Origin of the sequence: uncultured Amnibacterium sp., from assembly GCF_964250715.1 — a bacterium.
In the GTDB taxonomy this organism is placed as follows: Bacteria; Actinomycetota; Actinomycetes; order Actinomycetales; family Microbacteriaceae; genus Amnibacterium.
Genome location: NZ_CAXUGX010000016.1, coordinates 1 through 43,461 on the forward strand (window position 1 = coordinate 1; position 43,461 = coordinate 43,461).

Here is a 43,461-nt window from a genome sequence, read left to right on the forward strand (position 1 = left end):
ACCACCCGATCCGCCTGCTCCAACGCCGACGTGAACAACGCCTCACGCGCATCCAGAGCCGCGAAATCCGGCAGCGTTGGAGTGGGGTCACCCGACCCGTCGTCGGACGGCTCACCCGTCTCCGCCGGCTCTGTCATGTTCTATACGATACCACACTTCGACACTAGAAGTAGAACACATGTTCCAATCAAGAAGTCAACCGTTAGGCGGGTGCTGCTCAGCTGTCCGACCGGCCCGGGTCGCGAGCACGGCGGCACCGAGCACGCGGCAACGGAGCAGACGGGCAGCCTCAGTGGCCGGTGAGGTGGCCGAGCGGCGACCGCGCGGCCCGGGTTGCGGGTTCCGCCGCACCGAGCACGCGGCCGTCCCTGACGCGCAGGTAGGCGGGGCTGACCGACGGCACCATGCCGAGGGCGTCCGCGGCAGCGGCCAGCCGCTGCGGAGCCCCCAGCGCCTCGATCGCCTCGGTCTGCACCTGCTGCTGCCGCACCAGCGACGTGGATGCAGCCTGCAGACGGTGTGCTGTGAACGCCTCCGCGTCGGTGCCGATGCTCAGCAGCAGCTGCGCGGCCATCACGCAGCCGACACCCGTCACGAGCGCCGAGGCAAGGACGACCCGCGGCCGGCCGCGGCGCACCCGCGGTGCGGCGACGACCTCCAGCTCCGGACGCGCCAGCGGCGCCGGCATCGACGGCCTGCGGGCAGGGTCGATCGCAAACGTGGTACTCATCAACAGTCCCCCAACTGTTTGTGACGAGACCGACAGTGCTCAGGCGTTCCCCCGAACGCGCACCGCCGCCCTCAGCCGCACGGAGGCGGCCCTCGGATTCTGGCCCACTTCGGCCGCGTCCGCGGTCGGCGCGCCGCGAGTCAGCATGCGGAACGTCGGCGCGTCCTCGGGCGGCTCGATCGGCAGGCCCCGCGGCGCGGTCGAGACCGTCCGCGGCGCGATCGCCCGCTTGACGATGCGGTCCTCCAGCGAGTGGTAGGAGAGCACGACGATGCGCCCCGTCACCGCCAGGGCGTCGAGCGCCGCCGGCATGGCCCGGACGAGTGCGTCGAGCTCGCCGTTCACCTCGATCCGCAGGGCTTGGAACACCCGTTTGGCGGGGTGCCCGGAGTGCTTCAACGCGGCCGGAGTCGCGGCGTCGAGCACCGCGACGAGCTCACCGGAGCGAACGATCCGCTGCCGCTCCCGCGCGGCGACGATGTGGTCGGCGTAGCGGGCCGCCAGCCGCTCCTCACCGTAGAGACGGAAGATGCGTGCCAGGTCGGCCGCCGAGGCCTCGTTGACCACGTCTTCGGCGGTGCGGCCGCGGGTGGGGTCCATCCGCATGTCGAGGGGGGCGTCGCGGGCGTAGCTGAAGCCGCGCCCGTCCGTGTCCAGCTGCATGGATGAGACGCCGAGGTCGAACAGCACGCCCTGCACCTGCTCGATGCCGAGGTCGACGAGCACGGCCGAAATGTCGTCGTAGACGGTGTGCACCAGGTCGATGCGTGCGGCGAAGGGCGCCAGCCGCTGCTCGGCGGCCCGCAGGGCATCGGGATCGCGGTCCAGGCCGATCAGGTGCAGGCCGGAGAAACGCCGCAGCAGCGCTTCACTGTGGCCGCCCAGCCCGACCGTCGCGTCGACGACTACGGCGCCGGGTTCGCCGATCGCAGGCGCGAGCAGTTCGACGGAGCGCTCGAGCAGGACCGGGACATGCTGTGCCACGGGTCCGATCCTGCCGTTCACCGACCCGTTCTCGCTCGCGCGAACCCGCCTCACCCACCCTGCCGTGCCGTCTGATCCCCATCCGTGCTCCCGGACCTGGCACCGGGGAAGTGTGTCAGGGACGGGATACGGCTGGGAGTCGGGCGGCGCGGGCCGGGCGGATGGGCGGTGGGGGTGAGAAAGCTCGCCAGGATCAGAACAGGCCGGGGACCACCTCGTCCGTGATGTCGGCGAACGCGCTCTCCTTGCTGGCCAGGTAGTCGTTCCAGGCGGGTGCGTCCCAGATCTCCAGCCGCGTGCCGACGCCCACGACGATCAGGTCGCGGTCGAGCCCCGCATAGGTGCGGAGGGTCTGCGGCACGGTGACGCGGCGCTGCCGGTCGGGCGTCTCCGCGTGTGCTCCGGAGAGGAACACGCGCATGAAGTCGCGGGCTTCGCGGCTCGTGACCGGGGCCTGCCGCATGGTGTCGTGCAGCGTGCCGAAGTCCGCCTCGGTGAAGACGTAGATGCACCGCTCCTGTCCGCGGGTGAGCACCACGCCGTCGGCGAGGTCGTCCGCGAACTTGGCAGGCAGGATAATGCGCCCTTTCTCGTCGAGCTTGGGCGTGAACGTGCCGAGGAACACGGCACTCCACCCCCTGTCGCGACGCCGGCCATGGCCTTGCTGGCCCCGATCGCGGTGCTGGTCTGTTCCTCCACGCTACTCCACTCTGCTCCACCACCGGAACCTCGGAGGGTACGCAGAAGCCCGTCTCCCTCCCCCGAGAACGGGGGGTACGGGCAGGCGGGCAAGCGGACGGGCGCGGGGCAGGCAGATACGCCGGATACAACAGAACGACCCGTCCGGCAGCTGCCGGACGGGTCGAATGGATCGGGGTGGGCGGAGGCCGCGGGGCCTCAATTCTCGCGGCGGCGCTCCCAGCGCTCAGCGAGACGGTCCATGGTGCGGCCGCGGCGGCGAGGACCCGTGGACCGGCCGGCGGCGCGCAGGCCGCGGGGCCCGGAGGTACCGGCGGCGATCAGCACACCGGCGAACATCGCAATGAAGCCGAGCACGCCGACGGGCCAGAACTGCAGGATCACCCCGGCGACGAGAGCTGCGACACCCGCGACGGCGAGCACGATGCCACCGACGAGCGAGGTGTAGTTGACGCCGGCGCGGACACGCCCCACGGACGCCACGAAGTCGGGGTCACCGTGGTAGAGACTGCGCTCCATCTCGTCGAGAAGTCGCTGCTCCTGCTCCGAAAGTGGCATCCTGTTCCTTCTTATCCGTGACCGCTTCTGCTGAGCACTGATTCTGGCAGTCGTAGGCCGTCGTGTTCGCCCGATCAATGCCGTGCACCGGGTGCCCTGAGTGTAGCCAGGCGCCCCGCGGCTAGGCTAGGACCCATGACGCAGAGCGCCAGGCTCGTCGATCTCGTGCAGGTGCAGATCGACGGATTCCTTGACGGCCGCGCTCCGATTCTCGCCGCGATCGCGGATGACACCGCGTCGTTCGAGCGGTTTTCCAGGGACTTTCTGAGATTCGGCAAGCGGTACCGGGCGCTGTTCTGCTACTGGGGCTGGCAGGCCGTGCAGGCCTGGGACGAGATCGATCCGATCGGCTCACTCTCCGGCCGCCGCGACCTGCCGGCGGTGGTCGCCGCGGCCAGTTCGCTGGAGCTCTTCCACGCGGCCGCGTTGATCCACGACGACCTGATCGACGACTCCGACACCCGTCGTGGCATGCCCGCCGCGCACCGGTTGTTCGAGACCGAGCACCGCGACCGCAACTGGGTCGGCGATGCCGCCCGGTTCGGGCGCTCGTCCGCGATCCTGCTGGGCGACCTGCTGCTGACCTGGAGCGACGAGCTGTTCGCGCAGGCCGTCGACCTGCTGCCGGACGCCGACAACGCACGGGCGGCCCGAGGCGAGTTCAACCGCATGCGCACCGACGTGACCCTGGGCCAGTACCTCGACATCGTCGCCGAGGCCGACTGGCCGCAGGTGCCGGACGCGCTCTCACTGCAGGCCGCCGAGCGGGTCATCGTCTACAAATCGGCGAAGTACTCGATCGAGGCGCCCCTGACGATCGGAGCGAGCCTGGGCGGGGGCAGCATGGCGCAGGTCGCGGCGCTGCGGGAGTTCGGTCTGCCGCTCGGCATCGCCTTCCAGCTGCGCGACGACCTGCTCGGCGTCTTCGGCGACAGCGACGTCACCGGCAAGCCGGCGGGCGACGACCTGAAGGAGGGCAAGCGCACGGTACTGATCGCGCTGGCCCGCCGCGCGCTGCCCGACTCGTCGCGCCGGACGGTCGACGAACTGCTGGGCGACCCCGAGTTGGAGCCGGGGCAGATCGCCACCCTGCAGGAGACGATCCGGGCCTCCGGCGCGATCGACGAGGTGGAGCGCATGATCGCCGCGAACGTGGAGCGTGCGCTCGACGCCCTGCAGGACGCGCCGCTCACCGACGACGCGCGCAGCGAACTCTCCCGCCTGGCCGACTCCGTGACGGTCCGCACGGCCTGAGCCTCGAACCAGCGGCGCTCAGATCGCCAGAGCCTGGGCGACACGCCGTACTTCTGCCTTGCGGCCGGCGAGCAGGGCGTCGATGGGCGCGGCATCCAGGCTGTCGTCGGTGTTCAGCAGCCACTCGACGGCGCCGTCGTCGGTGAAGCCCGAGTCGCCCAGCAGGATGGCGGTCCCCCGCAGCTCCGGCAGCGGGCCGTCGGGGGTCAGGAACACCGCGGGGATCATCAGCACGCCGTCGTGGCGCACGGCGAGCAGCTGGCGTTCCTCGAGCAGCCGGCGCACCCGGGTCGGAGACGTGGACAACCGCTCAGCGACATCGGGCACGGTCAACCAGGCGCGTGCAGCCGGCTCTCCCACGCCCTCAGGATGCCACGCGACGCCGCGCCGCAAATGTTTCAAGCAAGTAAACCCGTGTCACACCGGCCACGTTCGTTGACTTAGGTCTGCTTGCGTGTCACAGTCCTCTCACGCCCTCCGGGGGGAGACGGCGAGAGAAGGATCCGCGATGAGTTCGATGCTGACCGAAGGCGGTTCTGCACCGGTCGCGGCGCCGGTGGTGCGGGGGCGCCACCTGGCGCCGCGACCACCGGTGCGGCGCCTGCTGCGTGCCACTCCGGCGCAGCTCGTCGGCTCGTTCTTCGCGCGGTCCGCCACCCCGCCGGCTGAGGCTCACCACCCGCACTCGACACCGCGTCGAGCCCAGCCGGCGCAGGGAACTCCGGCGCAGAACGTTGCCGCGCCCGACGTTCCCGCCCAGGCTGGGCCCGCGAGCACGCCGCCGCGCGCCGGCACCGCAGCCGGGCGGGCGTCTCGTCCGTCGCTGCCCACCGGAGCGATCCCGATCGTGCTCGTCGCCGGCGAGTCCGTCGCCGACATCGCCGCCCGCTTCGGCCTCTCCACCGCCTCGCTGCTCGCCCTGAACGGGCTCAGCTGGCGCACCCCGATCGAGGCCGGCACCACCCTGTTCGTGCGTGCCGCCCGCTCCAAGCAGTCGCCGGCGCCCGCGCCGGCCGCCGAGGCCCCGCACCACGTGGTGATGGTGGGCGACACCGTGCAGAACGTCGCGGCCGTGTACGGGGTCGCCCCGGCCGCGATCCTGCTGGCGAACGGCCTGTCCCGCGGCGCGGCGCTCATGCCCGGCCGCCGCCTGATCATTCCGACTGTGCAGCGCGCGGCGACCGGCCCGGTGCTGCCGTTGACCGACGAGCTGCGCGCGAACGTGCGGACCATCGTCGGGGCCGGCCGCACCGCCGGCGTGGCCGACGACGGGCTGGTGATCGCCCTCACCGCCGCGATCGAGGACGCCGACCAGGCGACGGGAGGCCTCTTCGGACGCCGTGCACGGCAGGGGCTCGCCGGCCCCCGCGACGTGGCCGACCCCTCCCTGGCCGCGCAGGCGTTCTTCGGCGGTCCCGCCAGCCCGCTGCGGCACGCCGTGCGGGGCCTGCTGGACGTGCCCGGCTGGCAGCTGATGAGCGTTCCCGAGGCCGCCTCGGCCGTGCAGGGTGGCGCGGTGGAGGACTACGCCCGCTGGGAGCGCTGCGCCCGGGCCTGGCTCATCGAGCTCGACCGCGCGCAGTGACGGCTCACGTGGTCGATCCCCGCTGCCGCGTGGAGTCGAGCGCGGCCCGGCACCCGGGCGGCGGACGGCGCCGCACCTAGACTGCGCGCGTGTCTGCGCCGCCCTCCGACCCGCTGGTCGGCCGGCTGCTTGACGGTCGGTACCAGGTGCGGGCGCGGGTCGCCCGCGGCGGCATGGCCACCGTGTACGTCGCCACCGATCTGCGTCTCGATCGTCGCGTGGCGGTCAAGATCATGCACGCGCACCTGGCCGACGACGAGAGCTTCCGCGAGCGGTTCATCCAGGAGGCGCGGAGCGCCGCTCGCCTGGCGCATCCGAACGTGGTCAACGTCTTCGACCAGGGGCAGGACGACTCCCTGGCCTACCTGGTCATGGAGTATCTGCAGGGCATCACCCTGCGCGACCTGCTCGGCGAGTACGGCCGGCTCACCGCCGATCAGACGATGGACATCGTGGAGGCGGTGCTCTCAGGACTCGTCGCCGCGCACAAGGCCGGGATCATCCACCGTGATCTGAAGCCCGAGAACGTGCTGCTGGCCGACGACGGCCGAATCAAGATCGCCGACTTCGGGCTGGCGCGCGCCGCGTCGACCCACACCGGCACCGGCCAGGCGCTGCTCGGCACGATCGCCTACCTCTCCCCCGAGCTCGTCACCCGCGGCATCGCCGACACCCGCAGCGACATCTACGCCGTCGGCATCATGATGTACGAGATGCTCGTCGGCGAGCAGCCGTTCCGGGGCGAGCAGCCGGTGCAGATCGCCTACCAGCACGCCAACGACTCCGTACCCTCTCCGTCGCTGAAGAATCCCGACGTGCCGCCGGCGCTCGACGACCTGGTGCTGTGGGCCACATCGCGCGACCCCGAGGATCGCCCGCGCGACGCCCGGGCGATGCTCGACCAGCTGTTCGAGACCGAGCATCTGATCCACGACGAGCACGGCCAGGAGCGCACCGCGGTGCTGCCGGTCGCCCACGCCGCCATCCCCGATCCGGGAGCGGGGGGTGCGCCCACCGGCCCTGCCGGCCGGGGGACGGCCACGCGGCTGCTGGCGCGTGAGCCTGACCGGGCAGCGGAGCCGACGCCGGAGCGGACCCGGGCGCGATCGCGGGAGCGGTCGCGAGAGCAGGCGTGGCGTGAGGAGCTGACGCCGAGCGGCGACGCCCCCCTGCCGAGCACGATCAAGCTGGTGACGGCGACCGCTCGAGCCCGGCGGCGCGGTGCGTGGGCGGCCGTGATCGTGCTGGTCCTCGCCGCAGCCGCCGGCGGGACCGGCTGGTGGTTCGGGCCCGGCCCGGGCGGCGCGGCCCACGCCACGACCGGCTCGACCACCGTGAGCGGCGCGGTCGCCGCACGCTGACCGCCGGTTCAGGCGCGGGCGCTCAATTCCTCGGCGACCAGGAAGGCCAGCTCGAGCGATTGCGAGTGGTTCAGCCGGGGATCGCAGAGCGACTCGTACCGGGTGGCCAGGGTGGCCTCGTCGATGTGCTCGCTGCCGCCCAGGCACTCGGTGACATCGTCGCCGGTCAGTTCGATGTGGATGCCGCCCGGGTGGGTGCCGGCGTCACGGTGCGCGGTGAAGAACCCCCGAACCTCGCCGACCACGTCGTCGAAGCGTCGCGTCTTGTACCCGGTGGGGGTGGTCAGGCCGTTGCCGTGCATGGGGTCGCAGATCCAGAGCGGCGTGGACCCGAAGGAGCCGACCGACGCAAGCAGCGGCGGTAGCGCGTCGGCGATGCGCCCGGCGCCCATGCGGGTGATCAGAGTCAGCCGTCCGGGCTCGCGCTGCGGGTCGAGCACGTCGATCAGCCGCTCGAGTTCGTCCGGCGTCATGCCCGGGCCCACCTTGAGGCCGATCGGGTTGCGGATGCGGGAGAAGAAGTCGACGTGCGCGCCACCCAGTTGTCGGGTGCGCTCGCCGATCCACACGAAGTGCGCGGAGGTGTCGACCGGCGTGCCGTTGCGGGAGTCGATGCGCGTCATGGCGCGCTCGTAGTCCATCAGCAGGCCCTCGTGCGCCGTGTAGAACTCGACGCGGGTCAGCTCGTCGAAGTCGGCCCCGGCCGCCTCCATGAAGCGGATCGCGCGGTCGATCTCGCCCGCCAGGCCCTCGTAGCGCTGGTTCGCAGGGTTCGCGGCGAAGCCGCGGTTCCAGCTGTGCACCTGGCGCAGGTCGGCGAATCCGCCCTGGGTGAAGGCGCGCACCAGATTCAGGGTGGAGGCGGAGGTGTGATACCCCTGCAGCAGGCGGCGCGGATCGGGCACTCGAGAGGCGGGCGTGTAGTCGTAGCCGTTGACCATGTCGCCGCGGTAGGCGGGCAGGCTGGTCGTTCCCCGCGACTCCGTCTCGCTGGAGCGCGGCTTGGCGAACTGCCCCGCCATGCGGCCCATCTTGACCACCGGCATCGAGGCGCCGTACGTCAGGACGACGGCCATCTGCAGCACGGTCTTGATTCGAGCGCGGATGGCGTCGGCAGTCGCGCCGGCGAAGGTCTCGGCGCAGTCGCCGCCCTGCAGCACGAACGCCCGCCCGGCGGCCGCGGTGGCCAGGCGGGTGCGCAACTGGTCGATCTCGCCGGCGAAGACCAGAGGCGGGAGCGTCGCGATCTCGGCCGCCACCTGGTCGGTGACCGCGGGATCCGGCCACACGGGCTGCTGCAGCACCGACATGGTTCGCCAGTGGTCGAGCCCGGCGATCACGTCCGGCGCAGCGGTGACGTTCGGTTCGATGAGCTGATCGTCGAGGGCTCTTCGGAGCACGGAATCCTGTCGTTCGGGACGCGTTCGCACACGCGTTCGTGGCGGGCCTGGTGTCGATTCGGCCTGTTGTCGTCGATTGTTCGTCGATGAGGTCGCGCGGTCGGGAGTCAGGCGGCCGTCTGCTGCGGCTGCCTGCCCACCTGCTGCTTCACGCTGGTCGCGTACACGTCCACATACTCCTGGCCGGAGAGCCGGGCGATCTCGACCATGATCTCGTCGGTGATCGACCGCAGAATGAAGCGGTCGGATTCCAGGCCGGTGAAGCGTGAGAAATCTAACGGCTCGCCGAACACGACGCCAATCCGGCGGACGCGCGGGATGCGTTTGCCGATCGGCATGGCCTTGTCGGTGTCGATCATCGCGACGGGCACCACGGGCGCGCGTCCCTCCAGGACCATGCGGGCGACGCCGGTGCGGCCCCGGTACAGCTTGCCGGTGGGGCTGCGGGTGCCCTCGGGATAGATGCCGAGCAGGCCATCCGCCCGCAGCACGCCGAGCCCCGTGTCGAGCGATGCCTCCGACGCCTTGCCGCCGGATCGGTCGATGGAGAGCTGGCCGAGCGAGCGCAGCAGATGACGCATGACGAAGCCGACGAAGCCGCGCTTGGTGAAGTACTCGCTCTTGGCGAGGAACGACACCCGCCGGTCGACCACCAGCGGCAGGAAGATGGAGTCGATCACCGACAGGTGATTGCTGGCCAGGATGGCGGGGCCGGTCTTCGGCACATTCTGAAGCCCCGTGGACCACGGCCTCCACGAGTTGTTCAGGTACGGCGCGACCGCTGCGGTCTTGATCAGCCAGTACAGCATCTGTCCTCGAACCTCGCCCACCGGCCGCGTCACCTCGCGTCACCGACGAGTCTATCGACGGCATCGCGGCCGGAAAAACGGGCCCGGGACGTAGAATCCGAGTCGAACCCGCGACGCAAAGGAGCCGCTGTGCAGGAATTCGTGGCTCCCTCCCTGGTCCCGGCGGATCCCGCGGCCAGCGTGGCGGACCTGCTCGCCGACCGGGCGCGGGCGACTCCGGACACGGCCCTGTTCGCGCTGCCGCAGGGGGACGGCTGGCGCGACCTGACCGCCGCCGAGTTCGAGCGCGCCGTGGTCGCCCTGGCGAAGGGCTTCGTCGCCGCCGGCATCGAACCCGGCACCCGCATCGGCCTGCTGTCGGCGACCCGGTACGAGTGGACGCTCATCGACTTCGCCGCCTGGTATGCGGGCGCCGCCGTGGTGCCGGTGTACGAGACGAGCTCACCGGACCAGGTGTCGTGGATCCTCTCCGACGCCGACGTGTGCGCCGCGATCGTGGAGACACCGGAGCACTTCACCCGGGTGGACGAGGTGCGGCCCGACCTGCCGGCGCTGCGCGAGGTCTGGCAGATCGACCTCGGCGACCTGGACAAGCTGGTCGTCCGCGGGGCGGAGGTGCCGGACGCCGAGATCGAGCGGCGGCGCCATCTGGCGCGCGCCGACGACACCGCCACCATCATCTACACGGCGGGCACGACGGGCCGGCCGAAGGGCTGCGAGCTGACCCACGCCAACTTCGTGCAGCTGGCGAAGAACGCGGCGCTCGCCATCCCCGAGGTGGTGCACCCCGAGGCCTCCACGCTGCTGTTCATCACCGCGGCGCACGTCTTCGCCCGCTTCATCGCGGTGCTCGCCGTGCACGGCGGCGTGCGGGTGGGACACCAGAGCGACACGAGCCGGCTGCTGCCGGCACTCGCCAGCTTTCGCCCGACGTTCCTGCTGGCGGTCCCCCGCGTGTTCGAGAAGGTCTACAACTCCGCCGAGCAGAAGGCGGAGTCCGGCGGCAAGGGCGCGATCTTCCGCTGGGCGGCCGAAACCGGCGTCGCCTACTCCGAGGCGAGCGATTCCGGACACGTGCCGGTGACGCTGAAGGCGCGACAGGCCGTCGCCGAGCTGCTCGTGTTCCGCACCCTTCGGCGCGCGCTCGGCGGCCGGGTGCGCTGGGCGGTATCCGGATCCGCACCGCTCGGCCACCGCCTCGGTCACTTCTACCGCGCGCTCGGCGTCACGATCCTCGAGGGCTACGGCCTGACCGAGACCACCGCGCCGGTGTCGGTGAACCGCCCGTCGAAGAACAAGATCGGCACGGTCGGCCCCGTGCTGCCGGGCGTCTCGGTGCGCGTTGCCGATGACGGCGAGGTGGAGACCCGCGGCGTCAACGTGTTCGCGCGATACCGGCACAACGATCGGGCGACGGCCGAGGCGTTCGTCGACGGCTGGTTCCGCACCGGCGACCTCGGCCGCCTGGACGAGGACGGCTACCTGACGATCACCGGCCGCAAGAAGGAGATCATCGTCACCGCGGGCGGCAAGAACGTCGCTCCGGCGGAGCTGGAGGACCCGATCCGCGCCAACCCCATCGTCAGTCAGGTGGTCGTGGTCGGCGAGGGGCGACCGTTCATCGGCGCACTGATCACGCTGGACACCGACATGCTGGGTAGCTGGTTGAAGAACCACGGCGAGGACGCGACCCTCGCACCGGAGCGCGCGGCGCAGCTGCCCGCGGTGCGCGACGAGCTGCAGCGGGCGGTCGACGCCGCGAACACGAAGGTGTCGAGGGCGGAGTCGATCCGCGCCTTCCAGGTGCTGCCGGACGACTTCACGGAGGCGAACGGCGAGCTGACGCCCAAGCTCAGCATCAAGCGCGCGGTGATCCTCGCCCAGCGCACCGACGCCGTCGATCGCCTCTACACCGACGCGAAGGCGCACCGCGAGGCATCAGCCGCGCACTGACCTCGACTTCGCCGGCCCCCCTGCGACGTTCGAGGTCAGCGCGCCGACCCCCTCGATGTCGACGACGACGACATCGCCGTCGTGCAGGAAGACCTGCGGGTCTCGCCGGAAGCCGACGCCCCCCGGCGTTCCGGTCAGGATGATGTCGCCGGGGTTCAGCGCCGTGAACTCCGAGATGAGCGAGATCAGCTGCTCGATCGGGAAGATGAGCTTCGAGAGGTCGGAGTCCTGCACCACCGCGCCGTTCAAGATGGTGCGGATACGGGCTCGTGTGAGGTCGACCTCGTCGGGCGTCACGAGGAACGGCCCGACCGGTGTCGAGTCGTCCCAGGCCTTGCCCTGCAACCACTGGTGGGTCTTGTACTGGTAGTCGCGCATGGTGACGTCGTTGGCGACCGCGTAGCCGAGCACGTGATCGAGCGCGCGCCCCCGGTCGATGCGGCGTCCGGCGGTGCCGATGATCACCGCGAGTTCGCCCTCGTAGTCGACCTGGTCCGACTCCGGCGGCAGCACGATCGGGTCGCCGGCGCCGATGAGGCTCGACGCGAACTTGGGGAACAGCACGGGGTAGGTCGGCAGCTCCCGGCGGGTCTCCTGCACGTGCTCCAGGTAGTTGAGTCCGACGCAGAAGATCTTCGACGGATTCGGTACGACGGGAAGCAGGGTGACGGAAGCCAGCGGGAGGGCCTCGGCCGACTTCCGTTCGGCGTCGGCGAGACCTCGACCCGAGATCGAACGATCGATCTCTGCGACTCCGTCGAGCGGAACGAGTAGGTCGTCGACGACCTCGGCGACACCGCGGATCCCGTCGGACTCGTAACTCGCGTATCGCATCGGTCAGCTCCCCTGGCTGACGCGACGCCAGTTCGGCAGCTGCCCGCCCCAGAGATTCACCGTGTTCGGGCGGGGGTCCCATCGCCGCGGGACGTAGGTGACGCGGTCGTCGTAGAACTTCTCCATCTCGGCGGACAGTTCGATGTGGTTGCCCGCCGGGTCGTCGAAGAAGATGAACAGGTTGTTCCCCGGACCGTGACGGCCGGGGCCCCACTGCACCAGGACGTCCTGCTCGGTGAGGCGGTCGCACCACAGTTTGAAGTCCTCCCACTCCGCCAGGTCGTAGGAATAATGGTCGAGGTTGCCGCTCGACCCGACATTGACGAACGCGAGGGTGTGGTGGTCCTTGTCGCTGCGCAGCCAGGCGAAGCGCCCGTCGCTCAACTGGTCGGAGATGCGGAATCCGACGATGTCGGTGAAGAAGCGCACCATCGGCGCGACGTCCGACGTCCCGATGGTGATGTGCTGGTATTTGACCGGCCTGCGGCCGGAATCGCCGGCCCCCTCCCCCTGACGCCAGACGCGCGAGTGGAACCGCACGGTGAGGCCGTCCGGGTCGACGACACTGATCGCCTCGATCGTGCCGATCGCGGAATCGATGTCCACGGGGTCGACCGGACGCACGTCGTGACCGGCGGCGGTGAGGCGCTCTCGGATCCCGGCCAGTCCCCCCTCGTCGCGCACCTCGAACGCGTAATGGTCGAGGGCCCGCTCGCCGGGGATCAACTCGAGGACGTGGTGGCCGGTCCCCCAGCCGAGCCGGAGCCGGCCGCCCTCGAGCTCGTCGTGTACGACGAGGCCGAGGACGCGAGCGTAGAAGTCGGCGGTGTCGGCCACGTTCGGAACCCGAAGGCCCACATGGGACACGGCGGTGTGCCGCAGGGCACCCGCGGTCTCATTTTGCTGCAGCACTGTATGCGGTGATGGCATTGACGTCCCCTTCTCGATCGGACCTGTTCGTTCGTCGACCCGGCCCGGTGATCTCCGCCTGGTCGAACCACCCCGCCACGGTCGTCGCGACCTCGGCGGACCGGCCGGCCGGCCACTCGGCGGCGATCATCCGATCGGGCCGGACAAGCAGGAACGTGCCCGCCCGCTCCTGGAACTCGCGGTTGAGCCCACCGTCCAGATCCAGCAGCACGATCGCACCGCCCAGCGTGCTCGGCAGGTGGTCGCCGACGGGGACGTGCAGGCGGATGGCACGGGTCGGGTTCACAACGGCCGATGCGTCGTTCCAGCCGTCGCGGGATACACCGACGCCGATGACGGCCCAGCCGTCGCCGATCACGTCGTCCAGCATCCGCGGCTTGTGGGTGCGCGTGTCGAACACGCGCGGTTGGGCGATCGTCGTGCCGACGACGTCGGAGCCATTCGGAACGACCAGGCCGTCCGTCGCCCGGACTCGGGGACGGTACTGCATCTGCTCGAAGTACCGGCGGCCGTCGGGGGTCTCGAGTGCGCACCGGATGACCCGATCGCGCCGTTCCGCCAGTTCGCGGGAGGTCGTCATGACGAATCGGCCGAGGTTCTCGGAGAGCCTGATGGTCGCGGCCACGTGGTCTCGGCGCTCGGTCTCGTAGCTGACGAGCCAGTCGATCGCGAGGTGCCCCGCGCAGACCGCCGCGAGTTTCCAAGTGAGGTTCGCGACATCGCGGATTCCGGAGTTGAGACCCTGACCGGCGAAGGGGGGCATCATGTGGGCCGCGTCACCGACGAGGAACGCGCGCCCACGCGACCACTCGTCGGTATTGAGTGCATTGAATCGATAGATGACCGCGCGCTCGATCTGCCCCGCGTCGAGGGGGCGATACGGGGCCACCAGTCGTCGCATGAGGTCGAGTGGCGGGGTGTCCCCCGCTCCGCCTTCACCCGGATGCAGCAGGAACTCGTAGCGGCAGCGCCCGTTCAGCCCGGGCACGATGACGTGCGGTCGGTCGGGGTCGCCGTGGTGCATGCCGTACCGCTCGTCGTGCCAGTCCTCGAGCGTGTCGACGACCAGCCACGCGGCTTCATCGCTCCTGCCCGACATGGTGATACCGAGCGCCTCGCGGACACTCGACCGGCCGCCGTCCGCCCCGATAAGGAAGCGTCCGCGCACGGCCGTCGACGCACCCTCGGCACTTCGCACGTCGACCGTGACGGCGTCACCGCGATTCGTCACACCGGTGACCCGGGACCCGTACCGCAGGTCGACGAGCGCTTCATCGAGCAGCAGGCGCCGAAGCACCTGCTCGAGGTCCGGCTGGGCGAACGGGTTCTTGAAGGGATGCCCGAGCCGATACGGCTCGGGCCCGCTGGCGTGGAACAGCTCGACGTCGTCAGCACCGTAATACCGGGTACCCGTGCCGGGGACCACGATGGAGAGGACACGGTCGACGGCTCCCGCGGACTGGTAGGTGCGCAGGGACTCGTCGTCGAGGCTGATCGCCTTCGGCTCGGCACTCGGCCCGCCGTGCTGTTCGAGCACGATGACGCTGCTCCCCCGCCGCGCCAGCAGCAGCGCCGCGGTCATGCCGACCGGACCGGCACCGACGATAAGGACGTCGGCGTCGGCATCGACGTAGGTCGGGCTGAGCTCCACGATGACGGCTCCTCGGATCGAGGGCGCCGAGTTCGGCCCTCTAGTCGACTCTAGATCGACCTAGACCTGATTGCAAGGACATGGTTCCTACCAGGCAGGACATCTGCGATCTCAGTTCGAAGTGAGGGCGACGAGGTCGGACACCGTCGCCGACGCGGCGCGAACCTGCGCGAGCAACCCGTCCACCCGTTCCTCCGGGACCCGCCGCTTGACGGCCACCACGCTCAATCCCGCGACCACCCGATGCTGGTCGTCCCAGATCGGCGCTGCGATACCGATCGTGTCGGGGTCCAGCTCACCTCGGGTCACGCAATAGCCCTGTTCACGGATCGATTCCAGGCGCTCCACGATCTGAGCCTCGGTGGTGAGCGTCGACTCGGTGAGGCGAGGAAGAGGGGTCTCCCGCAGAAGCGCCCGCACGGTGTCGGGGTTCTCCCACGCCAGCAGGACCCAGGCCGATGCCCCGGCGTTGAGGGTGAGCGCGCTGCCCCGCTCGTAGGACAGCCGCACTCGATGATCGGACGGCTCCTCCCGCTCCAGGCACACGGCCCGCGAGCCGGAACGCCGAGTCAGCAGAGTCGTCTCGCTGGTCTCGTGGGCGAGCGCTCGCAGGGTGGGGAGCGCGACCTGGGACAAGCCGTACGACGACCGCGCCAGGCGCGCGAGCTCGAACACTTTCAGTCCCAGCCGAAAGCCGCCGGTCGGGTCCTCTTCGAGGTAACCCGCAGAACCGAGCGTCAGCAGATATCGGTAGGCCGTGGATCGGGCGACGGCGAGTTCGGCTGCGACGTCGATCGCGGACACCTTGAGCCGATCGGAGGTGAACAATCCGAGGATGTCGAGCGCGCGATCCGCCGTACTATTCCGTTCCCGGTATGCACTCACCCGCATGGGAGTTCCGGAGCCGTCCGTGTCGCTCACGGTGCCGAGCCTAGCCCCGGACGATCGACCGACCCGGGTCTCACCCGGCATTGCACTACTCCTCGAAATTGAGGTGGACGTTCTTCGGCTGGGTGTACGAGATGAGTTCTTCGATGCCCTCCTCCCGGCCGATACCGCTGTCTTTGACCCCGCCGAACGCGGTCCCGTGCACATGCTTGGAGACCTCGTTGACCCACACGTAGCCGGCCTCGACATCACGTGCGAACCTGTGCGCCGTGCGCACGCTCTCCGTGAACACGCTCGCGGTGAGCCCGTATCGGACACCGTTGGCGATCCGCAGCGCCTCGTCGTAGTCGTCGAACGGCATGGCCGCGAGCACCGGTCCGAAGATCTCCTCCTGAGCCAGCCGTGAATCCGGGTCGACATCGGCGAACAGCGTGGGACGCACGAAATAGCCGTGTGCGAATTCGCCGTCGGAAAGGGTGATACCCCCGGCGATGAGGCGCGCCCCCTCGTCCTGGCCGATCTGGATGTATTTGCGGACCTTCTCGAACTGCAGCGAGTTCACGATCGATCCCGTCTCGGTGGATTCGTCGACGGGAGAACCCGACCTCATGTGGTCGATACTCGACCCGAGCGCCTCGATGAACGGCTGATAGATATCGCGATGGACGAGCAGTCTGCTCGTCGATCCGCACGATTGGCCCTGCCAGGTGAAGTTCATCCCTCGTTGCGCCGCCTGCACCGCCGTGGCCATGTCGGCATCGGGGAAGACCACGAGCGGATTCTTGCCGCCGAGTTCGAGGGTCACGTGTTTGACCGCGACCGAGGCGGCGGCCGCCTGGATGGCGCGACCGGTGTCCGCCGAGCCGATGAACGCCAACCGGCGGATCGCCGGATGCCGCACGATCGCGTCGCCGGTCGTGTGTCCGTAGCCGGTCAGGATGCTGAGCAACCCCGCAGGGATGATGCCGGCGGCCAGCTCCCCGAGCCGCAGGGCGGATCGGCTGGTGTGCTCGCTCGGCTTGATGATGACGGCGTTGCCCGCGGCGAGCGGGGCGGCGATCTTCGAGGCCGCGAACATGAACGGGTGATTGAAGGGGATGATGCGCGCGACGACCCCGAACGGCTGCAGCAGCGTGTAGTTGATACGGCCGTAGGTAGTGGGGATCGTCTCGCCGCGGAGCTGCAGCGTGAGACCCGCGTAGTAGCGGAGCGAGTCGACGGCCATCCCGGCGTCGCGCCGCATCTCGCGGATGGGGCTGCCGTTGTCGATCACGTCGAGCTGCGCGAGTTCGGCGGCATGGTCGGCGATGACGTCCGCGAGCGCGATCAGTACCGCGCTGCGCTCCTCCGGCGAGGTGCGCTTCCACTCCTCACTCGCGCGCTTCCCAGCCGTGACGGCGGCGTCCACGTCGGCGGCCGTCGCATGCGGAAACCGAGCCGTGACCTGACCCGTGGCCGGATTGACGGCGTCGATGGTCGCCCCGTCGGACGCGAACGCCTCCCGGCCACCGATCCACATCGGGGCCGTCGTGACGGGTGTCCGTACCGCGGTATCGGTCATAGTGATGCTCCTTGTTCAGTGGTCGGCAGCGTTCGCACGAGGTAGTCCCACAACGACTGCAGGTGGCCGGGCGGCCAGACGGTGGCCCGCTTCGCAAGCGATGCGCGGGCGTCCGGTGCGGTGATCGGGGTTCCTGCCTGCAGCGCCAGCAGCTGTTGACGGCAGGCGTTCTCGAGCAGGACCGCGCGCACGACCGCCTCCTCGAGGCTCGCTCCGGCGGTGACGATGCCGTGGTTGACCATGAAGGCGGCCCGCTGGTCACCGAGGACGCCCGCGAGCGCCGCTCCAAGCCCACGATCGACGATGAGGTTGGCGGTGAGGTCGAACCGCGGAACCTCCGGCGGCGTGAAGAGCGTGCCTGCATGCGACAACGGCAGCAACGGCTGACCGGCCGCCGCGAGCGCGATGGCATGCGGCGGATGAGTGTGGACGACGGCGTTCAGGTGCGGGTTCGCCGCCAGGATCTCGGTGTGGATCGGCCACTCCGCGTGGCGCGGCCGATCGCCCTCGACGATCTGACCCTCGTCGTCGATGAGGATCACGTCGTCGGCCGACACCTCCTCGAACCCGAGCCCCGACGACTTCATCCATGTGCCGCGTCCGGCCGCGTCCCGGATCGACACGTGGCCCCAGACGTAGTCGTCGTGCCCGTTCGCCTTCAGCACCCGGCAGGCGATCGCGATGAGGGCGCGAGGGTCCTCCTGCCCTGTCATCGGGTCCGGTCCGGCAACCGCTGCGGCAGGTTGGCTTGCAGCCAGGTGTATCCGCCGGGGTCCCGCCGCAGGTGCCCGAGGCCGGGGAAGGGGAAGTGGTAGCCGAACACGGCGTACCGGTGGGAGTCCACGAAGTCGTAGATGCGGATCCGTTCGCTCGTCGCCGCCGCCCCGTCGTAGTCGAACATGAAGTTCCACTCGGGATGTTCGAGCAGCAGGACCTGGTGGTGGCAGAGGTCGCCCCAGCAGATCATGGTCTCGTCGTCGCTCGTGATCTCGTAGACCATGTGGCCCGGCGTGTGACCCGGAGTCGCGATGGCGCGGATGCCGGGCGCGAGGGTCTCCCCGCCATCGAGCAGGATCAGATCGTCGGTGTAGGCCGTCAGATTCTTGTGAGCACCGATGATCTGGTCCTTCTGATGCTCGGACGGTGCGTCGGCGACCCGTGACAGATCGGTCCAGTAGTGGTAGTCGGCTCGCCCGACAGCGACTTTCGCGTTGGGGTAGAGGCGCCGACCGGCCGCGTCGACGAGACCCCAGGCGTGATCGGGGTGGGCGTGCGTCAAGGCGATGATGTCGATCTGCGCCGGTTCGATCCCGGCGGCCTTCAGATTCGGGATCGTCAGACCCGTCTCGTCGCCGAACTCTTTGACGCCGAGGTCGGGGTCCGTGCCGACCCCGCTGTCGAACATCACGAGTGTGCCGTCCACGTCGATGACGAGCACGTTCTGATTCATGAAGACCGCATCGGTGGGGAGATAGTGCCGGACGAGCAGTTCGTCCACCTCTGCGGGATCAGCGTTGGGAAAGCTCTCACGAGCCCCACCGAGCTTGATGATGCCGTCGGAGACGACGGTGCACCGCATCGAACCATGCGCGAAGCGGGTGAAGCCTTGGGGCAGGTCGGTGGACGGACGGCCGGTCATGCGGCCACCGCCACCTGGGCACCGGCGGCGAGCAGGATCTCGATCACGTCGTCGTCGCTCGGTTCTCTTCGGTTGTTGAGGCGGAACGGGTGCCCGGTACTGGCGGCGAGCATGGCCTGCACCTGCTCCGTCCCGACGGCTCCGGCGGCGAAGTGGGGAGCGAACCCGATCGCGTCGTAGAGGTGGGAGATCTGGTCGACGAGTTCGCGCGTTCGATCCGACGTCACCGGCTCGTTGAACCGGGCGACGTGCGGCAGCAGGATGCCGTTCTGCAGCCCGTGGGCGATGTGCACGGAGGGTGCCGTCGAGAGCGCGTGGACCAGGGCGAGGCCACTGTTGCCGCACGCCATGTTCGCCGCGCTGCTCGCCTCGAGCAGGCGCTGCAGCACGGGGTCGTTCTCACCGGACGCGTTCCGACCGGACGCGATGCCGTCGACTGCCAGCGGCAGGGTGTCGATGATCGCCTGGGCGGCGTGGTGGGCGAGCGCCTCGGTGAAGAACGAGCTGCGGCGGGCCCAGGTGGACTCGATGCAATGGGACAGTGCGTCGAGTGCGGCGAAGACGAGCGGAGCCCACGGCAGGTCGCGCAGGACCGTGCCGTCGAGCACGGCGACGCGAGGCTCGCATCCGGCCGACCGGACCACCAGCTCATCTGCTCGACCCGCTTCATGCAGCACCAGCACCTGTGACACCTCACTGCCGCTGCCCGCCGTCGTGGGCACCGCGATGGTCGGGGCCGGCGGGGCGGGTACCTTGCCCACGCCTGCATATGTATCGATGCGGCCGGGATTGGTCATGCGGATGGCGACCGCCTTCGCAGCTCCGAGTGCGCTGCCGCCACCGATTGCCAGGACGACGTCCGCATCCGCTCGACGCGCTTCGGCCGCAGACATCTCCACCGCCCGGACGTCGGGATCCGGGTCCACGAGCACGGTGGTCGCGATCGTCGAGCGCGGCACGTCACGCCGTACGCGGTCGAGCAGCCCCACCTCGGCGATGCCACGATCGGCGACCAGCGCGATCCTGGCGGCGCCGAGCCGGTCCAGTTCGGCGGGCAGTGCGCTGAGGCTGCCGACGCCGGAGACGACTCGGGTGGATACCGCGAATTCCGTGTTCACAGTGAACCTTTCTGCTTCGCCGATGCGAGAGGACATGGTCGGGTCAGGCCGCCTGGGAGGCGCCGTAGAACGCTGCCGCCGTGATTGCTTCCGGCGTGAGACGGTCCCCCGTCAGTTCCGCGCAGACGCGACCGTCCGCGAAGACGAGCACCCGATCGCAGAGGTGCGCCAGGTCGTCGTATTCGACGGATGCGACGAGGGCCGCCATGCCCGCCGCGGCCGAGTCGACGATCAGTGAGAAGATCTCGGACTTCGCGCCGATATCGACACCGTGCGTCGGTTCGTGTACGAGGATGACGGCGGGCGTCATGCTGAGCCACTTCGCGAGCACGACCTTCTGCTGGTTCCCTCCGCTCAGCTGGCTCGTTGCGGAGTCGGACGAGAAGGTCTTGATGCCGTACGCGGCGATGAGCGAGTCGGCCTCGGCGATCTCCCGACCGCGGTGCAGCCGTCCTCGCCGCACGAAATCGCCGAACCGGGCGACAGTGAGGTTCTCACGAACCGTCAGGTCGGTGACCAGCGCCTTCCGTTTCCGGTCGCCCGGGATGAGCACCAGGCCTCGACGGATGCGCTCGTCGATGGTCGCGCCACGCAGATCGAGCGGTTCGCCGTCGAGCACGGTCGCACCCGCCGCACCGATCGTCGGATCGCCGAGCAGGTACGGGATGTCCTCGAAGCCCGATCCGGGCAGACCGGTCACTCCGACGACCTCACCCCGACGGAGCTCGAAGCTCGCATCGTTCAGCCGGCCGCCGGCCAGGCCGCGGACCGACAGGCGGACCTCGTCGGACGGCGACTCCTGCCGCTCCGGGTAGAAGCGGTCGAGCTTGGTACCGATGATCGCCTCGACCAGACTCGCGTGGTCGAATGCGCCGACCGGACGAAGCGCGACGATCCGACCGCTGCGCAGCACCGCCACCTGATCCGCCGCGGCGAAGATCTCGTCGAGCCGATGGCTGATGAAGAGGACGCCGACGTTCTGATTGGTCGCCAGATCGCGGAGCCAGTGGAGCAGCTCGGCTGCGTCGTCCTGACCGAGCGCCGCGGTCGGCTCGTCGAGGATGATCGCGGTGATCCGCTCACCCTCGCGGGACTGGAGCGCGCGGAGGACTGCGAGCTTGGCGATCGTCGCCAGGCTGAGATCGCCCGCGTCTGCGTCGAGGTCGGCATCGATGCTCCACCGTGCCAGCAGCGACCGGATGGACTCCCGCTCCTGCTTCCACAGGATGTGCCCGCCGAAGCCGGATCGGTATCTGCCGACGAGCATGTTGTCGACGACGCTCAGTCCTGCGACCAGGCCGCTGTCCTGGTGCACGAACCGCAGTCCGGCGTCCCGGACGGCCTTGGGGGTGACGTGCGCCCCGACGTCGTATCCGTCGATCAGGATCTCCGACCCCGCGTCGGCCTCGTGGTACCCGCTCAGGATGCGGACCAGGGTCGACTTGCCGGACCCGTTCGCACCGACGAGCGCGGTGATCGTGCCGCGTGCGATGACGAGATCGACATCGCGTAGCACCGCCGTGCCCTCCACGTAGGACTTGTGCAGCGAACGCAGCTCGACGGCGGGTACCCCGGCGACGGCGGCCGTCATTTCAGCCCCCACAGCGAGTCGAAGAATTCCGACGTCTTCGACGGATCCCTGTACCAAGCGCCGGACGCGAAGGATTTTCCGTCGATCGTGAGCCCCTTGATGTTGCTCGCGTCGAAAATGCGAGTCGGCGCGATCGCGTTCTTGACGGTCGGCGCACCGACCAGCGCGCGCAACGCCAGGTCCGCTTCGATGAAGCCCCAGCCGTAGATGTCGATCCCGATGTTGGCGGCGTTGACCCCGCCGCCCTGCTGCATGTCCTTCATCGGCTGCTCGCTTCCTGCGGAGGAGACGACCTTCACCGTCGAGGCCTTCCCCGCCTGCTGGATCGCCGGGTTGGTGAACTGCGTCATCGGATCGAAGGCGGGGGCGACGTAGTCGATCTTCGGATTGCGCAGCAGCGAGGCGTTGACGGTGGTGGCGAGGTCGCTCGCCCAGTTCGCGAGAGTCACGCCGGTCACCGTGGCACTGCACGCAGGGCACTGCGCCTTCAACTCCGCACTGAAGGCCTTCTGCTCCTCGACCGATCCGTCGACATCCGGAACGGTCAGGAAGAGGACGTGCGCGTCGGCCTTGGAGTCCCTGATGATCCAGTCGGCGATCAGCTTGCCGTTCAGCTTGAAGGCTTGACTGCTTTGACCGCTGAGTCCTGCGTACAGCGGGTCGGATGCGTCGACCGACGCTCCCGCCAGCACCGGGATGCCCGCCGCCTTCGCCTTGGTGAGCGAGTTCTGGTACGTGGCCGGTGTGCCGGATCCGTCGATCTGGATCAGATCCGCCTTCTGTGCGATCGCCTGGCTGAAGCAGTTGTTCTCGTCGACGGGGTTGCTCTTCCCGTCACACGCGACGACCTTGACTCCCACTCTGCCGAGGGCGGCCTTGAAGTTGTCACCGAGCACGGCGAGGACCGGGTTCTGCGCCTCGTGCGTGATCCACCACACGGTCTTCCCGCGCGCGGGGGACGCATCGAACTTGGTGCCGGGATAGTCGAGCGGTGCGGCGTGAAGGTGCGAGGTGACGGCCGCCGTGACGGCCGCCGGCACCGCGCTGCTCGTGCTCGCCGGACTCGTTCCGCCGCTTGCGCCACAGGCGCTGAGGGCGAGTGCGGCCGAAGACATCACGGCGAGACCGGCGAGGCGGGCAAGCCGTTTTGGGCGGGACTTGAATTGCTGCGACATTGCATTGCTCCTGTTCACGGGGGTGCGGTGGCGCTGGAAGGCGCTACGTGTTGTTCCTCTTCTGTGCTCGGACGAACGCCACACGCGAAACGGTCACCGCCACGACGACCGCGGCACCGTAGAACACGTCTCGGATCCACGAATCGAGGCCGAGCAGGACGAGGCCCGTGATTCCGGTCGCGAGAAAGAGGAGCGCGACGATGGTGCCGAGCGGGTTGATACGGCCCGGCTCGAAGATCGCGGAACTGAGGAACGCGGCGGCGAAGGCGGGCAGCAGGAGCGTCTGCAGCGAGGAGGGCTGAAGGCCTCCGGCGACGCCGATCACGATGACGCCGGCCACGCCGGAGAGCACGCTCGTCGTGACGAACGCCCCCATCCGCAACCGGCTCACCGAGATGCCGGCGAGCCTCGCGACCTCGCGGTTCTGGCCGATGAAGACGATGTGCCGACCGATCGCCGTGTGCTTGTAGACGTACCAGAGCGCCAGTCCGATGATGACCGCGTAATAGAACGCCGTACTCACGCCGAGGACGGGCGTGTTCATGATCCGGCCGAGCTCGAGCGAGACGCCGCCGATCGTGAGCGAATTGCTCGCCCAGAGTGCGAGGCCGACGAGCAGCGTTCCCATGCCGAGGGTGACGACGATGCTCTGCACGCCGACACGCACGGCCAGATACCCGTTGACGAGTCCGACCGCGAGCGCGACGGCCAGGCCGGCGACGACGGCGAGCCAGATGTTCCACCCGAGCACGGCGTTCAGCTGGCCGACCAGCGTCGCCGTGATCGTCATCGTTCCCGCGGCCGACAGATCGATCTCGTTGGCGGCGAGGGTCGGTACCAGCGCCAGCGCCAGTACCAACAACCCGGCCTGCGAACTGAAGATGGAGGCGAAGTTCGCCCAGGAGAGGAACGATCCCGGCGCGAGCACGCTGAAGATGACGATTTCGAGGGCCCAGACGGCGATCACGCCGTAGCGATAGCCGTAGGACCGTGCACCCCGCGTGGACTTCGACCGCAGAGGGCGTCGGACGGAGCTGCCGTCCGGATGCGCGGGGGCTGTGACCATGTCCATGACTTCCTCGTCAGTGCAACATCCATCGGCTGCTGTCATCGCAAGCTACACGCATGGTGTCCTGCTTACAAGGACAACAGTATCGTGTGGCAGGAATTCTAGGAGACGGGCGCTCGGGGCGCACGCCGAGCGGAGGTCCTAGAACCAGGGCGCGCGGCGGATGGCCGCCATCGCTTCGCGGCGGATGTCCGGTTCCAGGCGCTGCAGATAGACCCTGCCTGCCAGATGGTCCTGCTCGTGCTGCAGCGCCTCCGCCAGCACGTCCTCGCCGACCACCTCGACGGGGTCGCCGTCCAGGTCGATGCCGGTGGAGCGCGCCCGCGGGTGGCGCAGGGTCGGGTACGTCAGGTCGGGTACCGACAGGCAGCCCTCGATCATCGGCTCCGGCTCGCCGCTCACCTCGTGCAGCACCGGGTTCAGCAGGTACCCGATCCGCCCATCCACGTTGTACGCGAACGCCGCGAGCGGCACGCCGATCTGATTGGCCGCGACACCCGCGCGGCCCGGCACCGCGACGGTGTCGAGCAGGTCTGCCACCAGGGCACGAACGCGGTCGTCGATCCGCTCGATGGGCGCGCACGGACTGCGGAGGACGGGGTCGCCGAACAGGCGGATGGGTCGGACGGCCACCGAAGCAGTATGCCGGGCGCGCCAGCCGGACTGCCTTCGGGCGAGGGTGGCGCTAGCCGTCGCGGCGGACCGGCAGGCCGTCGACCACGTGGGCGGCGAGAGTGCGGGCGGCGTCCTTGGTGACCTGCTTCAGGTCCTTGTACGACACCACCGAGCCGGCGGCGAGCTGCGGGTCGTAGGGGATGCGCACGATCTCGCGCACGCGCGAAGCGAAATGCGCCTCGATCTCGTCGAGCTTCACGAGGTTGGTCCCCTGCGTCGCGGTGTTGAGCGCGACGACCGCGTTCTTCACCAGGTCGCCGTAGCCGTTGGCCTCCAGCCAGGTGAGGGTCTCGGAGGCCAGCCGGGCCTCGTCCACGCTGCCCCCGGAGACGATCACGACGCTGTCCGCGCGCTGCAGCGTGGCTCGCATGACGGAGTGGACGATGCCCGTGCCGCAGTCGGTGAGCGCGATCGAGTAGAACCGGGCGGCCAGATCCGCGACCACGTTGTAGTCGTTCTCGTCGAATGCCTCCGACAGCAGCGGGTCGGTGTCGGAGGCGAGGATGTCGAGCCGCGTCTCGTCGCGGGAGACCAACGTGGCGAAGTCGGTGAAGCCGGTCACCGCGTTGGCCCGCGTCACCACGTCGCGCACCGTCGCGCGGGTCTGCTTGGTGACGCGCTCGGAGAGCGTGCCGCGGTCGGGGTTGGCATCGATCGCGATGATCCGGTCGTCGCGGATATGCGCGAGCGTCATGCCGAGCAGCGTCGTGACGGTGGTCTTGCCGACCCCGCCCTTGCGGGTCAGCACCGGCACGAAGCGGGTGCCGCCCTCGAAGACCTTGGCGATGCGGATCGCCTGCTCCTTGCGGGCCCGCTCCGCGGGGGTGTCGCCGAGGTTCAGGGCGTGCAGCGTGATGGCGTAGACGAACCGGTTCCATGCCCCGGTGGGGGGCTGCCGCACGCGGCCGCCGTTCTCGATCAGCCGGTCGGCGGTCAGCATCGCCGCCGACTCGGGCGCACCGCTCGGCGCACCCGCGCGACGATCGCGGCGACTGGCGGTCCCCGCCCCGTCGAGACGCGGCACTTCACCGGTGTGGCCGGGCACGTGACCGCCGAGTGCGGCCGGTGGGCGGGTGTCGCCGACGCCGAGCAGGGCGTCGTAGGCGCTGCCGCTGCGGCGGGTGCGGGTCGACCCGGGCGTCGGCGCCGCCGGGACGGATCCGGTGCGCGGACGCAGTCCGGTGGGCCCGGTGCTCACCGGCACCTCACCGGTGGCACGGTGGACGACGTCGACGGAGGAGGTGCTGGGCGCCCCGGGGCCGACGAGGCCCGGGTCGACGGCCACGTCGTCGATGCGCACGGCGACCTCGTCGGCCGGCACCTCGCGCTTCGGCAGCGGCGGCAGATCGACCTCGATGGAAGGGTGCGGCATCAGGCGCGGCATCACGCGGGCGGCGTCGATGCGTTCGGCCGCGGTCCTGCTCCGCGCGCGGTTGCTCTCGACCCGCTCCACGGCCCCGGTGTCGCGAACGTCGTCGGAGAACTCGGGCCGGTCACCGACGCGCGTGCCGTCGAGGAGACCGGAGTCCTCCTCCGATCCCGTGCGCTTGGTGACCACCGCAGCGGCTCCTTCGAATGCGTTAATGCTTCGACTCTAACTTGAGACTTTCGGCGGGCGGGTAGCCCGCGCGGCGCGCCGATGCGGCTCCCGCAGGCCGCGCAGGGTGGCACGGCCTCGTTCAACCTACGCCTCAGCCTCAACCGGCGTGTCAGTCGACAGCTACTTGACGGCGGCTCGACAGCGGCTCGACGGCTCCGTCAGCATCACTGGATGGCGACGAGCAGGTCTCCCGCCTCGACCTGGGCGGTGCCCGAGACCGCCGTGCGGGCGACGCGGCCGGCGACCGGAGTGGTGATGGTCGCCTCCATCTTCATCGCCTCGATCGTCGCGACGGTGCCGCCGGCGGCCACCTCGTCGCCCTCGGCCACCTTCATGGTGACAACGCCGGCGAACGGCGCGGCGACGTGCCCGGGCCGAGCGGGGTCGGCCTTCTCGGCGACCGCCGTGACGACGTCGATCCGCCGGTCGCGCACGAACACGGGCCGCAGCTGCCCGTTCAGGGTGGTCATGACCGTGCGCATGCCCTTGTCGTCCGCCTCGCCGATCGCCTCCAGCCCGACATACAGCTGCACGCCGCGCGCGATGCGCACGACATGTTCGACGCCGGGCTGCAGCCCGTACAGGTAGTCGGCGGTGTCGAGCACGGAGAGGTCGCCGAAAAGGTCCTGCTGCTGCTCGAACGTCGCGGTCGGTCCCGGGAAGAGCAGCCGGTTCAGGGTCGCGCGACGGTTCGTGCCCGGGACCGCGAGCGCGGCCGCGTCGTCGTCGCCGATCGGCGTCACGCCGATCTTCACCGTGCGGCCCGCCAGCACCTTGGTGCGGAACGGCTCCGGCCAGCCGCCGGGCAGATCGCCCAGCTCGCCGGCCATGAAGCCGATCACCGAGTCGGGGATGTCGTACTTGTCGGGATTCTGCTCGAAGTCGTCGGGATCCGCGTGCACCGCCGCCAGGTGCAGGGCCAGGTCACCGACCACCTTCGACGACGGCGTGACCTTGGGGATGCGGCCCAGAATGCGATTGGACGCGGCGTAGAGGTCCTCGATCGTCTCGAACTGGTCCGCCAGGCCCAGCGCGATCGCCTGCTGGCGCAGATTGGACAGCTGGCCGCCGGGAATCTCGTGCCGGTACACGCGGCCGGTCGGCCCCGGCAGGCCCGACTCGAACGGCGCGTACAGCGCCCGCACCGCCTCCCAGTACGGCTCCAGGTCGCTGACCGCCGTCAGCGGGATACCGGTGTCGCGCTCCGTGTGCGCGAGGGCGGCGACCAGGGCGGAGGCCGAGGGCTGGCTGGTCGTGCCGGCCATCGGCGCGCTGGCCACGTCGACGGCGTCGGCGCCGGCGCTGCTGGCCGCCAGCAGGGTGGCCAGCTGCCCGCCGGCGGTGTCGTGGGTGTGCACGTGCACCGGCAGGTCGAAGTTCGAGCGGAGCGCCTCGACGAGTCTCGCGGCCGCAGTCGGCCGCAGCAGTCCGGCCATGTCCTTGATCGCCAACACGTGCGCGCCGGCGTCGACCATCCGCTCGGCGAGCGCCAGGTAGTAGTCGAGCGTGTACAGGCTCTCGCCGGGATCGAGCAGGTCGGCGGTGTAGCAGAGGGCCGTCTCGGCGACGGCGGTGCCGGTGGCGAGCACGGCGTCGATCGCCGGCCGCATCTGGTCCACATCGTTCAGCGCGTCGAAGATGCGGAACACGTCGACGCCGGTCGCGGCCGCCTCGGCGACGAATGCGTCGGTGACCTCGGTCGGGTACGGGGTGTACCCGACCGTGTTGCGGCCGCGAAGCAGCATCTGCACGGGGATGTTGGGCAGTCCCTCCCGCAGCGCGGCCAGCCGCTCCCACGGGTCTTCGCCGAGGAACCGCAGCGCGACGTCGTAGGTGGCGCCGCCCCACGCCTCCACGCTCAGCAGTTGCGGCGTCAGCCTGGCCACGTACGGCAGCACCGCGAGCAGGTCGCGAGTGCGCACCCGGGTCGCGAGCAGCGACTGGTGGGCGTCGCGGAAGGTGGTCTCGGTGACGGCCAGCGCGGTCTGCTGACGCAGCGCCGTGGCCCAGCCGACGGGGCCGAGCTCGAGCAACCGCTGCCGGGAGCCGTCCGGGGCCGGCGCCTCGAGGTCGATCGCCGGCAGCTTGTCGGCCGGTCGCGCGCCCCGCGGCTTCGACCCGTTCGGCTGGTTGACCGTCACATCCGCCAGGTGATTCAGGATGCGCGTGCCGCGGTCGCGCGAGACGTGCTGGCTGAACAGCTGCGGGCGCTCCTCGATGAACGAGGTCGACAGGTCCCCCGCGACGAAGGCGGGGTCGTCGAGCACGGCCTGCAGGAACGGGATGTTCGTGGAGACGCCGCGGATACGGAACTCCGCCAGCGCCCGCTTCGCCCGGCCGACCGCGGCCGGGAAGGTGCGTGCCCGGCAGGTGACCTTGACGAGCATCGAGTCGAAGTGTGGGCTGATCTGCGCGCCGGGGTTGACCGTGCCGCCGTCCAGGCGGATGCCGGCGCCGCCCGGCGACCGGTAGGTGGTGATGCGCCCGGTATCGGGTCGGAAGCCGGCGTTCGGGTCCTCGGTGGTGATGCGGCACTGCAGCGCCGCCCCGCGGATGTGCAGGTCGGCCTGTGCGAGGCCCAGATCCGACATCGTCTGCCCCGCCGCGATGCGCATCTGCGATTGCACCAGGTCGACGTCGGTGATCTCCTCCGTCACCGTGTGCTCCACCTGGATGCGCGGGTTCATCTCGATGAACACGTGCTGGCCGGCGCGCTCGCCGGCGGTGTCGAGCAGGAACTCCACGGTGCCCGCGTTGACGTAGCCGATGGATTCGGCGAAGGCGACCGCGTCGCGGTAGAGCGCCTGCCGGGTCCGATCGTCCAGGTTCGGTGCCGGGGCGATCTCGATCACCTTCTGATGGCGGCGCTGCACGGAGCAGTCGCGCTCGAACAGGTGCAGGGTCGTGCCGGCCGCGTCGGCCAGGATCTGCACCTCGATGTGGCGCGGGCGCAGCACCGCCTGCTCCAGGAACATCGTCGGATCGCCGAATGCGGAGTCCGCCTCGCGCATCGCGGCGGTCAACGCCTCCCGCAGCTCGCCGGGCGTCTCAACGCGCCGCATGCCGCGGCCGCCGCCGCCGGCGACCGCCTTGGCGAAGATCGGGAAGCCGATACCGTCCGCCGCAGCCAGCAACTCCTCAACGTCTCGGCTGGGCGCGGAGGAGGCCAGCACCGGCACGCCCGCCGCGACCGCCTGCTCCTTCGCCGTGACCTTGTTGCCGGCGGAGCGCAGCACCCGCGCCGGCGGCCCGATGAAGGTGATGCCGGCCGCCTCGGCGGCCTCGGCCAGTTCGGGGTTCTCGCTGAGGAACCCGTACCCCGGATAGATCGCATCCGCACCGCTCTCGGTGGCGACCCGCACGATCTCCGCCACGTCGAGGTAGGCGCGCACGGGATGCCCGCGCTCGCCGATCTGGTACGCCTCGTCGGCCTTCTGCCGATGCAGGGAGTTGCGGTCCTCATAGGGGTAGACCGCGACGGTCTTCGCACCCAGCTCGTAGGCGGCACGGAAGGCGCGGATGGCGATCTCTCCACGGTTCGCCACCAGGATCTTGCGGAACACCTCGGCACCCTCCGTCCGGCCGGCCGCTTGCGGCTGCGCGTTCGGGTACGCATCGGCCGGCGGCACCGATTCTGTCAGTGCCGACCTCGGCGTGTCGGCGGCCCGGGTCGCCGCATCCACGGCCGGTCGGTTCCGGGGGCGTCGGCGGCCGACCGTATGCTGGGGGCCGTGCACGTCCTGAGTGTCAGTTCCCTCAAGGGCGGGGTCGGCAAGACCACGGTCACCCTGGGGCTGGCTTCGGCGGCCTTCGCCCGCGGCGTCAGCACGCTCGTCGTGGATCTGGATCCGCAGTCCGACGTCTCCACCGGCATGGACGTCGGCGTGAACCCCGTCAACGTGGCCGACGTGCTCGGCAACCCGCGCGAGAAGACCGTGCGCGCGGCGATCGTCTCCAGCGGCTGGACGCGCGGCCGCGGCGGAACCGTGGACGTGCTCGTCGGCTCGCCGGCGGCCATCAACTTCGACGGTCCGCACCCGTCGGTGCGCGACGTGTGGAAGCTCGAGGAGGCGCTCGCCCACGTCGAGAGCGACTACGACCTGGTACTCGTCGACTGCGCGCCCAGCCTGAACGCCCTCACTCGCACCGCCTGGGCGGCGAGCGACCGCGTCGCCGTCGTCACCGAGCCCGGGCTGTTCTCAGTCGCGGCCGCCGACCGCGCGTTGCGGGCGATCGAAGAACTGCGCCGCGGCCTCAGCCCCCGGCTGCAACCGCTCGGCATCGTCGTGAACCGCGCCCGCATGCAGAGCCTGGAGCACCAGTTCCGCATCCGTGAGCTGCGCGACATGTTCGGCCCCCTCGTGCTCAGCCCGCAACTGCCGGAACGCACCTCCCTGCAGCAGGCGCAGGGTGCCGCCAAGCCGCTGCACATCTGGCCCGGGGAGAGCGCACAGGAACTCGCCCGCATGTTCGACCAGCTGCTCGAACGCGTGATGCGCACCGGCCGCGTCGGCGAATACGGCGCACCGGCTCAGGCTCAGGCCCGCGGCGCATAGGCCGGCTGACCGCGCCGCCGTCCCCCGACGGCGCGACCCGCACAAGCCCGATAGCAGGACCAGGTCTTGAAAGCAGGTCGCCTGTCGACCAGGAACCTGCCGATGCGACATCGTCCTGCTCGAGAACTAGAGAAGAAGCGCCAACCTCGGTGACGGAAGCGGAGGGGGCTCCGCCGCTGGAGCGGACTGCCCACGACCCGCGCCGCAGGTGGGCCCACCGGCCCTACCGGCCGGGGGACGGCGGCGCGGTAACAAGCACTCGGCTCAGCTGGCTCGAGTCGCGCGCCTGGCGGCCAGCTCGTCCATCGGGTCGGCCTGGGCGGCGTTGATCTCCACGAGGCTCGACTCCACCTCGCGCAACACCTTGCCGACCGCGATGCCGAACACGCCCTGACCGCGGCTGACGAGGTCGATGACCTCGTCGTTCGAGGTGCAGAGATAGACGGACGCGCCGTCGCTCATCAGCGTGGTCTGCGCCAGATCGGTGATCCCCGACTCGCGCAACTGCTCGACCGCGGTACGGATCTGCTGCAGCGAGATGCCGGTCACGAGCAGGCTTTTGATCAGCTTCAGCACCAGGATGTCCCGGAACCCGTACAGCCGCTGCGACCCGCTCCCCGCCGCCCCGCGGATCGTCGGCTCCACGAGCGACGTTCGCGCCCAGTAGTCCAATTGGCGGTACGTGATGCCCGCCGCTCTCGCGGCGACGAGTCCGCGGTACCCCGCGGTCTCATCCAGCTCGGGCATGCCGTCCGTGAACAGCAGGCCGAGGTCGTAGCGGTCTCCGCTACGGTTCACCTCAGTCATGCGACTGCCTTCCACCCCCCGACGGGGCCGCCGGTGACGGCTCCGTATCGAGGTTCACGGTACCGATGCGGAACCGCACGGGCAACGACATCCGGCCCGGCAGAATCGGCGTGTCGCCCGTCGTGGCGCGAAAGTGACCGGTCGCCGGACAGGGAAGCGACGTCAGGACACATATTTGGCCAGCGTCGTCCGCACGAGGTTGCCGCGGACGACATCCAGCTGCGCGGCCAACTCGACGGCCCGCTCGTCCGCCCTGGAGCGGCTGGCGGAATCGGGGCGGCGCCGCATGGGCAGCAGCACGTTGCCGACGAGCTCGATCTCGCGTTCCACGGCGATGCGCATGGCCCGGAGGTGCCGCGGCTCGATGCCCGCGCCGGCCAGGTCGGTGAGCGCTCGCAGGGTGGTCTGGGCGTCCTCGCCGAAGCTGTCGGCCGCGACGATCAGGCCGGTGCTGATCGCATCGTCGAGCAGCTCAGGCGTTGCTCCGGCGTCGGCGAGCAGCTCGTCGCGCGACAGCCGGCGCTCGGCCGACAGGATCGAGGGCGCGCCAGCGGGCGTGCCGGGCCAGACCGGGTCGCGACCGGCATCGACGTCCGCCAGGTACCGGCGGATCACCTTCAGCGGCAGGTAGTGGTCCCGCTGCATCAGCAGCACCAGCTTGATGCGCTCGATGTCCGCCACGGAGAAGCTGCGGTATCCGGAGGCGGTACGGGCCGGATGGATCAGGTCGCGGTCCTCGAGGAACCGCAGCTTGGAGGGCGACAGCTCCGGGAAGTCGTCGGCGAGCCGGGACAGCACCTGGCCGATGCTGAGGGAGGGGACGGGCGCCTGATCGCGGCGCTGCGGAAGGGCCGTCACACTCACCGCGTCGCCAGTCGCGCCAGGTCGAGCCGAGACGCGTAGAAGGTGAGCCGGAACTTGCCGATCTGCACCTCGGCGCCGTCCGAGAGCAGCGCCGTCTCAATGCGCACACCGTCGAAGAAGGTGCCGTTCAGGCTGCCGAGGTCTTTGACCTCGAACGCCGTGCCGTGACGTAGGAACTGCGCGTGCCGGCGGGAGACGGTGACGTCGTCGAGGAAGATGTCGGCGCTCGGGTGCCGTCCGGCGGTGGTCACGTCCTCGTCGAGCAGGAAGCGCGCGCCGATGTTCGGTCCCCGGCGCACGACCAGCAGCGCCGAGCCGGAGGGCAGGGCGGCGACCGCGTCGTGCTCCTCCGCCGATCGACCCGCCATCTGCGCGAGCTGCGAGCCGAACTCGTACCCGAACGACGCGGTCGTGTCAGGCCCGGAGGGCTGCGGTGCGGGGTTGCGGTTCGGTCGGGGTCGGGAGTCGGGCTCATCGGCCATCCGGGAACCTCCTTTGCGGGGTCCAGGGTACCGGATGCCTTCGGCGTGTCGTCCTGCTGGTTTCGCCGAAGTGGTCGTGTCGGCCACGCGGCGTCGGCAGGGAGGCCGGTCGGTCAGGTCGGCGGCTCCGGCTGGTCCAGCTCGTCGAGCAGGCCCAGCAGCCAACCCGGCCGACGGACGACGCCGCCCGCGGCCCGCACGCGGTCGCCGAGTGCGGCGTCCGCCGTGACCGCCCAGGCGACCCGGCCGGCGGCCGCGCAGTCCGTCACCTCGGCCACGATCGCATCGTCGCCGTAACCCGCCTCGCGCACGTCGACGCCGGGCGGGACCGCGGCTCCGCGGGCCTCGCCCTCCACCACCGCCACGATCTGCGGCCACCAGGTGCCCACGGGGTCGCCGGGGCCGTCCAGGTCGGCGTCGCCGGGCACGCCGGCCCGATGCAGCCCGGCCAGCGACCGCAGCAGCCGTTCGGTCGCACCGCGGCGATCGCGCCACCAGCCGTCCGGGCGGGAGCCGACGACGTTCGCCGCATCGACGATCAGAGCGGGTCGGGCCGCCAGTCGCGCGCGGTGGGCCGGCCAAGCGGCGGCGAGCCCGGGATGCAGCGGCCGCTCGTCGACCTGGTCGGCGGGAACCCACTCGAACGCGGTGCTTTCGGCATCCGCCACCCGCACGGGCAGCTCGGCCGGCGCCTGCGCGGCGACGGTGACGTAGCTCCACGCCTGCAGGTCGAGCACGGAGGTGAACCGCGGAGTGAGGCGGTCCACGTCGAGCGCGGACTCTTCATGCGCCTCCCGATATGCACCGTCGAGCACGCTCTCCCCCACGTGCCGAGCGCCGCCGGGCAGCCCCCAGGTGCCGCCGAAGTGGCTCCAGGCGACGCGGTGCTGCAGCAGTACCGCGCCGGCCGGGCTGACCGCGAGCAGGCCCGCGGCGCCCGCGCGCCCCCAAAAGCGTCGGCCGTCGGGCAGTTCGACCCAGCCGTCGCCGCTACCGTGCGGTCGTCCAGGCGGTACGGCGGACTCCACCTGAGCAACCGTAGGAGATGCGGCTGCGGGCCGAATGCGAGCCGATGGTCCGGATCAGCCGCTGCCCACGGTCCGCTCCTGGACAGCGTCTGATTCGTACAGCATCGAATTCGTACAGCATCGAATTCGTGCAGCGTCAACTCGTGCAGCGTCAGCCGGTGTACCGGGCCAGGAACGCGAAGGTGCGGGTGAGCGCCGTGCGGGCGGCGGGCCGCTGCAGCTGGAACTCGTACTCGTGCGGCAGCCCGGGTCGGTAGTCGGCCGGGAAGAACAGGGAGTCGACCGGTACACCGCGGTCCTGGAGCGCGGTCCGCATCGCCAGCGACTGCGACAGCAGCGGATCGGCGTTGCCGGCCGTGATGAACGTGGGCGGGAAGCCGCGCGGCACGAAGTGCAGCACGGATCCGGTCGCCAGCCGCGGCACCGTCGCCGGATGGCTCGTCCCCGTGTAGAGGAGCAGCGCCCGCAGCAGCAGCGAGCGGAACGGCCCGCGCACGCCCCGCAGCGTCCAGTCGTAGACGCCGCAGTAGAGCAGCACCCCGCGCAGGGTGCCGGGCGCCAGCGTCGGGGTCACGCCGACCTGGGCGGCGTACGCGGGGTCCTCGATCATCGCGGCAGTCTGGGCGGCGAGTTGGGCGCCGGCGGAGTCGCCGGCCAGCACGATGCGGGCCGGGTCGACGTGCAGGCGGTCGGCGTTGGTGTTCAGGTAGCCGAGAGCGGCCATGACCTGCCGGAGCGGAGTCGGGTAGCGGGCGTCGGGCGCCAGGGTGTAGCCGACCGTGACGGTGGTGTAGCCGCGCTTCGCGACGATCTGCAGGTGGTTGTTCAGCCACGACGCCCGGCCGCCGATCCATGCTCCGCCGTGGATCCAGACGACGGTGGGCAGGCGCGCGCCGGACGGCGTGCCGGTGGGCCAGAACGCGTTCAGGGTCTCGTGGCGGTTGCGCGGGTCGCTGGACTGCGCGTCGTAGGCGAGATCGGTCGCGGAGGACACGCCGCGGGGCACGTAGCGCGCCTCCGCCTCGAACATGATCGTCGCGCGGCTGACCTGGGCGGCGCGGACGATCGGGACGGAGGGGAAGGCGTTCGTCACGCTGACCAGCACCATGATCGTCGTGCAGCCGAACGCGATCAGGGCGACTGCGGCGCGGCGAAGGATCGTCCTCGCGGTCGGTCTCGCCACGCCAGCAGCGTAGGACAGCACCGCGGACCACCCGTGTGGCGAAGGTGGGCGGAGTTCGGGCGACGGACCGGGTGACGGACCGGAGAGACAGCTGGAAAAGAAGGGGGGAGCAGCGATGCGAGCGGTCACCGTGGTGAAAGCGGTCGACTCGCACACCGAGGGCATGCCGACCCGGGTCGTGGTCGCGGGCGCGCACCTGGAGCACGACGCGCTCCCCGGCGACTCGATGAACGACAAGCGGCTGCAGGCGATCGCCCATCGCGACGGGTTGCGTCAGTTCCTCGTGAACGAGCCGCGGGGGCATGCGGCGATGAGCGGAGCGATCGTGCTGCCGCCGACCCGTGCGGATGCGGACGTCGGCGTGCTGTTCCTGGAGGTGTCGGGATGGCTGCCGATGTGCGGGCACGGCGCGATCGGTGTGGCCACGGTGCTCGTGGAGACGGGCATGGTGCCGGTGACCAAACCGGTCACGACGATCCGGCTGGACACTCCCGCCGGCCTGGTGGTGGCGCGGGTGACGGTCACGGGCGGCGCCGCGACCGCGGTCACGATCGAGAACGTGCCGAGCTTCCCGGAGCGGCTCGACGCCGTCGTCGCGGTACCCGGGTACGGCGAGGTGCCCTACAGCCTCGCGTTCGGCGGCAACCACTACGCGATCGTGGAGCTGGCCGCGGTCGGCCTGCCGTTCGACCGGTCCGCGCAGCAGCCGATCGCCGCGGCGGGCCTGGCGATCATGCGGGCGATCGAGCGGACCGATCCGCCGTCGCATCCGACGATCGCCGGTGCCGACACCTGCCACCACGTGCAGTTCCTGGCGCCGGGCAGCACGGCGCAGCACTCCCGGCACGCGATGGCGATCCATCCCGGCTGGTTCGACCGCTCCCCCTGCGGTACGGGCACCTCCGCCCGCATGGCGGAGCTGTGGGGCCGCGGCCTGCTCGGCCTGCACACCGAGTTCGTGAACGAATCGTTCATCGGCAGCCGGTTCACCGGCCGGCTGGTGCGCACCGACACCGTCGGCGGGGTGCCGGCCGTGGTGCCCGAGATCACCGGCCGCGCCTGGATCACCGGGACGGCGGACTACCGCTTGGATCCTGCCGACCCCTTCCCGGCGGGCTTCGTCTTCTGAGGTCGCGCCAGGGGGCGGCAGGGTCGCTCACGCTATCGTGACGCGCACCGCACCGACTGCACCGCACCGACTGCACCGCACCGCCCGTGACACGACATGCCACGAGACGACACGACATGTGAAGGAGCCATCCCCCATGGCGAGCAAGAAGAAGTCCGAGAAGGACGAGGCCGAAGCGAAGAAGAAGGCGGCCGACAAGAAAGCCGCCGACAAGAAGGCTGCCGCGAAGAAGGCGGCGGACACGAAGGCCGCGGAGAAGAAAGCGGCTGACAAGAAGGCTGCCGCGAAGAAGGGCGGCGGCAAGAAGGACTCCGGCAAGAAGGACTCCGGCAAGAAAAGTGCGGGCAAGGGCAAGAAGGGCACGGGCGCGGGCGGCGGCACGCAGCAGGGCGATGCCGGCCAGGCGGCCCCGCAGATCGACGAGACGGAGCTGCTGAAACGAGCGCTTCGGGACACCGAAGGTCGTCTGGTGCAGGCGGAGCACCAGCTGCGGGTGGCGCAGCAGCAGCTCGCGGGCGAGAAGCAGGCGATCGCCGATGCGGAGGCGAGCGAGCTGGAGGACGCCCTGCTCGATGCGGCCGTCGTCGAGACCGTGGCGCAGGCCGTGTCGGACGCCGAGCTCGCCGCGGCAGCGCTGCCGCTCGGCAGCCCGCAGGAGCAGCTGATCGCCGAGGCCGTCGCGGAGGAGCTCGTGGCCGAGCGCTTGAGCGAGATCGAGGTCCAGGTCGAGGAGGGCGTCGCGGACGAGATCGAGGCGCCGGTGGAGAGTGCGGAGCAGGCCGCGGCGGTCCTGGAGCGAGCGCCGGTGATCGAGGCCGCCTTCCAGCCCACGCCGGTGGCGACGCTCGTCGCCGAGGCGGCCTCCCCGCCCGCGATCGAGGCGGCCCCCGCCAGCGCCGCATCCGATGACACGGCGCCGGAGGAGACGGCGCCGGAGGACACGCTGACCCCGCCCCTGCCCGAGCCGGCCGGCGACGGCCCGAGCGAGGCGTGGACGCTCGTGCGCCTGCGTGCCGAGGCCCGGTCACGTGGCTTGACCGGCGTCTCCACGCTGAGCAAGGCGGCCCTGCTCGCCCGGCTGCAGGAGTAGCACCCGGCTGCACGAGTGGGCGGCGCGGTCCGCTGCCCAGTACGAGCGCGCGGCGCGCGGCTCTCAGCCGAGCAGGCGCAGAGCGCCGGGTACGCACTCCAGCGTGACCGGCAACGGGCCGATCCGCTCCCCGTCCGCGTAGACGATCGGATCGCCTCCGGCCCGATCGTCGAGAGCAGGTTCGTCGAGAGCACGGCGCGGTCGAGGCGCGGCGGAGATCGTGACGGTGCGAGCTCGGCTGATGGTGACGTGCCGGTCGCCCGTGTGCGTGCCGGTGAACACACGCGGGAAGAGGCGGAGCAGGTTCAGCCTGCCGAGCGGCGACGCCACGAGCACGTCGAGCAGCCCGTCGTCGGGGCGGGCGTCGGGCGTCAGCCGCATGCCGCCGCCGATCGATGTGGTGTTGCCGACGGTGACGAGCACGGCGTCGAGGTCCGTGCTCACTCCGTCGAGCGTCAGCCGGTACCGCCACGGGTGCAGGTGCGCGACCTCCAGCAGAACGGCAGCGGCGTAGCGGGCGGTGCCGGGCAGCCGGGTCAGCGCGTTGCCGCGCTCGTTGACCGCCGCGTCGAATCCGGCCGACAGCACTCCGGCGAACCAGCGGTGCTCCTCTCCGCCGCCGGCCAAGGGCAGGTTGTCCAGTCGCACGGCGTCCAGCAGGCGGGGCGGCCGGGTCAGGGCCTGCACGAGGCGCGCATCGACCACGTCGCCCTTGGCGAGCAGGCCGAGCGCACGGGCGATGTCGTTGCCGGAGCCGGTGGGCACGATACCGAGCGGCACCCCCGACTCCGCCAGCACGTTCACCGCCAGGTGCACCATCCCGTCGCCGCCGACCGCGATCACCGCGTCCACGTCACCACTCGTGACGGCCCGTTGCAGCTCGGCCGTCAGTGCGGCGGCGGTCGGCGACGCGAGACCGGTCACCCGGTGCCCCGCGGCCTGGAGTCGGAGCGTCGTCCGCGCGGCGACGGCGGCGCGGCGACCGGAGGCGGCGTGCGGGTTGACGGCGACCACGACGTGCACGGCATCACCCTGCCAGCCCCGGCGCGAACACTGCCGGACTTGCGCCGTTCAACGACGGTGCCGTTCAACGGATGCGCCGTTCAACGGATGTGCAGCCGGGTCGGGCCACACTCTCGTGCTGTGCGCGCGATCGTCTACGACCGGGCCGGCGACTCCGGTGTCCTGCGATTGATCGAGCGGGAGGCGGAGCAGCCGGGACCGGGCGAGGTACGGGTGCGCATCGCGGTCTCGGGCGTGAATCCGACCGATTGGAAGGCGCGGGCCGGCCGCGACCCGCTGGAGCCGCAGGTACCGAACCAGGACGGCGCCGGCGTGGTCGACGCGGTCGGTCCCGATGCCGGCGTGCGGGTCGGCGACCGCGTCTGGGTGTGGGACGCCGCCTACCGACGACCGAACGGCACCGCCCAGGAACTGGCGATCGTGCCTGCCGCGCAGGTGCAGCCCCTGCCGGACAACGCCTCGTTCGACCTGGGCGCCTCGCTCGGCATCCCCGCGCTGACCGCCCACCTGGCGCTCCGCGCGGACGCGACGGAGGATGCCGTGCCGCTCTCGCCCGGGGCCCTGGCGGGCCGGACGGTGCTGGTGGCTGGCGGGGCGGGAGCGGTCGGCCACGCCGCGATCGAGCTGGCCGTCTGGGCGGGTGCCACCGTGCTGACCACGGTGTCGAGCACCGAGAAGGCCGCACTCGCCCGCGCCGCCGGCGCGCATCACGTGATCGACTACACCGCCCTGGACGTGGCTCGGGTCGTGCTCCAGCACGCCCCCGACGGCGTCGACCTGGTGGTCGAGGTCAACCCGAACGAGAACGCCGACCTCGACGCGCGCATCCTGACGCCGGGCGGCACCGTCGCGGCCTATGCGAGCGGCGACGACCCTCTGGAGCTGGACCTGCGGCGACTGATGAGCGCCAACGCCCGCTGGCGGTTCCTGCTCACCTACACGGCGCCCGCGCGGGAGAAGCACGCCGCCGTCGCGGGCGTGCAGGCGGCGCTGGAGGCCGGGGCGCTTCGGATCGGCGACGGTGCCGGCCTGCCGCTGACCCGCTTCCCGCTGGAACAGACCGCGGAGGCGCACGACGCCGTCGAGGCGGGCACGACCGGCAAGGTGCTGATCGACGTCGCCGACCTGGGCTGACCGCGGCGCGACCCGTTGCCGGTCCGTCCCACTCGCCGCGTGGTCACCACTCGGTGTTCACCACTCGGTGTTCACCACTCGGTACGGTGGCGCTCCTGCTCGACGACCTCGGCGCGGTCGGACAGTCGGGCGAGGCCGGCCAGTGCGCGGCTCATCCGGGGATTGCCGCGGATGACGGGCTCCGCACGGTCCAGGAACGCCCAGTAGCCGGCGGTGAACGGGCAGGCGGTCGGCCCGAGCCGAACCTTCGGATCGAAGCGGCAGCCACCGCAGTAGTCGGTCATCCGATTGATGTAGGAGCCGCCCGCGGCATACGGCTTGGTGGCGACGATGCCGCCGTCGGCGTGCAGGCTCATCCCGACGACGTTCGTCGGCATCACCCACGGTGTGCCGTCCACGAAGGCGCCGGTGAACCACTCCGTGGTCTCGGCGGGGTCGTAGCCGCGCAAGAGCGCCCAGTTGCCGAGCATCATCAGCCGCTGGATGTGGTGCGCCCAGCCGCGCTCGTGCACCGAACCGATCACCTGCCGCAGGCAGTTGGCCTGGATGGCGTCCGCATCCAGCTCCCAGAACGCGTCGGGCAGTCGCGTCGTCGCGTGCAGGGCGTTGTTGCGGGTGGTGTACGGCTCGCCCAGGTGCCAGTAGAGGTGCCACATCCAGTCCCGCCAGCCGATGATCTGGCGCACGAACCCCTCGGTGCCGGCAAGCGGCGCACGGCCGGCGGCGTACGCGTCGAGGGCGCGCTGCACGACCTCCCGAGGGTCGAGCAGGCCGAGGTTCAACGTCATGCTGAGCGCGGAGTGGGCCATCCGCCAATCGTCGGTGAGCGTCGCGTCCTCGTAGGGCCCGAAGACCGGCAACCGGTCGGCGATGAACTCGTCGAGCGCCGTCAGCGCCTCCGCCCGGGTGGCGGGGAAGACCCGCGGCCCGTCGGCGCCGATGAACGTGACGGTGCCGTCGGCCTGCCAGGCGTCCAGGTCGCGGCGCACGCCCTGGTCGATCTCGTCCTCGACCGGCAGCGTCGGCTCGGGCAGTTGCAGCGTCGTCGCGCCCTTGGGCGGTGGCTGCCGGTTGTCGGCGTCGTAGCTGAAGCGCCCGCCGACCGGCTTGCCGGCCGGACTCATCAGGATGCCTTCGCGCCCGCGCACCCAGCGGTAGAAGGTGTCCATGACCAGGCTCGCGTCGGTCCTGCCCCGCACCCAGTCGGCGAAGTCCGCCTCGCTGGTGACGAAGCCGCGGCTCGGCAGCACCTCGGCACCGAGGCGCCGCACCAGTCGGCGCGCGCGATAGGAGACCGGGTCGACCACCTCCAGGTCGCGGCCCGCAAGCGCCGTGGCGAAGTCGGGCGCCCGGACCAGTTCGGCGCGATCACCGAGCTCGGCGGCTCGATGCCGCAGTGCGGACAGGTACAGGTGCGCCTTGGCCCGATGGGTCGGGCGCCGGCGGAAGGCGGCCGTGGACTCGACGAGCAGCACCGGCACCTGCTCGTCGTCGAAGAGCGGCCCGAGCTGCTCACCGAACAACAGCCGCTGTGTCACCATGCGGGGACTGTAACCACCGGCACTGCACAAGCCGGTCAGAACGGGCAGTCGTCAGCACTCTCGCTGTGCTCGGGTATCAGGTCGGGTGGTGCGGGGTCGGATCGTTCGGGTGGGTCGCCGGTGTAGGTCCGTCCCCACGGTGATCGCCAGGTGACGCTCCGGTCGGTGTTCAACTGCTGGGTCCACAGCCCGTGGTTTTGATCAGGTGACATCGCCGGCAGAGGTGGACGAGGTTGCCCTCGTCGGTCGTCCCGCCGTCGTGCCACTCCGTACCCGGCGAGGATCGCCTGCTCGCTCGTGTGCCCAAGCCAGGCCAGAGCGGGGATCGTCATCGCCACCGTCGGGAGCACCGCGGTGCGTTGCGGGACCCGCCCGGCGACGCCTGCGCAGTCGGGGTGCGCGGCGTGGGCGACGCCACCCAGCAGCAGGTCCAGGGCGATGTCGAACCGGAGCGCCCCGATCCCGCGTTGCTCCCCGTCGTGTCCACGCGCGGCGACCGCCGCCTGGGTGAGGGCGTCGTTGATCGCCACCAACTCGACCGCCGGACCACGGATCGTCAACGCCGCCTCCCCATCCGGAAGTGGATCGAACTCCACCCGCCGGTTCGACGCCGTCACCGCAGACCGCGCCACCGCAGTACCCGGCTGCCGGCGCTCCCGCACCCGCCGTAGTCGATCCGCCAACCGGCCAGGCGTCCCCGTCATGACAATGTTCGCGGCGAGCCGATCGAAATCGGCCAGAGCGTCCGCATCCAAGCCCGATGGACTGCTTGACCAGGATGTCCACCGCCCGCCACGTCGCCCGCCCACCGAGCACAACGACACCCCCGAGACGATCTGCGCAGATGCCTCGACGGCCTCGACGCCGCCGACGACGGCGCAACCGTCTCCGACCTCGCCTGCCTCCTCGACAGACTGCGGTCCGCACTGCCGGTCGTCATTGCGTCTCCGCCCGGACGTCTCCGTCTCGGCGCGCACGAGGCCGCTCTCGCTGCGCTGCAGAGTTGGGTGGCGAAACACTCCTAGCGCCGCCCTGCTGCGGCAGGTCGCGGCCACGAGGCAGTGGTCGCTGCCGACCTGCGGCCCGATCGCGGTCGGCGATGGCGACGCAATTTCCCGTCGTCGCAGATCCGGCGTGGAGGTATGCGCACACGTATTACACGGGCAAAACAACCTCGAGAGCGACGCGCTACTACACAACTGCTTCAACTGCTACTTCCCTGTAAGCGGCGCACCGCGGGCCTTTCGCAAGCACGGACATCTCCTTCCCCTGACTCTTGGAGGAATGAATTTCCATTCGACATTCAAAGATGAATTCTCGAACTATTCTCAGGGAATCCGGGACTGGCGATACTGTTTCAATTCGGCCGCGGGACACATCGACGGACACGGATCACACATGTACTTCACGTTCACCGATCAGCGAAACGGCCAGCACACGCTCACAGTTCACGGCTACGTTGCTCGCGACTTCCAGGCCCACCCAAAGTCGCGTACCTTGCGGGGGCCCTGGCAACTTGGCTAGAATTCGATGATCACATCTCGGCCATTACTCGTTAGCGAGAGTCATCGTGCTCAAGACTAAGTACCTCTGGCTAATCCACCTAGCAGTCTGTGTAGTCGCGTCGGGAATTTGCATAGCCTTGGCCGGGCAGCTCTTCTTCGCGATTGCTCTTGCCGTTCAGTGGATAGAGGCTACGTTCGCAGTTGGGATCGTCCTATCGATTCTTTCGTTCGTGCCGGGCCGGCCCCTCTCTCGCGCCCTGCCACAAACAAGCGTCTGGGTGGTCAGCCTCGCTCTGTCAGGGCTGCTCGCCTACTGGGTCGAGGTCGCCCTCGACCCCCTGCTCAACATCGGCTCTGCCTCGTTTGGCTGGTCGTTCTACCTCTGGTGCGCCCCTCTCCTCGGTTTGTACCTCGTTGGTACCGCAGTACACCGGCTGCGCCTGTGGCGCCGCGATAGGCGGTCGGTCGAGGGTCGGCCTACTGCTCAGGAACCACTCGAGTCGCGGTAGGAGGACACCGGCGACAGCTGATCGCCGCGGCGCTCGGCGCACACGTCGAACCGACCGGGCGGGTCGAGATCGGGTACGCGCCGCTCGAGTTGCACGGCACCGCGAGCGACGACGTGCTCGCTCCGCCGCGGAGGTACCGGTGCTGCACTGGCACGGCGACGCGTTCGATCCCGGACGGTGCGATCCGGCCGGCGTCCACCCCGGGGTTCCCGAACCAGGCCTTCTCGTTTCGTCGCGCGCTCGCCACGCAGTTCCATCCGGAGGCCGACCCGGACCGGATCGAGCAGTGGCTCATCGGACACGCCCGCGAGTTGGCCGCGAATCGGATCGACATCGATCGGCTCCGATCGGAATGCCGACAGTCACGGCGCCGCCCTGGCACAGGCGGGCCAGACAATGCTCGCCGGCTGGCTGCACCGCACCGGCGTGCTCCCGGACCTGGAGCAGATCGCCTGAATCGCGGTTCATCGACGGGCCCGGTGCGCGCTAGCTGTGCTGCCCGGGGACGTTGGTCGAGGTGTGATCTGGCGATAGACGGGTGAGGAC

General features: G+C 70.3%; 36 protein-coding genes and 1 pseudogene. 8 read left to right on the forward strand and 29 right to left on the reverse strand.

Features of this window, described 5'->3' with window-relative positions; all coding sequences use genetic code 11:
* Positions 1–289: 289 nt before the first annotated feature.
* From ACFE7H_RS12880 to ACFE7H_RS12895, 4 genes are all read right to left on the reverse strand, one after another.
* Positions 290–730: a hypothetical protein gene (locus tag ACFE7H_RS12880; protein ID WP_375401641.1), complete on the reverse strand. Its 441-nt coding sequence runs from the start codon at positions 728–730 to the stop codon at positions 290–292.
* Positions 731–769: 39 nt separating this feature from the next.
* Positions 770–1,723: a 16S rRNA (cytosine(1402)-N(4))-methyltransferase RsmH gene (gene rsmH / locus ACFE7H_RS12885; protein WP_375401674.1), complete on the reverse strand. Its 954-nt coding sequence runs from the start codon at positions 1,721–1,723 to the stop codon at positions 770–772.
* A 184-nt stretch (positions 1,724–1,907) separates the two neighbouring features.
* Positions 1,908–2,339 (reverse strand): division/cell wall cluster transcriptional repressor MraZ, encoded by a 432-nt coding sequence (gene mraZ / locus ACFE7H_RS12890; protein WP_375401642.1) that lies wholly within the window; start codon positions 2,337–2,339, stop codon positions 1,908–1,910.
* A gap of 272 nt (positions 2,340–2,611) precedes the next feature.
* Entirely contained in the window at positions 2,612–2,971 is a 360-nt protein-coding gene (locus ACFE7H_RS12895; RefSeq protein WP_375401643.1) for a DUF3040 domain-containing protein, read from the reverse strand.
* A 135-nt stretch (positions 2,972–3,106) separates the two neighbouring features.
* Between ACFE7H_RS12895 and ACFE7H_RS12900 the strand changes: the two genes are divergently transcribed.
* Positions 3,107–4,225: a polyprenyl synthetase family protein gene (locus ACFE7H_RS12900; RefSeq protein ID WP_375401644.1), complete on the forward strand. Its 1,119-nt coding sequence runs from the start codon at positions 3,107–3,109 to the stop codon at positions 4,223–4,225.
* Between the two features lie 18 nt (positions 4,226–4,243).
* On the opposite strand, the gene ACFE7H_RS12905 is transcribed toward ACFE7H_RS12900, so the two are convergent.
* Positions 4,244–4,585 carry an Rv2175c family DNA-binding protein gene (locus tag ACFE7H_RS12905; protein ID WP_375401645.1) on the reverse strand — a complete coding sequence of 114 codons (342 nt, stop codon included), beginning with the start codon at positions 4,583–4,585 and terminating at the stop codon, positions 4,244–4,246.
* A 148-nt stretch (positions 4,586–4,733) separates the two neighbouring features.
* Here ACFE7H_RS12905 and ACFE7H_RS12910 point away from each other — a divergent pair, with 148 nt between their 5' ends.
* Positions 4,734–5,810 (forward strand): LysM peptidoglycan-binding domain-containing protein, encoded by a 1,077-nt coding sequence (locus tag ACFE7H_RS12910; RefSeq protein ID WP_375401646.1) that lies wholly within the window; start codon positions 4,734–4,736, stop codon positions 5,808–5,810.
* A gap of 113 nt (positions 5,811–5,923) precedes the next feature.
* A pseudogene (locus tag ACFE7H_RS12915) lies at positions 5,924–7,111 on the forward strand (protein kinase); the annotation flags it as partial.
* 68 nt (positions 7,112–7,179) lie between these two features.
* Here ACFE7H_RS12915 and ACFE7H_RS12920 read toward each other — a convergent pair.
* Both ACFE7H_RS12920 and ACFE7H_RS12925 read right to left on the reverse strand, forming a co-directional pair.
* A complete protein-coding gene (locus tag ACFE7H_RS12920) occupies positions 7,180–8,511 on the reverse strand; it encodes a class II 3-deoxy-7-phosphoheptulonate synthase (protein WP_375401675.1) in 1,332 nt (443 codons plus the stop codon).
* Positions 8,512–8,678: 167 nt separating this feature from the next.
* Positions 8,679–9,380: a lysophospholipid acyltransferase family protein gene (locus tag ACFE7H_RS12925; protein ID WP_375401647.1), complete on the reverse strand. Its 702-nt coding sequence runs from the start codon at positions 9,378–9,380 to the stop codon at positions 8,679–8,681.
* Positions 9,381–9,509: 129 nt separating this feature from the next.
* On the opposite strand from ACFE7H_RS12925, the gene ACFE7H_RS12930 reads away from it, so the two are divergent.
* Positions 9,510–11,333: an AMP-dependent synthetase/ligase gene (locus tag ACFE7H_RS12930; protein WP_375401648.1), complete on the forward strand. Its 1,824-nt coding sequence runs from the start codon at positions 9,510–9,512 to the stop codon at positions 11,331–11,333.
* Here ACFE7H_RS12930 and ACFE7H_RS12935 read toward each other — a convergent pair.
* From ACFE7H_RS12935 to ACFE7H_RS13000, 14 genes are all read right to left on the reverse strand, one after another.
* A complete protein-coding gene (locus ACFE7H_RS12935; protein ID WP_375401649.1) occupies positions 11,319–12,167 on the reverse strand; it encodes a fumarylacetoacetate hydrolase family protein in 849 nt (282 codons plus the stop codon). The two genes, ACFE7H_RS12930 and ACFE7H_RS12935, sit on opposite strands and share 15 nt — an antisense overlap.
* A 3-nt stretch (positions 12,168–12,170) precedes the next feature.
* Positions 12,171–13,097 (reverse strand): VOC family protein, encoded by a 927-nt coding sequence (locus ACFE7H_RS12940; protein WP_375401650.1) that lies wholly within the window; start codon positions 13,095–13,097, stop codon positions 12,171–12,173.
* Positions 13,063–14,748: an FAD-dependent oxidoreductase gene (locus tag ACFE7H_RS12945; RefSeq protein WP_375401651.1), complete on the reverse strand. Its 1,686-nt coding sequence runs from the start codon at positions 14,746–14,748 to the stop codon at positions 13,063–13,065. The genes ACFE7H_RS12940 and ACFE7H_RS12945 overlap by 35 nt, the downstream gene beginning before the upstream one ends.
* 111 nt (positions 14,749–14,859) lie before the next feature.
* A complete protein-coding gene (locus ACFE7H_RS12950; protein WP_375401652.1) occupies positions 14,860–15,669 on the reverse strand; it encodes an IclR family transcriptional regulator in 810 nt (269 codons plus the stop codon).
* A gap of 55 nt (positions 15,670–15,724) precedes the next feature.
* Entirely contained in the window at positions 15,725–17,197 is a 1,473-nt protein-coding gene (locus ACFE7H_RS12955) for an aldehyde dehydrogenase family protein (RefSeq protein WP_375401653.1), read from the reverse strand.
* Positions 17,194–17,910 carry a class II aldolase/adducin family protein gene (locus ACFE7H_RS12960; RefSeq protein ID WP_375401654.1) on the reverse strand — a complete coding sequence of 239 codons (717 nt, stop codon included), beginning with the start codon at positions 17,908–17,910 and terminating at the stop codon, positions 17,194–17,196. The genes ACFE7H_RS12955 and ACFE7H_RS12960 overlap by 4 nt, the downstream gene beginning before the upstream one ends.
* Positions 17,907–18,836 carry an MBL fold metallo-hydrolase gene (locus ACFE7H_RS12965; RefSeq protein ID WP_375401655.1) on the reverse strand — a complete coding sequence of 310 codons (930 nt, stop codon included), beginning with the start codon at positions 18,834–18,836 and terminating at the stop codon, positions 17,907–17,909. Before ACFE7H_RS12965 ends, ACFE7H_RS12960 begins: the two co-directional genes overlap by 4 nt.
* Positions 18,833–19,954 carry an iron-containing alcohol dehydrogenase gene (locus tag ACFE7H_RS12970; RefSeq protein ID WP_375401656.1) on the reverse strand — a complete coding sequence of 374 codons (1,122 nt, stop codon included), beginning with the start codon at positions 19,952–19,954 and terminating at the stop codon, positions 18,833–18,835. Before ACFE7H_RS12970 ends, ACFE7H_RS12965 begins: the two co-directional genes overlap by 4 nt.
* A gap of 43 nt (positions 19,955–19,997) precedes the next feature.
* Positions 19,998–21,545 carry a sugar ABC transporter ATP-binding protein gene (locus ACFE7H_RS12975; protein WP_375401657.1) on the reverse strand — a complete coding sequence of 516 codons (1,548 nt, stop codon included), beginning with the start codon at positions 21,543–21,545 and terminating at the stop codon, positions 19,998–20,000.
* Positions 21,542–22,720, reverse strand: coding sequence for a sugar ABC transporter substrate-binding protein (locus ACFE7H_RS12980; RefSeq protein WP_375401658.1), 1,179 nt, complete (start codon positions 22,718–22,720; stop codon positions 21,542–21,544). The genes ACFE7H_RS12975 and ACFE7H_RS12980 overlap by 4 nt, the downstream gene beginning before the upstream one ends.
* Positions 22,721–22,763: 43 nt before the next feature.
* Positions 22,764–23,786, reverse strand: coding sequence for an ABC transporter permease (locus ACFE7H_RS12985; RefSeq protein WP_375401659.1), 1,023 nt, complete (start codon positions 23,784–23,786; stop codon positions 22,764–22,766).
* A 144-nt stretch (positions 23,787–23,930) separates the two neighbouring features.
* The gene (locus tag ACFE7H_RS12990) at positions 23,931–24,422 is read right to left on the reverse strand and encodes a peptide deformylase (protein WP_375401660.1); all 492 of its coding nucleotides are present in this window, start codon (positions 24,420–24,422) and stop codon (positions 23,931–23,933) included.
* 52 nt (positions 24,423–24,474) lie between these two features.
* Positions 24,475–26,022 carry an AAA family ATPase gene (locus tag ACFE7H_RS12995; RefSeq protein ID WP_375401661.1) on the reverse strand — a complete coding sequence of 516 codons (1,548 nt, stop codon included), beginning with the start codon at positions 26,020–26,022 and terminating at the stop codon, positions 24,475–24,477.
* A gap of 206 nt (positions 26,023–26,228) precedes the next feature.
* The gene (locus ACFE7H_RS13000) at positions 26,229–29,627 is read right to left on the reverse strand and encodes a pyruvate carboxylase (protein WP_375401676.1); all 3,399 of its coding nucleotides are present in this window, start codon (positions 29,625–29,627) and stop codon (positions 26,229–26,231) included.
* A 168-nt stretch (positions 29,628–29,795) separates the two neighbouring features.
* Here ACFE7H_RS13000 and ACFE7H_RS13005 point away from each other — a divergent pair, with 168 nt between their 5' ends.
* Entirely contained in the window at positions 29,796–30,620 is an 825-nt protein-coding gene (locus tag ACFE7H_RS13005; protein ID WP_375401662.1) for a ParA family protein, read from the forward strand.
* Positions 30,621–30,884: 264 nt separating this feature from the next.
* On the opposite strand, the gene ACFE7H_RS13010 is transcribed toward ACFE7H_RS13005, so the two are convergent.
* The 5 genes from ACFE7H_RS13010 to ACFE7H_RS13030 all read right to left on the reverse strand — a co-directional run bounded on the left by ACFE7H_RS13010 (position 30,885) and on the right by ACFE7H_RS13030 (position 34,984).
* The gene (locus ACFE7H_RS13010) at positions 30,885–31,427 is read right to left on the reverse strand and encodes a MerR family transcriptional regulator (protein WP_375401663.1); all 543 of its coding nucleotides are present in this window, start codon (positions 31,425–31,427) and stop codon (positions 30,885–30,887) included.
* Positions 31,428–31,589: 162 nt separating this feature from the next.
* On the reverse strand, positions 31,590–32,285 hold the full coding sequence (locus ACFE7H_RS13015) for a MerR family transcriptional regulator (RefSeq protein WP_375401664.1): 696 nt from the start codon (positions 32,283–32,285) through the stop codon (positions 31,590–31,592).
* Positions 32,286–32,287: 2 nt separating this feature from the next.
* The gene (locus ACFE7H_RS13020) at positions 32,288–32,773 is read right to left on the reverse strand and encodes an FHA domain-containing protein (RefSeq protein ID WP_375401665.1); all 486 of its coding nucleotides are present in this window, start codon (positions 32,771–32,773) and stop codon (positions 32,288–32,290) included.
* A 113-nt stretch (positions 32,774–32,886) separates the two neighbouring features.
* On the reverse strand, positions 32,887–33,801 hold the full coding sequence (locus ACFE7H_RS13025; protein WP_375401666.1) for an NUDIX domain-containing protein: 915 nt from the start codon (positions 33,799–33,801) through the stop codon (positions 32,887–32,889).
* A gap of 151 nt (positions 33,802–33,952) precedes the next feature.
* Positions 33,953–34,984 carry an alpha/beta hydrolase gene (locus ACFE7H_RS13030; protein WP_375401667.1) on the reverse strand — a complete coding sequence of 344 codons (1,032 nt, stop codon included), beginning with the start codon at positions 34,982–34,984 and terminating at the stop codon, positions 33,953–33,955.
* Positions 34,985–35,099: 115 nt separating this feature from the next.
* Here ACFE7H_RS13030 and ACFE7H_RS13035 point away from each other — a divergent pair, with 115 nt between their 5' ends.
* Both ACFE7H_RS13035 and ACFE7H_RS13040 read left to right on the forward strand, forming a co-directional pair.
* Positions 35,100–36,113, forward strand: coding sequence for a proline racemase family protein (locus tag ACFE7H_RS13035; protein WP_375401668.1), 1,014 nt, complete (start codon positions 35,100–35,102; stop codon positions 36,111–36,113).
* A 136-nt stretch (positions 36,114–36,249) separates the two neighbouring features.
* The gene (locus tag ACFE7H_RS13040; RefSeq protein WP_375401669.1) at positions 36,250–37,203 is read left to right on the forward strand and encodes a hypothetical protein; all 954 of its coding nucleotides are present in this window, start codon (positions 36,250–36,252) and stop codon (positions 37,201–37,203) included.
* A gap of 63 nt (positions 37,204–37,266) precedes the next feature.
* Here ACFE7H_RS13040 and ACFE7H_RS13045 read toward each other — a convergent pair whose 3' ends face one another.
* Positions 37,267–38,226, reverse strand: a complete 960-nt coding sequence (locus ACFE7H_RS13045) for a diacylglycerol/lipid kinase family protein (protein ID WP_375401670.1) — start codon at positions 38,224–38,226, stop codon at positions 37,267–37,269.
* A 120-nt stretch (positions 38,227–38,346) separates the two neighbouring features.
* Between ACFE7H_RS13045 and ACFE7H_RS13050 the strand changes: the two genes are divergently transcribed.
* Positions 38,347–39,360, forward strand: coding sequence for an NADPH:quinone reductase (locus ACFE7H_RS13050; RefSeq protein WP_375401671.1), 1,014 nt, complete (start codon positions 38,347–38,349; stop codon positions 39,358–39,360).
* Positions 39,361–39,431: 71 nt separating this feature from the next.
* Here ACFE7H_RS13050 and ACFE7H_RS13055 read toward each other — a convergent pair whose 3' ends face one another.
* Together ACFE7H_RS13055 and ACFE7H_RS13060 are read right to left on the reverse strand one after the other, a co-directional pair.
* A complete protein-coding gene (locus tag ACFE7H_RS13055; RefSeq protein WP_375401672.1) occupies positions 39,432–40,901 on the reverse strand; it encodes a cryptochrome/photolyase family protein in 1,470 nt (489 codons plus the stop codon).
* A 169-nt stretch (positions 40,902–41,070) separates the two neighbouring features.
* A complete protein-coding gene (locus tag ACFE7H_RS13060; RefSeq protein ID WP_375401673.1) occupies positions 41,071–41,208 on the reverse strand; it encodes an HNH endonuclease in 138 nt (45 codons plus the stop codon).
* Between the last annotated feature and the right edge of the window lie 2,253 nt (positions 41,209–43,461).

Excerpts from the sequence above, each read along its gene's own strand:
- ACFE7H_RS12980 (WP_375401658.1), bottom strand. The coding sequence starts at position 22,720 with ATGTCGCAGCAATTCAAGTCCCGCCCAAAACGGCTTGCCCGCCTCGCC.
- ACFE7H_RS12965 (WP_375401655.1), bottom strand. The coding sequence starts at position 18,836 with ATGACCGGCCGTCCGTCCACCGACCTGCCCCAAGGCTTCACCCGCTTC.
- ACFE7H_RS12895 (WP_375401643.1), bottom strand. The coding sequence starts at position 2,971 with ATGCCACTTTCGGAGCAGGAGCAGCGACTTCTCGACGAGATGGAGCGC.
- ACFE7H_RS12900 (WP_375401644.1), top strand. The coding sequence starts at position 3,107 with ATGACGCAGAGCGCCAGGCTCGTCGATCTCGTGCAGGTGCAGATCGAC.
- ACFE7H_RS12910 (WP_375401646.1), top strand. The coding sequence starts at position 4,734 with ATGAGTTCGATGCTGACCGAAGGCGGTTCTGCACCGGTCGCGGCGCCG.
- ACFE7H_RS12975 (WP_375401657.1), bottom strand. The coding sequence starts at position 21,545 with ATGACGGCCGCCGTCGCCGGGGTACCCGCCGTCGAGCTGCGTTCGCTG.
- ACFE7H_RS13020 (WP_375401665.1), bottom strand. The coding sequence starts at position 32,773 with ATGGCCGATGAGCCCGACTCCCGACCCCGACCGAACCGCAACCCCGCA.
- ACFE7H_RS13055 (WP_375401672.1), bottom strand. The coding sequence starts at position 40,901 with ATGGTGACACAGCGGCTGTTGTTCGGTGAGCAGCTCGGGCCGCTCTTC.
- ACFE7H_RS12935 (WP_375401649.1), bottom strand. The coding sequence starts at position 12,167 with ATGCGATACGCGAGTTACGAGTCCGACGGGATCCGCGGTGTCGCCGAG.
- ACFE7H_RS12985 (WP_375401659.1), bottom strand. The coding sequence starts at position 23,786 with ATGGTCACAGCCCCCGCGCATCCGGACGGCAGCTCCGTCCGACGCCCT.
- ACFE7H_RS12880 (WP_375401641.1), bottom strand. The coding sequence starts at position 730 with ATGAGTACCACGTTTGCGATCGACCCTGCCCGCAGGCCGTCGATGCCG.
- ACFE7H_RS13040 (WP_375401669.1), top strand. The coding sequence starts at position 36,250 with ATGGCGAGCAAGAAGAAGTCCGAGAAGGACGAGGCCGAAGCGAAGAAG.
- ACFE7H_RS12960 (WP_375401654.1), bottom strand. The coding sequence starts at position 17,910 with ATGACAGGGCAGGAGGACCCTCGCGCCCTCATCGCGATCGCCTGCCGG.
- ACFE7H_RS12925 (WP_375401647.1), bottom strand. The coding sequence starts at position 9,380 with ATGCTGTACTGGCTGATCAAGACCGCAGCGGTCGCGCCGTACCTGAAC.
- ACFE7H_RS12955 (WP_375401653.1), bottom strand. The coding sequence starts at position 17,197 with ATGACCGATACCGCGGTACGGACACCCGTCACGACGGCCCCGATGTGG.
- ACFE7H_RS13010 (WP_375401663.1), bottom strand. The coding sequence starts at position 31,427 with ATGACTGAGGTGAACCGTAGCGGAGACCGCTACGACCTCGGCCTGCTG.
- ACFE7H_RS12940 (WP_375401650.1), bottom strand. The coding sequence starts at position 13,097 with ATGCCATCACCGCATACAGTGCTGCAGCAAAATGAGACCGCGGGTGCC.
- ACFE7H_RS13035 (WP_375401668.1), top strand. The coding sequence starts at position 35,100 with ATGCGAGCGGTCACCGTGGTGAAAGCGGTCGACTCGCACACCGAGGGC.